A 56110-nucleotide genomic window follows, 5' to 3' on the forward strand; every position below is an offset into this window, starting at 1 on the left:
GGGTGCTCCTCTCTTTGGTTACTTTCTCTCGGGCACGCGAGAGAAAGTGACTCGGGCGCCGACAGGCGCACGAAACCGCTTTGTCTCTGGTCCTAGCCCATCGGGCAGGCGCATCGATCCGCGCGCCAGCGCGTACTACTTCTCCGGGCGATCAAACTTCCGGATGAAGTCCCGTACCTGCGGATAGACGATCTCGCGCCAGCGCCGGCCGCTGAAGATGCCGTAGTGGCCGGCGCCATCGATCACCTTGTGTGCGCGGAGCCTGGCCGGGATGCTGCTGCACAGTTCCTGGGCGGCCTCGGTCTGGCCCAGGCCGGAGATGTCGTCGAGTTCGCCTTCCACGGTGAGCAGGGCGCTCCGGGTGATCGCGGCGGGGTTGACCCGCTCGCCGCGCACGTCCCACAGACCGCGCGGCAGCAGGAACTGCTGGAACACGGTGGCGATGGTGTCGAGGTAGAACTCGGCCGGCAGGTCGAGCACGGCGTTGTATTCGTCGTAGAAGCGGCGGTGCGATTCGGCGTCGTCGAGGTCGCCGCGCAGCAGGTTCTCGTAGAAGTCCCAGTGCGATTGCAGGTGGCGGCCGGGGTTCATCGCGACGAATCCGGCGTGCTGCAGGAAGCCTGGATAGACCTCGCGGCCGTGGCCGGGATAGTTCGGCGGCACGGTGTGGATCACGTTGCCCTTGAACCAGGCCAGCGGCTGGGTGGTGGCGAGGTTGTTGACGCTGGTGGGGCTGCGCCGCGAGTCGATCGGGCCGCCCATCATGGTGAGGCTGCGCGGCGTGGCCTCGCCGCGCGCGGCCATCAGCGACACCGCCGCCAGCACCGGTACGGTGGGCTGGCACACCGAGATCACGTGCAGCGATTCGGCGCCGATGTGGCGGATGAAGCGCTCGATCAGCGCCACGTAGTCGTCCAGCCCGAACGGGCCGGCGTCGACCGGCACCATGCGCGCGTCCACCCAGTCGGTGACATACACCTTGTGGTCGCGCAGCAGGGTGCGCACGGTGTCGCGCAGCAGCGTGGCGTGGTGGCCGGACAGCGGCGCCACCACCAGCACCACCGGGGCGTTCTTCATCGTCTCGATGGTGGCCGGATCGTCGCTGAAGCGCTTGAAGCGCTTCAGCTGGCAGAACGGCGTATCCAGCGCCACGCGCTCGATCACCGCGATCTCGTGGCCGTGCGCCTCGGCCTGGTGGATGCCGAAGGCGGGCTTCTCGTAGTCCTTGCCGAGGCGGTGGATCAGCTCGTAGCCGGCGGCCAGGCGCTGCGTGCCCGGCCACGACGCGAACGGGTTGTTCGCATCGCCGAGCATCTGCGCGTTGGCGTCGGCAAAATGGCTGAGCGGGCCGAGGAAGGCGCGTTGCCACTCGTGGATCTGATAGAGCATGGGGCGACCGGCATGTGCTGGAAGCGCCTCATCTTACCCCCGTTTGGATCGTTTGTATTGCATTGCCGCAAGAGCGATCGTCAAGGCGATCAAGGGCTTGGCTTGTGCCGCGTTGACGGCGCCCGGCGTCGCGCGTAGCGTCGCGCCAGGGTTTCGCTGCGTGACGCTGCGCAGGCAGCGGCTGCCTTGCCCAGGGGGGGAATCGACATGGCTGCAGTGGGGATCGACGTGCAAACGTCTCCGGAAGCGCGGACGCAACGCCGGGTTACGCTCGAGCGACGCTCCGCGGCGGAGTTGCCGTATCCGGTCTTCGTGCGGGAGTACATCGCCCGCAACCGTCCGGTGGTGGTGGAGAACGCACTGCAGGCCTGCCCGGCGCGGCAGCGATGGACGCCGGAATATTTCCGCGAACGCTTCGGGGGCAAACGCATCCAGGTCAGCCCCAGCGAGCAGATGACGTTCGCCGATTTCATCGACGCGGTGCTGGCCTCGCGCGAGGACGCGCCGGGGCCCTACATGTACCGCCTGTTCATCGGACCGCACATGCCGGAGTTGCTGCCGGACCTGGAGCCGCTCAACCCCTATGCGTTCCCGCGGCGGCTGGCGAGCCCGCTGATGCCGCAGCGATGGCGCCGCCCGGACGGCTACCTCAAGTTGCTGATCGGTGGCATCGGCGGCCGCTTTCCGTTCCTGCACTACGACCTCGAGAACGCGCACGCGACGATCACCGAGATTCACGGCGACAAGGAGTTCATCCTGTATCCGCCGGAAGACTCCGCCTTCATGTACCCCAAGCCGGGCATGCCGAACCAGTCGACCATCCCGGACGTGCAACGGGTCGACCCGGCGCGCTTCCCGTTGTACGAGCGCGCCACGCAATATCACACCGTGTTGCATCCGGGCGACATGGTGTTCGTGCCCTCGCGCTGGTGGCACGGCGCACGTGCGCTGTCGCCGTCGATCTCGATCTGCCAGAACGTGCTCGACGGTTCGAACTGGGGCGGCTACGTCGACGAGCTGTGTTCCCGCAGCAGCGGCTTGTCCGGACCCAAGCGCCAGGCCAAGCGGATGTACCTGAGCGCGCTCGGCGGCTTGCTGTCGACGCTGGAACGCTGGCCACGACGTTCCGCTGCGGGGGCGGCGGGGCGCATCGCGCGACTGTCGCCGGTGACCTGCGACGAGGCGGGCGACTCCACCGCCTGGGCCGTCGCCAACTGGAAATAGCGCCGACCTTCAGTCGATGCGCCGCAGTTCGGTACCCGCGGCGAGGTCGTGCAACGCGCGGCGGCGCGGGTCGAACAGCGCCACCGCGAGCCACAGCACCCATGCGCCCAGCACGGCCCACAGCGTGGCACGCAAGCCGATCGCCGGCTCCAGCGCCAGCAGCAGCAAGGGCGCGGCGGCGACCAGCACGCGGATCACGGCCTGCTGCAGGCTGATCGCGCCGCCGTCGTCGCGACTCACGCGGATGCGCCACGGCCGCATGCCCAGCGTCTGCCCGCCGCGCTGCCACGAGGCGACGAAATAGGCGGCGACCACCACGCCTTGCAGCACCTGGTACCAGAGCGGGACCACGGCGTGTGCGCCGGTCTCGATCAGGCGGCCGCCGGTGGCGAGCTGGCAGAGCAGGCCCACCACCATCACGATCGCCACCACGATCAGCAGGTCGTACAGCAGCGCGGCGAGGCGGCGCCACAGTGGACAGGGTTCATGGCTCATCTGCTTGCGCTCGCCGCGCGCGACATCCAGCATCGTGCGCATGAAGAAGGAAGAAACGACCGCCAGTATCGCCGATGCGGATGCCGCCAGCATCGACGCGTTCCTCGAACGCGTGTGGTCCGAGGACGGGCTCGCCGACCGCACGCTGGAAGCCTACCGCCGCGACCTCGAGGCGCTGGCGCGCTGGCTGGCGGCGCGCGGCCGCTCGCTGCGCGACGCGCGGCGCGAGGATGTTTCCGCCTACCACGGCAGCCAGCACGGCGCGATCCGTTCGATGGCGCGGCGGCAGTCGTCGTTCCGCCGCTACTACGGTTTCCGCGCCCGCGAGCAGGCGGGTTTCGAGGACCCCACGCTGCTGATCGAGCGCCCGCGCATGCCGCGCAGCCTGCCCAAGGCGCTGGCCGAGCGCGAGATCGAGGCGCTGCTGAACGCCCCGGACACCGACGGCACGCTGGGCCTGCGCGACCGCGCGATGCTGGAGCTGATGTACGCCTCGGGCCTGCGCGTGTCCGAGCTGGTGGAACTTCCGCTGGTCGCGCTGAATCCGCGCCAGGGCGTGCTGCGCGTCACCGGCAAGGGCGGCAAGGACCGGCTGGTGCCGGTGGGCGAGGTGGCGCTGGGCTACATCGAGAGCTACCTCGCCGCCGCGCGCCCGGCGCTCGCGAAGGGCCGCCAGCCCGCGGCGCTGTTCCTCAGCAGGCGCGGCGAGGGCATGACGCGGCAGATGTTCTGGACGCTGGTGAAGCGCCATGCGCTCAAGGTCGGCATCCAGGCGAAGCGCATCTCGCCGCACGTGCTCAGGCATTCCTTCGCCACCCACCTGCTCAACCACGGCGCCGACCTGCGCGCGCTGCAGATGCTGCTGGGCCACAGCGCGCTGAGCACCACGCAGATCTACACGTTGGTGGCGAAGGAAGGCCTGAAGCGCCTGCACGCCCGGCACCATCCCCGCGGCTGAGTGTCGCATTCACCGCCGTCGCGGGCGCCTGTGCGAGAATCCGCGGATGGCCGATTCCCCGGGCCCCGAGGTGCACGATGTTGAAAAAGCTGCTGCTGGCCGTGTGCGTCAGCGGATTCGCCCTGACCGCATGCGCGGCCGATAACGCCACCGCCGCAGACCCGGCCGCCGATGCGCCGGCCCATGCCGCGGTGCTGGGCAACGGCGTCGACGCCTCCGCGCTGAAGCTGGTGCAGCAGGCGCTGGCCAAGCTGGCGCCGGGCGTGGAAGTGGATGTGGTGAATCGCGCGCCGATGCCGGGTTTCTACCAGGTGATCGCCTCGGGCCAGCTGGTCTACGTGAGCGAGGACGGCAAGTACCTGCTGAACGGCGACCTGGTCGACCTGGGCAGCAGGAAGAGCCTGAACGACGCGGCCTGGGCCGCCTACCGCAAGGCCGAGCTGGCCAAGGTGCCGGCGGCCGCGCGCATCGAGTATGCGCCGGCGAACCCGAAGTACCGGGTCACCGTGTTCACCGACGTGTCCTGCCCCTATTGCAAGGTGCTGCACGAACACATGGCCGAATTCAACAAGGCCGGCATCGCGGTGGACTACCTGGCGTGGCCGCGCGAGGGCGCCACCGACCTGCGCGGCCAGCCCACGCCGGTCTACAAGGAAATGGTCTCGATCTGGTGCGCCGCCGACCCCAGGGCGGCGTTCACCGCCGCCAAGCAGGGGCAGGCGCCCAAGCCGGCCAACTGTTCCAACCCGGTGCGCGCCCAGTACGAGCTGGGCCTCAGGCTGGGCGTGAACGGCACGCCGGCGATCTTCACCGCCGACGGGCGCCAGGTGGGCGGCTACGTCACCCCGGCGCAGCTGCTGCAGGCGTTGCAGAAGGGCGGCTGAGCCGGCGGCGGCCGCGCCCCGCAAGAGGCTGCGGCAGGGCGTTACGGGCGCCGGCGTGGGCATGCCGTGGTGCAGCATCGCAGGGGCGCATCGGCTAGAATAGGTGTCCCCCGCAACCTGGCGCCGCCCCCGCATGATCGCACTCGACGGGCAGAACGCCCTTTCGGCCTTCCGTCTCGAACGCCTGAACGCCCGCCTCGATGCCTTGCACCGCGGTATCCGCGTGCAGGCCGCGTGGTTCGTGTATTTCATCGACGCCGCCGCGGCGCCGGAAGGCACGCTGCGCCAGCGCCTGCTGGACGTGCTGGAGGCAAAGGACGCCGCCCCGGCGCCCGCCACGCTGTGGGTGGTGCCGCGGCTGGGCACGATCTCGCCGTGGTCGAGCAAGGCCACCGACATCCTGCATGGCGCCGGCTTCGAGCTGCGCCGGGTGGAGCGCGGCACGGCCTGGCAGCTCGCCGGCATGCCCGACGCCGGCACGCCCGAGCATGCGGCGGTGCTGGCCGTGCTGCACGATGCGATGACGCAGTCGGTGCTGGCGTCGCTGGACGAGGCGCAGGGCCTGTTCCTCGCCGGCCAGCCGGGCGAGCTGGTGCACATCGCGCTGGGCGGCGATGCCCGCGCCGCGCTCGCCAGGGCCAATGCGGAACTGGGCCTGGCGCTGGCGAGCGACGAGATCGATTATCTCGCCGCGCGCTATGCCGAGCTGGGCCGCGATCCCACCGACGCCGAGCTTTTCATGTTCGCGCAGGCGAACTCCGAACACTGCCGCCACAAGGTGTTCAACGCGAGCTGGACGGTGGATGGCGCGGACCAGGACAAGAGCCTGTTCGCGATGATCAAGAACACCCACCAGCACTCGCCCGCGCATACGCTGTCCGCCTACAAGGACAACGCGGCGGTGATCGAGGGCAGCACGGGCAAGCGCTTCTTCGCCGACGCGAACGGCGTGTGGCGCGGCCACGAGGAACAGATCGACTACGCGATCAAGGTGGAGACGCACAACCATCCCACCGCGATCGCGCCCTGGCCCGGCGCGGCCACCGGCGCCGGCGGCGAGATCCGCGACGAGGGCGCCACCGGTCGCGGCGCCAAGCCCAAGGCGGGGCTCACCGGGTTCTCGGTGTCCGACCTGCGCATTCCCGGCCATCCGCAGCCGTGGGAAGTGGAGCGCCCGCTGCCGCCGCGCATGGCCAGTGCGTTCGAGATCATGCGCGACGGCCCGCTGGGCGCCGCCGCGTTCAACAACGAATTCGGCCGCCCCTGCCTGGGCGGCTACTTCCGCAGCTACGAACACGAGACCGCCGAGGTGGGCCTGCGCCGCGGCTACGACAAGCCGATCATGCTGGCCGGCGGCATCGCCAACATCCGTCGCGACCACGTGCAGAAGCGCGCGGTGCAGCCCGGACATGCGGTGATCGTGCTCGGCGGCCCGGCGATGCTGATCGGCCTGGGCGGCGGCGCGGCCTCGTCGGTGGCTTCGGGCGCGTCGAGCGCCGAGCTGGACTTCGCCTCCGTGCAGCGCGACAACGCCGAGATGGAGCGTCGCTGCCAGCAGGTGATCGACGCCTGCTGGGCGCGCGGCGAGGCCAACCCCATCGTCAGCATCCACGACGTGGGCGCGGGCGGCCTCTCCAACGCGATCCCGGAAATCCTCAACGACGCCGACGTGGGCGGCGAGATCGACCTCTCCAAGGTGCCTTGCGACGATCCCTCGCTGTCGCCGATGCAGGTGTGGAGCAACGAGTCGCAGGAACGCTACGTGCTCGCCATCGCCCAGGAAAACCTGGCCGAGTTCGAGGGTTACTGCGCACGCGAGCGCTGCCCCTACGCGGTGGTCGGTACTGCCACCGCCGAGCGCGTGCTGCGCGTCACCGATCCGCGCCGCGACCTCGTGGTGATCGACTTCCCCATGGACGTGCTGTTCGGCAAGCCGCCGCGCATGCATCGCGACGCCAAGCGCATCAAGCCGCGCGTGGACCTGGTGCCCGACCTCACCGGCATCGGCATGGACGAGGCGCTGCTGCGCGTGCTGCGCCTGCCCACCGTGGGCAGCAAGAGCTTCCTCATCAACATCGGCGACCGCACCGTGGGCGGCCTCAACCATCGCGACCCGATGGTGGGCCCGTGGCAGGTGCCGGTGGCCGACTGCGCGGTGACGATGGCCGACTTCAGCGGCTACCGCGGCGAAGCGATGGCGATGGCCGAGCGCGCCCCGGTGGCGCTGCTCAATAGCGCCGACGCCGCGCGGCTGGCGGTGGGCGAGGCGATCACCAACCTCGCCGCCGCGCCGATCGAAAACCTCGGCGATATCCGCCTGTCCGCAAACTGGATGGCCGCGGTGAACCATCCTGGCGAAGACGCCGCGCTGTTCGACGCGGTGAAGGCCGTGGGCATGGAACTGTGCCCGCAGCTCGACATCTCCATCCCGGTCGGCAAGGACTCGCTGTCCATGCAGACCGTGTGGAAGGACGGCGACACCCCGCAGCGCACGGTCGCGCCGGTGTCGCTGGTGGTCACCGGCTTCGCGCGCGTGGACGACGTGCGCCGCACGCTCACGCCGCAGCTGAAGCTCGACCGCGGCGACACCGATCTGTGGCTGCTCGACCTCGGCGGCGGCCGCGACCGCCTCGGCGCTTCCGCGCTGACCCAGGTGTTCAACCGCAGCGGCGGCGTGCCGCCGAACCTCGATGACCCGAAGCGCCTCAAGGCGCTGTTTGAACTGGTGCAGGAGGCGAACCGCAACGGCCTGCTGCTGGCCTATCACGACCGTTCCGACGGCGGCGTCATCGTCACCCTGCTGGAGATGGCCTTCGCCGGCCATTGCGGCCTGGAAATCCAGGTCGACGGCTGGGCCGAGGCCACGCTGCGCGCGCTGTTCAACGAAGAGCTGGGCGCCGTGCTGCAGGTGACCACGGTGAACCGCGAAGCGTTCGAAGCCCTGCTGGTGAAGCACGACCTCGCCGGCATGAGCTACCGCATCGGCCGGCCCAAGGAGAAGCTGGGCATCAAGCTGTACTCGGGCGGCGAGACGCTGTTCAAGTGGAACTGGAGCGTGCTGTACCGCGCCTGGAACGAGACCAGCCACGCGATGCAGCAGCTGCGCGACAACCCCGCCAGCGCCGACGCCGAACTGGCGTGGCGGCTGGACGATGCCGATCCGGGCCTCAGCCCGAAACTCGTGTTCGACCCGGCCGAGGACGTCGCCGCGCCGCTCATCCACGCCGCCATCGCCGGCCGCGCGAAGCCGCGCGTGGCGATCCTGCGCGAGCAGGGCGTCAACGGCCAGGTGGAGATGGCCGCCGCGTTCACGCGCGCCGGCTTCGAGGCGGTGGACGTGCACATGACCGACCTCGCCAGCGGCCGGGTGAAGCTTGCCGATTTCCGCGGCTTCGCCGCCTGCGGCGGCTTCTCCTACGGCGACGTGCTGGGCGCCGGCCGCGGCTGGGCCACCTCGATCCTGTACAACGACCACCTGCGCGCGGAGTTCAGCGCGTTCTTCGCCGACCCGACGAAGTTCGCGCTCGGCGTGTGCAACGGCTGCCAGATGATGAGCCAGCTCAAGGACATCATCCCCGGCGCGCAGCACTGGCCCAAATTCCTGCGCAACGCCTCCGAGCAGTACGAGGCGCGCGTGGCCACGCTCGAAGTGCTGGACTCGCCCAGCATCTTCTTCAAGGGCATGACCGGCTCGCGCATCCCGGTGGCGGTGGCGCACGGCGAAGGGCGCGTGCACTTCCCGAACACCTGCAGCCCGTCCAAGGCGCAGGCGGCGCTGCGCTTCGTGGACAACCACGGCAAGCCCACCGAGCACTTCCCGCTGAACCCGAACGGTTCGCCCGGCGGCCTCGCCGGTTTCACCGCCGCCGAGGGGCGCGTGACCATCCTGATGCCGCATCCGGAACGCGTGTTCCGCAGCGTGCAGATGAGCTGGGCGCCGAAGACCTGGGGCGAGGATTCGCCGTGGATGCGCATGTTCCGCAATGCACGGGTGTGGTGCGGCTGAGCGCCCCTGCGTCGCCGCGCCGGTGGCTGGCCTGGCTGCCGGCGCTGGCGTGGCTGCTGTTGCTCGCCGCCCTGCCGTGGTGGCTGGGTCTGTCATTGCTGCTGGCCTGCGCGCTGGCGCTGTTGTGGCGCGGCGGTCCGCTGCGGGAATACGCCGCGCTGCTGCGCCGTGCGCTGCGCTGGGGGCTGCCGGGCCTGCTGCTGGCCGTGCTGCGCACGTTCGGCGCGGACGCGCTGGCGTGGCTGCTGACCCTGCTGGCCGCGCTGGCCGGCTTCTCGCTGCTGGTGCTGCTGGAGAACTGGCTGGATCGCGGCAAACCCCGCGAGCCGTCGCCTTCCCCCGCGGACGAATGGCCAGAACTCGCGCTGGCGCCGATCGGGCCGACCGGCGCCATCATCGAATTGCGCGCGCCGCAGTGGCGGCCGCTGCAGGGCGGCCTCGCCGATCCGCTGGGCGGCGAACTGCGCTGGAGCGACGAAGCGGTGCGACTGGCCGACGGCCAGCGGCTGTACGGCGTGGAGCCGTGCTGCGATCTCGATGCCGAAGGGCGCTGGCTGGTGCTGCCCATGGCTGGGCGCCGCGGCGTGCTGCTGCTGGACCGGCGGCACGACCGCCGGCATCGCCTGCGCGGCTGGCTGCTGGCCGGCTGGCACGAAGGCCAGCCGTGGCTGAGCCGCGGCGAGGAGCGCGCCCCGCTGGCCGTCAACCACGTGCTGGGCCACGACGAAGGCGATTGAGCCGCCGTCATCCCTGTCCCCCTTCACGCGTTGCACACGCCACCAGCTTCCCTGCCGCATACTCGTACCGTGAACACGCCTTTTGCTTCCACTCCCCTGCCGCTCAGCGTGATCGTGGTCTCCGCGGACAGCGGCCCGGGCCTGCGCGACTGCGTGCGCAGGGTGCTGGCCTGCACCACGCCGCTGGAGCTGCTGCTGGTCGACAACGCCTCGGGCGACGGCATGCCGCAGGCGCTGGCGCGCGCGCACGAATACGAGCCGCGTTTCCACCTGATCCAGAACCACGGCAACCTCGGCTTCGGCCCCGCGGTGAACCAGGCGGCGGCGCAGGCGAGCGGCAAGCTGCTGCTGGTGCTCAATCCCGATTGCCTGCTGGACCAGGACAGCCTGCAGCGCCTGCTTGCGGTGTTCGCCGTCGAGCACCAGGTCGGCCTGCTCGGCGCCGTGGTCTGCGACGCGCAAGGCGTGCCCGATCCCGCCTCGTACCGGCGCGATCCGCTGCTGCGCCGCGCGCTCGCCAGCCTGTTCGGCGGTCGCGGCGAGCGCGTGGAGATCGGCGGGGAGATGCCGGATCGCCTGGTCGACGCCGAGGCGGTGTCCGGCGCGCTGATGCTGCTGCCGCGCCACCTGTTCGAGCGGCTGGGCGGCTTCGACGAAGGCTATTTCCTGCACTGCGAGGATCTGGACCTGTGCCGCCGCGTGCGCGACGCCGGCTGGCGCGTGCTGCTGGCCGGCGACGTGCGCGTACCGCACGGCAAGGGCGGCTCCAGCCGGCACCGGCCGGTGTTCGTGAGCCGCCACAAGCATCGCGGCATGTGGCGCTGGTTCCGCAAGTTCGATCCGGCCGCGCGCAACCCCTTCGTTTCCGCGGCGGTGTGGCTGGGCATCTGGGCGCACTTCCTGGCGCAGGCGCCGGGCCAGTGGCTGCGGCGGTCGCGGAGCTAGCGCGGAGAGCGACCCCGCGTCGCCATCGTTCCGCCATCCACCACATCTTCGTGACCCCATGAACGCACGCACCACCACGCTTCCGACCCTGGGCCTGCTGGCGATGACCGCCGTGTGGGGCTCCACGTTCTTCATGATCAAGGACGTGGTGGCGCGCATGCCCGTGGCGGATTTCCTCGCCGTGCGCTTCGCCGTCGCCGCAGCGGCGATGCTGCTGCTGTTCCCGCGCCACGTCTGGCGACTGGGGCGCGCGGGCATCGCGCGCGGACTGGCGTTGGGCGCGATCTACGGCATCGGGCAACTGCTGCAGACCTGGGGCCTGCAACTGATCGCTCCCAGCGTCAGCGGTTTCGCCACCGGCATGTACGTGGTGTTCACCCCCATCCTTGCGACGCTGCTGCTGGGCCAGCGCATGCCGGGCGTGGTGTGGATCGCGGTGGCGCTGGCCACCGCCGGCCTCGCGCTGCTCTCGCTCAATGGCGTTTCGGTGGATGCCGGCGTATGGCTCACGTTGGCTTCGGCGGTGTTCTACGCGCTGCACATCGTGCTGCTGGGGCAGTGGTCGCGCCCTGGCGAGGCGTTCGGCCTCTCGGCGGTACAGATGGTTGCGATCGCGCTGGTCTGCCTGGTCGCCACGCTGCCGCACGGCGGTCCCGCGGCGCCGCCGGACCGGGCCGCGTGGCTGGCCGTGCTGTACATGGCGCTGATTGCCGGTGCTGGCGCGATGCTGATGCAGACCTGGGCGCAGGCCCACATGCCCGCCACCCGCGCCGCGATCGTGATGACCACCGAACCGGTGTTCGCCGCCGCCTTCGCGGTCGCCTTCGGCAGCGACGTCTTCGGCTGGCGCATGCTCGCCGGCGGCGCGCTGGTGCTGGGTGCGATGTACCTGGTGGAGCTGGCGCCGCGCCGGTCGCCCGCGCTGGCGGCGGAGGCCGGGCATCACGAGGTGTGAGGGGGCGCAGGGTGGGGCACGGGGTTCGAGTGGCCTTGCGGCGGCTTTCCCCCTCTCCCCTCCGGGGAGAGGGCTGGGGTGAGGGGCCGGGGCTTGCCATGCGGTTTCTGTTTGCCCCTTGGGCTTTGAAGCGGTTTCGAACGCCCCATGGGCGCCCGAAATCGCTTTGCCCAATGCAAAAAAGAGTGCCAGGCGATGGCAGGTACCCGCGTCGTGTCGACGCGCTCCCCCTCACTGCCCCTCGGGCGGCTCCCAAAGCTCGATCTTGTTCCCCTCGGGATCGACCACCCAGCCGAACTTGCCGTATTCGGATTCGTCGACCTTGCTCTCCACCTGCACCCCTTCCTCGCGCAGCGCGGCGAGCACGGCGTGCAGGTCGCGGACCCGGTAATTGATCATGAAGGGCGCGGTGCCGGGGGCGAAGTAGGAGGTGTCATCCTTGAACGGGCTCCAGATGGTGGTGCCGGTGCCGGTGGGGTTGTCGGGGTTGGCCCAGCGGAACGCCGCGCCGCCCCATTCCTGCACGTCGAAGCCGAGGTGGGTCCGGTACCACTCGCCCAGGGCCTTGGGGTCCCTGGCCTTGAAGAAGATGCCGCCGATGCCGGTGACGCGCGTCATGGTCTGTCTCCCGCGGGGTCAGGGTCGGGCGAGTGTGCTCCATCCGGGGCGGCCCGGCATAGCCTTCGGCCAACGGGAAACGCGCCGGCAGCGCTGCGCCGGTGGGCGGCCCGCCCTCAGCGGGGCGGGGCGTGCGCGGCGGCCTTCCGGGTCGCGCGCGTCTGCAGCGCCACGCGCACCAGGTACACCACGATCGCCACGTTGCCGACCAGCGCGGCGAACTTCAGCCAGCCGAAACGGTGCAGCGTCTCGTACAGCTCGATCGGGATCAGCGAGGCGGTGGCGATCACGGTGAACCACTCGGCCCAGTACTTGCCCATCAGCAGGCCCACGCCCTCGATGCCGAACAGCACGGCATAGCCCAGCGCGACCATGCCCACCGCCACGAAGCGACTGGGCCCGAAGGCCTGCAGCCAGCCCACCAGGTGCCAGCGCAACTCGTTGCTGCCGGTGAGCGGCAGGTGTTCCAGCCAGTGCACCATCAGCTCGAAGTTCTGCTGGCGATCCAGCTGGAACGCGGCGATGGCCACCAGAAGCAGGCAGAGGGTCTTCACCACCTCGTAGATCGCGATCACGCGCAGGCCGGCACGGTGCGGGGACGGCGCCGCGGCGGGTGCGGCGAGGGGGGCGGCAGCGATGGATTCGATCTCGGACATGGGCATGGGGGAACGGGCAACCCGCCCATTGTCGCGGCCATTGCATGAACCGCCAATACGCAACGGCCGGAAGTTGGCGGCATGGAAAAAACCCGCCGAAAAATCTCGGCGGGGTTGGCGGGAGGAAAACCGGTTCAGCAGCAGCGGCCGCCGCCGCCCTTGTAGCGGGCTTCCTGGCGCTCGCGGAAGAATTCGGCGTAGCTGGGCACCGGGCGATCCGGGTGGTGTTCGTGCAGGTGCTTCACGTAGCCCTCGTAGTCGGGCACGCCGCAGCAGAGGCGGGCGGTCTGCACCGCCCGCTTCCGGAATGCCTGCCATCGCGCGACGAGTTCCATGGCCTCAGTGCGCCGCCACGTCCGCCAGCGCCACGTAGGGTTCCTCGTTGGCGGTGGGGTGGTTGATGCGCCAGGCCTTGAGCACGGCGCGCAGGCAGAACAGCGTCATCACCACCACCAGCGCCATGAAGATGCCGGTCATCGCCATGTCCACGCGGTTGTTGGTGATGATCTGCTGCATCGCCGCCACGGTCTTGGCCGGCGCCAGCATCTGGCCGTTCGCCAGCACGATGGCGTACTTGTCCGCCGCCGCGGTGAAGCTGATCGGGCCGACCAGCTTCTCGTAGCCCGCGGCCAGCGTGCACACGATCAGCCAGACCGCGGGGATGCCGGGCACCCACACATAGCGCTCGCGCTTCAGCTTCACCACCACTACGGTGGCCAGCATCAGCGCGATCGCGGCCAGCATCTGGTTGGCGATGCCGAACAGCGGCCACAGCGTGTTGATGCCGCCCAGCGGATCGACCGCGCCCTGGTACAGGAAGTAGCCCCACAGCGCCACGCAGATCGCGGTGGCGAGCAGGTTGCCGGCCCAGGATTCGGTGGCTTGCAGCGGCTTGTGGATCAGGCCGGCGATCTCCTGGATCATGAAGCGGCCCACGCGCGTGCCGGCGTCCACCGTGGTGAGGATGAACAGCGCCTCGAACAGGATCGCGTAGTGGTACCAGAACGCCATCATGCCTTCGCCCGGCATGACGTTGTGCAGCAGTTGCGCCATGCCCACCGCCAGCGTGGGCGCGCCGCCGGCGCGGCTGAGGATGCTCTGCTCGCCCACGTCCTTCGCGGTCTGCAGCAGCGCGTCCGGCGTCACCACGAAGCCCCACTGGCTGATCACCTGCGCCGCGTGTTCCGCCGTGGTGCCGATGATCGCGCCCGGCGCATTCATCGCGAAGTACACGCCCGGGTGCAGCGAGGCGGCGGCGATCATCGCCATGATCGCCACGAACGCCTCCATCAGCATGCCGCCGTAGCCGACCATGCGCGCCTGGCCCTCGTTCGCCAGCAGCTTGGGCGTGGTGCCCGAGGCGATGATGGAATGCCAGCCCGACACCGCGCCGCAGGCGATGGTGATGAACAGGAACGGGAACAGGTTGCCCTGGAACACCGGGCCGGTGCCGTCGATGAACTGGGTCACCGCGGGCATCTGCAGCATCGGCGCCGCGAGGAAGATCGCCAGCGCCAGCAGCGCGATGGTGCCGATCTTCAGGAAGGTGCTGAGGTAGTCGCGCGGCGCCAGCAGCAGCCACACCGGCAGCACCGAGGCGCAGAAGCCGTAGCCGATCAGCCACCAGGCCAGCGCCTTCGCATCCAGGTCGAAGATCGGCGCCAGCGACGCGGAATCGGCCACGAACTTGCCGGCCCAGATCGACAGCAGCAGCAGCGCGAGGCCGATGATGGACACCTCGAGGATGCGACCCGGGCGGAACCAGCGCAGGTAGGCGCCCATCAGCAGCGCGATCGGTATCGTCATCGCCACCGTGAACGTGCTCCACGGGCTGTGCGTGAGCGCCTTCACCACCACCAGCGCCAGCACCGCAAGCACGATCATCATCAGCACCAGCACGCCCACCATCGCCACGATGCCCGGCAGCGGCCCCAGTTCCTCGCGCAGCATGTGGCCCAGCGAACGGCCGTCGCGGCGCAGCGAGAGCCCGAGGATCATGAAGTCCTGCACCGCGCCGGCGAACACCACGCCGAACAGGATCCACAGCGTGCCGGGCAGGTAGCCCATCTGCGCGGCCAGCACCGGCCCCACCAGCGGGCCCGCGCCCGCGATCGCGGCGAAGTGGTGGCCGAACACCACCCACTTGTCGGTGGGCACGTAGTCCAGGCCGTCGTTGCGCAGCACCGAGGGCGGCGCGCGGCTGGGGTCCAGTTGCAGCACCCGGTGTTCCACGAACTTGCCGTAGAAGCGGTAGCCGATCACGAACACCGCGATCGCCGCGGCGACCACCCAGATCGCGTTGATCGGCTCGCCGCGGCGCAGCGCCACCACGCCCAGGCACCAGGCGCCCACGATGGCGATCGCGAACCAGAGGATTTTTGCCGCGGGGTTCGGTTTGACCGTTGCGGTGTGCATGCAGGGAACTCCTCGTAACGTTGGGCAAGGGTCCCCCCGGGCGTGATGGGGGTCAATGCCGCGCGCCTTAGCCTTTGGTCGAATGCGGGAGGCGGCTTGCGATGGCGCAGATGCGCCGCGCGGCGTGATTGCCGCGTGAACCGCCGGGCTTCCGCCGATCAAGCACTTGCGTGCCGGGGCGTGGCGCGTTCATGCACGGGCACACCAGCGTCATCTCCGCTCGGCTAGAGTGGGCAGCGCACCCACGCCAGCCGAGGTAGCGATGATCCGCGAGATCCTGAAGATGGGCGATCCGCGCCTGCTGCGGGTGGCGCCGCCGGTGCCCGACACGATGATCGGCAGCGCGGAGCTCGACGCCCTCATCGCCGACATGTTCGACACCATGCACGACGCCGACGGCGTCGGGCTGGCCGCGCCGCAGATCGGCGTGGACCTGCAACTGGTGATCTTCGGCTTCGAGCAATCCGACCGCTACCCCGACGCACCCGCCGTGCCGCGGACCGTGCTGCTCAATCCCGTGATCACCCCGTTGTCGCAGGACATGGAAGCAGGCTGGGAAGGCTGCCTCTCCGTGCCCGGCCTGCGCGGCGCGGTCAGCCGTTACACGCTGATCCGCTACGAGGGTGTCGATCCCAAAGGCGAAGCGATCGACCGCCGCGCCGAAGGCTTCCATGCCCGCGTGGTGCAGCACGAGTGCGACCACCTGATCGGCCGCCTCTACCCCTCGCGCATCACCGACTTCAGCAGGTTCGGCTACACCGACGTGCTGTTTCCGGGCATGGACGTGGCGGACGAGTAGCCGCCTCGTCGCGGTGCAGTCGGCAGGCCAGCGCCGCCAGGCAGGCCCTGGCCATCCGGCGCGGGCCCAGACCAGGCCCGCCAGGGCCGAGCCCGCCGCGCTATCGTTCCCGCGCCAACCGGCGACGGACGGTGGAGGCGCATGGCCGCTTCAGCGCGGACAACGCCGCCGCCTGCAATGCGGCGGCCGTGGCCGGTTCGGGCATCGCCACCGCTGCGCCGTGGCAGGTGCGCGCCTTGCTCGGCCAGGGGCGCCTCGAAACGGTGCTGGACGACTGGCAGTGCCCGGCCTGCCGTTGCACGCAGTGTGGCAGGCGGGCAAGCAACAGCCTGCGCGCACGCGGGCCTTCATCGATTTCGCGGCGGCGCGCTGGCCGGTGGAACCGCTGGGCTGATGCATTGCGATACCCGGCAGGCGGCGGTCTCTTGCCTGCCGCAGGCAACGCCGCCACCATCGCGGTTCCACACGACGGGCAGGGCGCATGCGCGAGACGGATACCCCGGTGGCGACGGAGGCAGTGGCCTCGCGCAACCCCGGCATCGACCTGCTGCGCGGCCTGGCGATCGTGCTGGTGGTTTTCAACCACCTTGGCCTGCGCATTCCGCTGGAAAAGAGCGCGCTGGCGGCGGTGCTGCCGGGGTGGCTGCTGAACCGGCTGAACTGGAACGGCTACGAGGCCGTGTACGTGTTCTTCGTGATCTCCGGTTTCCTGATCGCCGGCAATGCGCTGCGCCGCTGGGGCAGCCTGTCGGCGATCGACGTGCGTGCGTTCTATGCACGCCGCTTTGCGCGCATCGTGCCGTGCCTGCTGGCCCTGCTCGCGGTGCTGGGCGTGCTGCACCTGCTGGGCGTGGCCGACTACGTCATCCACCGGCCGGACCAGTCGCTGCCGGGTGCGCTGGGGGCGGCGCTGGGGCTGCACGTCAACTGGTACGAGGCGCGCACCGGCTATCTGCCGGGTTCGTGGGACGTGCTGTGGTCGTTGTCGATCGAGGAGGCGTTCTACCTCGGTTTTCCGCTGGTCTGCCTGCTGCTGCGCCGGCCTGCGCTGCTGGTGCCCCCGCTGCTGCTGCTCGCGTTGTCGCTGCCGTGGGCGCGGGCAGCGCTGCACGGCAACGAGATCTGGCTGGAGAAGGCTTATCTGCCGGGCATGGCGGCGATCGCGACTGGTGTGCTCGGTGCCTTGCTGGCCGATGCCTGGCTGCCACCGCGGCGCACCGCCGTGCTGCTGGGCTGGCTGGGCGCGACGGGCCTGGGCGCGGTGCTGCTGGATGGCGGGGCGCTATGGCACTGGCTGCGCGACGGCTACATGCTGGTGCTCACGCTGTCCGCGCTGTGCCTGCTGCTGTCCTGCCACTGGCGTTCCATCCATGGCGCGACGCGGCCCTTGCGCGGCTTCGGCTGGCTGCGTGCATGGGGAAGGCTGAGCTACGAGATCTACCTCACCCACATGTTCGTGGTGTTCGCGCTGGTGCGCGCCTGGCGGGCCTGGGGCGGCGATGCGGCCACGGGATGGCTGTGGTATCCGCTGGCGCTCGTGCTGTGCTGGCTGCTGGGCGCGGCGGTGGAGCGGTGGATTTCCGCACCTTGCGAACGCGGGCTGCGCATGCGGCTGATGAATCCCGCGCCGTCCGTGTCGTGACGAGACTGCGCTGGCGTCATTGCGTTTGCGGGTTGCCACTGGTCGCATGCATGCGCCGGATGCGCGCAATGCTGCCGCCCGCGTAGGTCACCACGTAGGTCGAGCCTTCGTGCGTTTGCTGCGTCACCTGCACGGGGTCGCTCAGGATGGCCTTGTCGAGTTCGTCCCGGTGGAATGCGGCCAGCTCGCCCTTCGGGATCAGCACCAGCGGTGGGCTGATCTGCTCGAAGCTGGTGAAGTGGCTGCCGCACTCGGCGGTGTCGCCGCTGAACTTGAGCCGGCTTTGGCCGCAGCTCTGGCCGGATGCGTCCGGTAGGCGCTTCAGCCAGATGAAATACTTGTTTTCGTGGGTGATCTGCACGCGGTTGTAGCGTGTGTCGGCGCCGCCGGTGTTGCCCGCCGTCCAGACGCGCACGATGCTTGCCTCATGGCAGTCGGCCGATGCGCATTCCTGCAGCACCAGGTATTCGTCGTCCTGCAGGGACGTCGGCTCGATGCTGAGGATGTCGCCCTGCACCAGCGCCTGTGCGGGAAACACCACCGACGACATGCGCGGGTCGACCTTGAAGTCCCCGGAAATCAGGTAGCCGCCGTGCTGGGACGAGTACAGCGGGGCGGTGACCTTGACGCCGGGAAGATCGGTCTGCGCCAGGGTGGCGGAACTCGCCAGTGCGCAACAGCCGGACAACACGACGGCGATGGTCTTCATGACGGCTCCGTGGGTGCGCGTCCGGCCTGGCGGTCAGGCGGCTGCGCTGCGCACCACCCGGCCGTAAGTGTGCACCTCGTCCACCAGCACGCGCACGTGCTCGGGGTCGATGTCCGGCGTGATGCCGTGGCCCAGGTTGAACACGTGGCCGGGGTGGTTGCCGTAGCTGTCGAGCACGGCGCGCGCCTCGCGGCGGATCACCTCGGGGTTGGCGTGCAGGATCGCGGGATCGAGATTGCCCTGCAGCGCCACCTTGCCGGCCACCGCGCGGCGGGCGTCGGCGAGGTCGATCGTCCAGTCCACGCCCAGCGCGGCGCAGCCGGAGTCGGCCATGGCGGCGAGATGCGCGCCGGCGCCCTTGGAGAACAGGATCACCGGCAGCTCGCGCGCGTGCGCGTCGGCCTTCAGTGCGGCGACGATCTGCGCCATGTAGCGCAGCGAGAATTCGCGGAACGGCGTGGGGCCGAGCAGGCCGCCCCAGGTGTCGAAGATCATCAGCGCCTGCGCGCCGGCCGCGGCCTGTGCCGCGAGGTATGCGGCCACGCTGCGCGCCAGCACGTCCAACAGGCGATGGGCCAGCGCGGGTTCGTTCCAGCACATCGCCTTGAGCGTGGCGAAGTCGCGCGAGCCGCTGCCTTCCACCATGTAGCAGGCCAGCGTCCACGGGCTGCCGGCGAAGCCGATCAGCGGCACGCGACCGGCCAGTTCCTTGCGGATCAGGCGCACCGCGTCGGTCACGTAGCGCAGTTCGCCGTCCATGTCGGGCACGGCCAGCCGCGCGACATCCGCGGCGCTGCGCACCGGGCGGGCGAACTGCGGGCCTTCGCCCAGCGCGAATGAAAGTCCCAAGCCCATCGCATCCGGGATGGTGAGGATGTCGGAGAACAGGATCGCCGCGTCCAGCTCAAAGCGCTCCAGCGGCTGCAGCGTCACCTCGCAGGCGAACTCCGGGTTCTGCGCCAGGCCCATGAAGCTGCCGGCGCGTTCGCGGGTGGCGCGGTATTCCGGCAGGTAGCGTCCGGCCTGGCGCATCACCCAGATCGGCGTGGTATCGACGGGCTCGCGCCGCAGCGCGCGCAGGAAACGGTCGTTCTTCAGCGGTGCATTCATTTCATCGTCCGTAGGGGCCTTCCAGGCCCTGGGCGAACATCACGCGATAGCCGCGCTTGAGCTGGGCGTCGCGCGCCTTCTCGAACGCGGTGATCGCGGCGTCGCGCTCCAGGAACTGCTCGCGCCGCAGCGTGGCCTTGCCGCCCTGGTGGCCCGTCTCGCGGTACAGCGTCCAGCCGCCCAGCAGGTCCTGTTCCAGCACGATCTGGACGTAGCGTGGCGGCTCGGCGGCGCCGGGCAGGTTTTGCAGGTAGAGGCGCATGGATCCGTGGCGTCGGGCGTGAACCGGCAGATTGCCGCGCCACAGTTTACAGGTGCCGTCGCCGCTTTGTGGACGCGCGGCCTCCGGCAGTCCGTGGTGTATGGCCGCGCGCCGCATTTCAGGCGGTGATGGCGCGCGACGCCAGGCGCAGCTTCGTCGACCGCCAGGAGAGGAAGCAGGTGGTCCACAACGCCAGCGCGCAGGCGGCGCCCAGCAGCGCATGGACGGTCGCGGCATCCGCGCCCAGCGCGATGGCGGCGACGCCGGCCAGCCCGGCAAGACTCATCGCGATGGCGGCGATGTACAGATGGCGCCGCCGCAGCAGTGCGGCGAGGGGAACGAAGTGCAGCCCCACGATCAGCGCGATGGCCGGCATGAGGCAGGCCATGTGCCGGGGATACAGCACCCACGCGGCAAGGTTCATGGCGACGATTTCGGCAACGAGGATGAGCAGGAAACCGCGGCCCGTGTGGCGGTTCCGGCCATCGGCCGGCGCCTGCGGCAGCCCGGCATGTCGCGCGATGCGCCACAGGTCCAGCGCGGCGACGACCAGGGCGGCCAAAACCGCCAGCGCGACCAGGCCCAGCAGGCTGGCGTATCCGCCATGGCGGCCCGCCAGGCCCGTCATCGCCCAGATCCCGCCGAAGCCGGTACCGGCCAGCATGCCGATCGCCTGGGCGCGAACGGTGCTCGCGGTCGCGGGTTCGGTGGCGTGGTCGGTCATGGCGTCGGCTCCCTGTTGCGGTGCCGACAGTCTCGCCCGATGGTGGGCGCCGCGCCGCTGCGGGGCGTCACGGATGCGTGCTGACAGCTGTCAGCCTTCGGTGCCGCTCCCGGATCAGGCCGCCACGGCGGCCTGCAACACCGCCAGCACCTCGGACTCGGCCACGCCGCCCACGATCTCCGCCTTGCCGATGCCGCGCCACAGGATCAGCCGCAGCTGGCCGGCGGTGTTCTTCTTGTCCAGGCGCATCAGTGCGAGGAGTTGCTGCGCATCCATGCCGGGCGGGACGACCACGGGCAGGCCGAGCTTTTCCAGCAGGCGCCGCAGGCGTGCGGTATCGGCGGCCGCGCTCATGCCCAGTCGTTCGGACAGTCGCGCCGCCAGCAGCATGCCGACGGCCACGCCTTCGCCGTGCAGCAGGGCGGTGTAGCGGCCGGCGGTTTCCAGCGCGTGGCCGAAGGTGTGGCCGAGGTTGAGCAGGGCGCGCTCGCCCTGTTCGGTTTCGTCGCGCGCCACCACGCCGGCCTTGTAGCGCACCTTGCGCGCGATCGCCTCGATCACGGCGTCGTCGTCGCGGGCGGCCAGCGCGTCGGCATGGGTTTCCAGCCACGCGAAGAACGGTTCGTCGCCGATCGCCGCGCCCTTCACCACTTCGGCGAGGCCGGCGCGGTATTCGCGGTCCGGCAGGGTGGCGAGCGTGTCGATGTCGGCCACCACGGCGCGCGGCTGGTGGAAGGCGCCCACCAGGTTCTTGCCGGCGGGCAGGTTCACGCCGGTCTTGCCGCCGACCGAGGAATCCACCATCGCGAGCAGGGTGGTGGGCATCTGGATGAAGTCGATGCCGCGCATCCAGCAGGCCGCGCTGAAGCCGGCGAGATCGCCCACCACGCCGCCGCCCAGCGCGATCACGCAGGCGTCGCGGGTGGCGCCGAGCTCGGCCAGCGCGGCCAGCACGCGTTCCACGTTGGCGAAGCTCTTGTGCGCCTCGCCGTCGTCGAGCAGGAAGCTGGACCAGGCGAGGCCTTCCAGTCCCTTTGTCATCCGTTCGAGATGGAGCGGTGCCACCGTGGTGTTGCTCACCACCAGCGCGTGGCGGCCGCGCAGCCTGGCGCGCCAGCGTGCGCTGTCGCCGAGCAGGCCGCGGCCTATCCACACCGGATAGCTGCGCGTGCCCAGGGTGACGTCGATGGTGGTGAGGTCGTTTGCGTTCATGCGGTGGGTGCGGGCGTCGGAAGAGGGAGGCGTTGCCAATGCCGGTCGATCAGCGCGATGGCGTCGGTGCAGATGGCCGCGATGCCGCGGGCGGCGGGCAGCGCGAGATCGGCAGTGTCGCGGTACAGCGGTTCGCGCACGGCGGCCATCGCCTCGAGGCGGCTGCGGCGATCCACGTCGGCCAGCAGCGGTCGCCGGGTGTCGTGTTCCAGCCGCTTCAGCTGCTGCGCCACGTCCGCCTGCAGCCACAGCACGTAGCCGCGCGCCCGGAGCAACTCGCGGTTGCGCGGATCGAGCACGGCGCCGGCGCCGGTGGCCAGCAGCACGTCGTCGCGGGCGCTGCATTCGTCCAGCAGGGTGCTCTCGCGCTGGCGGAAGCCGGCCTCGCCCTCGATCGCGAACACGGTGTTGATGTCGGTGCCGGTGTGCTGCTCGATCTCGCGGTCGAGATCCACGAAGGCGAGGCCGTAATGCGCGGCGAGGCGCTGGCCGACCGAGGTCTTGCCCGCGCCGGTGGGGCCGACCAGGAACAGGTTGCGCGACGGATTCATCGGGCAAGGTTCCGACCGGTTCCATCCGGGCGGCGAATTGTCCGGAAGGCCCGCAAGCCGCGCAGGCGGTCTGCGCCGCGTGGGGCGATACATCGTGCGAGCCTTCTGGACATCGTGCCACCTACGTAGAATGGGCCGGGACATCCCGAACTTTACAGCAGGTGTTTGGATGGCTGAACGGGTATTGCTGGGCGGTTGCGGCGACCTTGGCCTGCGCGTGGCGGCGCGCCTGCTGGCGCAGGGCGACGAGGTGTGGGCGCTGCGCCGGCGGCCGCCGGAGGAAAACCTGCCGGGATTGCGCTGGCTGGGCGCCGACCTCACTGCGCCGCACAGCCTGGGCAACCTGCCGCCGGGCATCGCCCGGCTGGTCTACCTGCCCGCCCCGGACGCACGCGACAAGGCGGCGTACCGCGCCCTGTTCGTGGACGGCCTGCGCCATCTGCTCGGGGCGCTGGACCGCCGCGCGCTGAAGCAGGTGCTGCTGGTGTCGTCCAGCGCGGTGTACGGCGAGCACGACGGCGACCGGGTGGACGAGGACACGCCGACCGCGCCGCCGGGCTTCAACGGCGCGCTGCTGCTCGAAGCCGAGCAGTGGCTGGCCGGGCAGGACGTGCCGTCCACGGTGCTGCGTCTGGCCGGCCTGTACGGGCCGGGGCGCCTGCAGCTGCTGGAGCGCCTGCGTGCCGGCACCCAGCGGGTGCCGCGCGAGGTGCCGCACTGGGCCAACCGCATCCACGTCGACGATGCGGCGGCGGCGATCGTGCACCTGCTGCGCCTGCCCAGGCCGCAATCGCTGTATCTGGGCGTGGACGACACGCCGCTGCCGCTGGACGAGCTGTACGACTTCCTCGCCCAGCTGGTCGACGGGCCCTTGCCCGGCGAGGGGCCGGCGCCGCCCGGCGTGGGCAGCAAGCGGCTCAGCAACGCCCGCCTGCGCGCCAGCGGCTGGACGCCGGAGTGGCCGGATGCACGCGACGGCTACGCGGCCTTGCTGGATACTTGAACCATCCATCTTTTCCGTTGCGGAGAACACGCATGGCCAACCTCCCCATCCCCCACGGCATGGTCACCACCAGCAACGAACTGCACGGACACCGCGTGCTGCGCACGCTGGGCATCGTGCGCGGCATCACGGTGCGCTCGCGCAGCGTGGTGGGCAACCTCGGCGCCGCCTTGCAGACCCTGGTGGGCGGCAACATCACGATCTACACCGAACTGTGCGAGAAAGCGCGCGAGGAGGCGTTCGAGCTGATGCTGCAGCACGCCGCCGCGATGGGCGCCAACGCGGTGATCGCGATGCGCTACGACGCGAACGACGTGGCCGAGGGCGTCACCGAGGTGCTGTCCTACGGCACGGCGGTGAGGGTGGAACCGGTGGCCTGAGGCCGCGCCGCCGGGCTCACGAATGCGTGAGCGCGGTCATGTGGCGGTCGTCGTCGTACTCCACGCAGCTGTCGGCCAGCGCCGGGAGCGTGGCCAGCGCGTGGCGGCTGAGCCGCTCGAAATGCTGCAGGAAGCGCTCCATGGCGGGCGCCTCCATCGCCAGCGGCGCGTGCCGGGCCAGCAGTTCCTGCTCGGTCTCGCCGCGCCAGCGGCGCACCACGTCCCAGTTCGGCGCCTGCAGCACGATCAGCGCGTCGAACTTGCGCCACAGCGGCTGATAGCCGCGCAGCTGCTTGTTGACCCAGTGACGCCAGTCGCCGTCGGGGTCCTCCTCGCGCTCCAGCCGGTTCACCGGCGCCTCCAGCGCGGCCTGCGACTGCGGCCGCAGGCCCAGCGCCCAACCCTCGACGATCACCAGCCGCGGCGGCCGGACGACGCGCGGCCAGCGCGAGGGCGGGGTGCGCGTGTCGCGGCCCTTGTCGAAACGCGGCCACGCCACCGGCAGCCGCTCCGAGGCCTGCGGCAGCGCGGCCAGCACGGTGAGCAGCAGCTCGATCTCGTGCGTGCCCGGCACGCCGCGGGTGCGCAGCAGCGGGTGGATTTCCTGGGCCATCTGCTCGCGGTCGCCGCGCGAGTAGTAGAAGTCGTCCAGCGACAGCACCTCGGTGGGCCAGCCGCGCGCCTCGGCCTGCGCCTTCATCTCGCGCGCCAGCGTGCTCTTGCCGCTGCCCTGCAGGCCGGACACGCCGATGATGTAGGGCCGGCGCGCGCGTGCGATGCGCCCCGCGTACTGGTCCAGCAGGTGCCCGGCCAACGAGGCGTTCGGTGCGGCGATGCGCGGCTTGGCTGCGCTCATGGGCGTCCTTCCGCGGCGATCGGTCGCGGCCGGCCGCAGGCACGGCCGGCAAGGAGGATTGGGTTAAGATGTGGGCGTTTCATCTGCGCCATGATGGCGCGAGCGCGCCACGATTCAAGGGAAAAGTTTCAAAGCCATGCTGAGCCCAGAGATTCTGCAGACTTTCCGGCAGTTGCTGGAGGAGGCCAAGGCCTCCGGCGACCTCGAGCCCACCGCGATGAATCTGTCCAGCGTGGATGCCGACGGCCGCGTGGCCTCGCGCATCGTGCTGCTCAAGGGGGTGGACGAGCGCGGCCTGCGCTTCCACACCAACTACGACAGCGACAAGGGCAGCCAGCTGGCGGCGCATCCGCAGGTGGCGCTGTGCTTCCACTGGAAGCCGCTGCGCCACGGCGTGCAGGTGCGCGTGGAAGGGGTGGCGCGCAAGCTGCAGGCGGAGGAATCCGACGCCTACTTCGCCACCCGGCCGCGCGGCAGCCAGATCGGCGCATGGGCCTCGCTGCAGTCGCAGACCCTGCCCGAGCGGCGCAGTTTCGACGAGCGCGTGGCGCGTTACGAGCGCGAATTCGACGGCCGCGACGTGCCTCGTCCGCCGCACTGGGGCGGCTACCTGGTCGAGCCGGACATGGTCGAGTTCTGGTACGGCGCCGAGTTCCGCCTGCACGAGCGCGTGCGCTGGAGCCGGCACGGCCAGACCTGGACGCACCGGCTGCTGTATCCCTGAGAGCCTCTTCCTGGTCAGGCCGACCCGGCCATGGGCCGGGTCGGCGGCTTGCCGCGTGGCCGCGCCTCAGGCGCCGCTGCGCAACGGAGCGCCGCCGGCGATGTAGTAGGGCGCGGCGGAGCGTGCCAGCGGGGCGCGGCCGCGGATCGCGTCGGCGATCTTCTCCGCGATCATGATCGTGGGCGCGTTGAGGTTGCCGGTGACCACCTGCGGCATGATCGAGGCATCCACCACGCGCAGGCCCTGCATGCCGTGCACGCGCCCCTGGCCGTCGACCACGCACATGTCGCCGTCGCCCATCTGGTTCGAGCAGGATGGGTGGTAGGCGGTTTCCGCGTGGGCGCGCACGAACGCGTCGATCTGGGCGTCGGTCTGCAGCTCGCCGCCGGGCGAGATCTCGCGGCCGCGGTAGGGGTCCATCGCCTTCTGCTGCATGATCTCGCGGGTGATGCGGATCGCCGCGCGGAACTCGCGCCAGTCCTGTTCGTGCGACATGTAGTTGAACAGGATGCCGGGATCCTGGCGGGGATCGCGCGACTGCACCTGGATGCGGCCGCGGCTTGGCGAGCGCATCGAACCGACGTGCGCCTGGAAGCTGTGCACCTTGATCGGGTTGGAGCCGTTGTAATTGACGGCGATCGGCAGGAAGTGGTACTGCAGGTTCGGCCAGTCGAAGTCTTCGTGGCTGCGGATGAAGCCGCCGGCCTCGAACTGGTTGCTGGCGCCGATGCCGGTGCCGTTGAACAGCCATTCGGCGCCGATCCCCGGCTTGTTGTGCCACTTCAGCGCGGGCACCAGCGACACCGGCTGCTTGCACTCCCACTGCATGTACATCTCGAGGTGGTCCTGCAGGTTGGCGCCTACGCCGGGCAGGTGGTGCACCAGCGGGATGTCCAGGCCGCGCAGCAGGTCGGCCGGGCCCACGCCCGAGCGCTGCAGGATCTGCGGCGAGGCGATGGCGCCGCCGCACAGCAGCACTTCGCGGCGCACGCGCGCCTCATGCCGCTGCTCGCCGCGCAGCCACGCCGCGCCGGTGGCCTGCTTGCCGGAGAACAGGATGCGCTCGGTCAGCGCGTGGGTGACGATGGTGAGGTTGGGCCGCGGGCGCGCCAGATCCAGGTAGCCGCGCGCCGTGCTGGAGCGGCGGCCCTGCGGCGTCACCGTGCGGTCCATCGGGCCGAAGCCTTCCTGCTGGTAGCCGTTGAGGTCGTCGGTGCGCGGGTAGCCGGCCTGCACGCCGGCCTCGACCATGGCGTGGAACAGTTCGTTGTTGCCGTTCCTGGGCGTGGTGACGCGCAGCGGGCCGTCGCCGCCGTGGTAGTCGTTGGGACCGATGTCGCGCGTCTCGGCCTTGCGGAAGTAGGGCAGGCAGTCGAGATAGGTCCAGTTTTCCAGGCCCGGGCGCCTGGCCCAGTGGTCGTAGTCCAGCGCGTTGCCGCGGATGTAGCACATGCCGTTGATCAGCGAGGAACCGCCCAGGCCCTTGCCGCGGCCGCACTCCATGCGGCGATTGTCCATGTGCGGCTCGGGATCGGTGAGGTACGCCCAGTTGTAGCGGCGGCCCTGCAGCGGGTACGCCAGCGCCGCCGGCATCTGCGTGCGGAAGTCGAGACGATAGTCCGGGCCGCCTGCCTCGAGCAGCAGGACCGTGACGTCGGCATCCTCGGTCAGCCGCGTGGCCAGTACGTTGCCTGCCGAACCGGCGCCGATGACGATGTAGTCGTAGGTTTGGATGTCGCTCATGGGAATACCTTGCATGGAAGGGGGCGGCGTCGTGGCGGGGCGTCCTGCGTGACGATTCAGAACACCGAGGCGTACGGCCCCAGCTCGACCTGCACCGACTTGATGCGCGTGTAGTGGGCCAGCGTGCTGATGCCGTTCTCGCGGCCCACGCCGGATTGCTTGTAGCCACCCACCGGCATCTCCGCCGGCGATTCGCCCCAGGTGTTGATCCAGCAGATGCCGACCTGGAGCTGGTGGACGACGCGATGCGCCTGCGCCAGGTCGGGTGTGACCACGCCCGCGGCGAGGCCGAAGTGGGTGTCGTTGGCGCGCGCGACCACTTCCTGTTCGTCGTGCCATTCGAGGATGCTCATCACCGGCCCGAAGATCTCCTCGCGCACGATGGTCATGTCGTCGCGGCAGTCGCTGAACACGGTGGGCTGCACGTAGGCGCCGCTGGCGTAGCTGCCGCCCAGTTCGCGGGCACCGCCGGCGAGCAGTCGGGCGCCTTCGCGCTTGCCGCTTTCGATCAGCGACAGCACCTTCTCCATGTGCGGGAAGCTGGCGAGCGGGCCGAAGTTGGTGGCCGGGTCGACGGGATTGCCCAGGCGGATGCGCCGCACGCGCTCGACGACGGCGGCTTCGAACGCGGCCTTGATGCTGTGATGCACGAACACGCGGGTGCCGTTGGTGCACACCTGGCCGGAGCTGAAGAAGTTGGCCATCACCGCGATGTCGGCGGCGCGGGCGATGTCGACATCGGGGAACACGATCAGCGGCGACTTGCCGCCGAGTTCCATGGTCACCTCCTTCAGCGAGGAGGCGGCGGCGCTGGCCATCACCTTCTTGCCGGTCTCCACGCCGCCGGTGAAGGAGATCTTCTCGATGCGCGAATGTTCGGTGATCCACTGGCCGACCTGGCGGCCCTGGCCGTGCACCACGTTGAACACGCCAGCCGGCACGCCGGCCTCGGTGTAGATCTCGGCGAGCTTGTTGGCGGTCAGCGGGGTGACTTCGCTCGGCTTGAAGATCATCGCGTTGCCCGCGGCCAGGGCCGGGGCGGATTTCCACAGCGCGATCTGGATCGGGTAGTTCCACGCGCCGATGCCGGCCACCACGCCCAGCGGCTCGCGGCGGGTATAGAAGAAGCTCGATTCGCGCAGCGGCACCTGCTCGCCTTCGATGGCGGCGGCCAGGCCGGCGTAGTACTCCAGCACGTCGGCGCCGGTGACGATGTCCACCGTGGAGGTCTCGGCGTAGGCCTTGCCGGTGTTGAGCGTCTCCAGCATGGCCAGCTCGTCGTTGCGCTCGCGCAGCAGGTCGACCGCGCGGCGCAGGATGCGCGCACGCTGCACCGCGGTCATCGCGGCCCATGCCCGCTGGCCTTCCTCCGCGCTGGCGACGGCCCGCTCGACATCGGCCTGCGCGGCGCGCTGCACCTCGGCCAGCACCTCGCCGTTGGCGGGGTTGACGACCTCGAAGGTCTCGCCACTGGTGGCGTCGACCGGCTGGCCGTGGATATAGAGCTTGTGGAGTTCGTGCTTGGCCATGGGGCTTCCTTGCGTGCGCGGGCGCCGCTCAGTGGGCGTTCAGTGGCAGGTGGTGGTCGAGGTAGTCGTAGGCGGTCTGGCGGATCTGGTCGACGTCGAGCGGGCCGCCGGCGAGGCTGGCGCGCAGCCACAGGCCGTCGATCATCGCCGCGAGCCCGCGCGCGGCGCAGCGCGCCTGCTGCAGCGGCAGCGCGCGGTGGAACTGGTGGCACAGGTTGGAATACAGGCGATGGTCGTTGGAGCGCTGCAGCCGGCGCAGCTCGGGCTGGTGCATGCTCGCCGCCCAGAAGGTCAGCCACACCCGCATGGCGGTGGGGCTGATCTGGCTCTCGTGGAAGTTGCCTTCGATGATGGCGCGCAACTGCGCGCGCGGGTTGGCGTCCGCGCGCGCGCGGCAGGCGGCGACCGCGTCGCGCAGCTCGCGCAGGATGTGGCGCATGGTGGCGTTGAGCAGGCCGTCCTTGTCGCCGAAGTAGTGGCTCACGATGCCGGTGGAGAGCCCGGCCTTGCGGGCCACCAGGGCCATGGTGGTGTCCGCCAGGCCCACTTCGTTGATCGTCTCGAAGGTGGCGTGGATCAGTTGCTTGCGCCGGATGGGTTGCATGCCGAGCTTGGGCATCGGGCATCGCCTGTGCAGAGGGAAGGGGCGCCCGGACAGACGCCGGGGAGCCATGCGGCGCAGCCTATATTATCTTTATTGATTGATCAATCAATAAAGATTAAGCTCCCCCCGCCGGACCGCAAGGTGGTCTGGCCGGACGGCGTTGCCGGCGGGATTCGAGGGCTGCGGGGAGGCCTCGAGCTCCCCGGTGCATCGCAACGAAGGCCGGTATCCGTCGCCAGACAGGGCCTCGTCGTCCGATCCGCAAGAACATGGTTTCCGTCACCCGTTGCAACCTCACAATCAGGAGTGCATGCCATGCATGCCCGTCCGCAACTCAACGCGCCGGTGTTCTACAGCTCGGCCATCCTCATCCTCGTGCTCGGCGCGCTCACGGTGGTCTTTCCGCAGGCGAGCCAGCACTGGCTGAACGAAGCGCAGGCGTGGGTCTCGCGCGTGTTCGGCTGGTACTACATGCTGGTGATGGTGACCTGCATGGCCTTCGTGCTGTGGCTGGCGGCCTCGCGCTACGGCACGATCCGGCTGGGCAAGGACGATGAACGGCCGGCCTTCAGCTACGCCTCGTGGACCTCGATGCTGTTCTCCTCCGGCATCGGCATCGCCTTGCTCTACTACGGGGTGTACGAGCCGCTCGACCACTTCCTGTCACCGGCGCAGGGCGCGGGCCAGACCGCGCAGGCGGCACGCACCGCCATGGTCACCACCTTCCTGCACTGGGGCCTGCACGGCTGGGCGCTGTACGCGTTGATCGCCATCGCGCTCGGCTACTTCGCCTATCGTCGCGACCTGCCGCTGGCCCTGCGTTCGGCGCTGTACCCGCTGTTCGGCAAGCGCATCCACGGCTGGGTCGGCGACCTGGTCGACGGCTTCGGCATTCTGGTCACCCTGGTGTCGATGGTGACCAACCTCGGCATCGGCGCGCTGCTGCTCGACTCCGGCCTGCGTTACCTGTTCGGCATTCCGGCCACGCCGCAGGTGCTGGTGGGGCTGGTGATCGTGATGATGGTGGTGGCGACGGTCGCCGCGATGTCGGGAGTGGAGAAGGGCATCGCCATGCTCTCCAACCTCAATATCCGGCTGCTCTGCATGCTGCTGCTGTTCGTGCTGGTGACCGGGCCGACCCTGCACCTGTTCGACGGCATGGTGCAGAACTCGGGCGACTACTTCACCTCGTTCGTGGGCCGCAGCTTCGACCTCTACCTGTACGACCATGCGCGCGGCTGGCTGGGCGCGTGGACGCTGTTCTACTGGGCCTGGTGGATCGCGTGGGCGCCGTTCGTCGGCATGTTCATCGCGCGCATCTCGCGCGGGCGCACCGTCCGCGAGCTGGTGATCGGTGTGCTGCTGATCCCGTTGGGCTTCACCCTGGCGTGGCTCTCGATCTTCGGCAACGCCGCCATCGACCTGGTGTTCAACCATGGCGTCGCGGAGCTGGGGCAGGTGGCGCAGGCCGATCCGCCGATGGCGCTGTTCAAGCTGTTCGAGTACCTGCCGTGGACCCGCCTCGTCGCCGGCGTCACCGTGCTGATCGGTTTCGTGCTGTTCCTGACGCCGGTGGACTCGGGCACCCTGATGATCGCCAACCTCTCCACCCGCGCTGGCTCGGGTGAGGGCGATGCGCCGGTGTGGCTGCGCGTGTTCTGGGCGGCGGCGACCACGGTGGTGGGCATCGGCCTGCTGCTCGGTGGCAGTTTCAGCGCGATGCAGACGGCGGTGGTGCTGTGCGGCCTGCCGTTCTCCGTGGTGCTGCTGCTGTACACGTGGAGCCTGCGCAAGGCGCTGGCCGAGGAAGTCGATTCCGGCGGTGGCGCGTGAGGGCGCGTGTCGCCTGCAGCGCCCTGCTGCTGTGCGGTGTCGCCACGTCGGCGCGGGCCGACGACGCCGGCCGGCGCTGGAGCGGCGATCTGACACTCGCTTCGCAGTACGTCTCGCGCGGCTTCCAGCAGAGCTGGGGGCGACCGGCCCTGCAGGGCGGGCTGGATTGCGCCACGCCGCAAGGCTGGTTTGCGGGCACCTGGGCATCGGGCGTGAGCCCGCGCTTCGTGGAGGGCGGCCGCATGGAGTGGGATCTCTATGCCGGCTATGCGGGCAGCCATGACGCGCTCGATTACCGCGCTGCCCTCTACCACTACCGCTATCCCGGCGCCCGGATCAGCGCGACCGGCACGCCGTACGACTACGGCGAAGCAATCCTCGGCGCGGGCTGGCACGGCTGGTCGCTGGACTATTCGGTTACCTGGACGCGCGACTACTTCGGCTTCAACAGCCGGACCCTCGGTATCGGCGAGCGCATGCACTCGCGCGGTTCCACCTACCTCGACCTGAAGCGGCGCATCGACCTCGGCCATCGCTATGGCCTGACCCTGCATTACGGCTGGCAGCGCGTGAACCATTTCCGCGATTACGGCTGGCGCGACGCCAGCGTCGCGCTCGCCCGCGGTTTCGGCGGCTTCGATGCCACGCTGGCGTATGCGCGCGGCTGGAACGGCGCGGGCGTCTACCGCGCCTACAGCACTGGCGTGGCCGATTCGAACGGTCGCCTGCATGTCTCGAATCCGATCGCGGGCACGTGGTACTTCACGGTCGGCCGCAGCTTCTGACTGAGCGCGCGGTTTTGTGCCGCTGCATGGCGTGTCCCATGCGCAGAGACCTTGGACAGGCGCCAGGGTCTGCTTCCCGGAAGCGCGAGCTTGGCGGGGCGATCAGCCCACCACCGCCAGCCGCATCCCGAGGTCGAGCAGCGGCGCCGCCACCAGCATCCGCGCCAGCAGCAGGCCGATGATCACCACGGTGGGCGAGAAGTCGATCATCCCGACCGTCAGCCGTCCGCGCAGCGGGCGCATCAGCGGGCCCACGATGACGCCGAGCAGGCGCTGCAGCGGCTGGCCCTGGTCGGGGGCGAACATGCTGAGCAACGACCAGCCGAACACCAGCACGAGGTAGAACAGCAGCGCGAAGTCGAGCAGCTCGGCCAGCGACAGCACCAGCAGGCCAAGGAAGTTCGGCACCAGCCCCACCAGCGCGAACAGCGCCAGCCGCTTCAGCAGCATCGCCAGCCATGCCAGCAGCAGGGCGGCGAGATTGATGCGGCGCCAGTTCGGCAGCACGCGGCGTACCGGCGCCAGCACCGGGTTGGTGCTGCGGTAGATGAACTGGCTGAGCGGATTGTGGAAGTCCGCGCGGCAGGCTTCCGCGGCGACGCGCAGCAGGAACAGCGCGGCGATGGCGCCGAACGCGAGTTCGAGCAGCAGTCCGAGGGCGTTGGCGAAATAGCTCACGCGTGCGGCTCCTGGTCCAGCGCCGCGGCCATCTCCGTGCCGCGGCGGGTGGCGGCGGCGATGGCGCGTGCGGCGATGCGCGGCAGGCCGTCGGCCGCGAAGCTTTCCAGCGCCGCCTGGGTGGTGCCGTTCGGCGAGGTGACGCGGCGACGCAGCTCGGCGGGGTCTTCGCCGGTTTGCTCCAGCATGCGGCCGGCGCCGAGGCAGGTCTGCGCCGCGAGTGCGCGCGCCGTGTCGCGCGGCAGGCCCTGCGCCACGGCGGCTTCCTCCAGTGCCTCGACCAGGGCGAAGAAGTAGGCCGGCCCGGAGCCGGAAAGCGCGGTGACGGTATCCATCAGCGTTTCGTCGTCGATCCAGCGGGTGAGGCCCACCGCGTCCATGATGTGCTGTGCCTGCGCGCGTTGCGCCGGGCTGACCCGGCCGTTCGCGCACAGGCCGGTGGCGCCGGCGCCGATCAGCGCCGGCGTGTTCGGCATGCAGCGCACGATCGGCAACGCGCCCAGCCAGCGTTCGAGCTGGTCCAGCCGCACGCCGGCGGCGATCGAGATCAGCAGCGGGCGCCGACCCTGCAGCGCGATGCGCAGTTCGGCCTGCACCTTGGGCACGGCCTGCGGCTTCACCGCCAGCACGACCACGTCGGCGTCGGCCACGGCCAGCCGGTTCTCGGCCCAGGTCGCCACGCCGAAGTCGCGCCCCAGCCCTTCGCGGGTTTCGGCCTGCGGGTCGGCCACGCGGAGGTCGGCGGGCGCCAGGCCGGTGGCGAGCAGGCCGCCGATCAGGCTGCGGGCCATGTTGCCGCCACCGACGAAGGCGATGCGTGTCATGGGGAATCCTGGGTGGCGGGGACAGCCGCATACCTTACCGTAGCCGGGGTCTTCCTGCGCGACCGGCGCCGGCGCTAACCCGTGTTCCGGGCCCCCGCAACGGTGGCGCCGGGCGATCACGGCGCGCTTTGGTGACGGGATGCGCAAACCGCCGCGAAAGCTGGCCGCACGCCCTGCGCGGCGAGTAGTATCGGCTCGCTGCAAGGGGAGCCGGATGGCCGGTCCGCGTCGCGTATCGCGCGGCGCGATGCGCCAGCACCCGTCTTTCCGCTGCAATCGCCGCCACGGCATCCTGACGACCGGTTGAGGGGAATCTTTGATGGACATCGCCGAACTGCTTGCCTTCTCGGTGAAGAACAAGGCATCGGACCTGCACCTTTCCGCCGGCCTGCCGCCGATGATCCGCGTGGACGGCGACGTGCGACGCATCAACATCCCCGCGCTGGAGCACAAGCAGGTGCACTCGCTGGTGTACGACATCATGTCGGACAAGCAGCGGCGCGACTACGAGGAGTTCCTGGAAACCGACTTCTCGTTCGAGATTCCCGGCCTGGCGCGCTTCCGCGTCAACGCGTTCACCCAGAACCGCGGCTCCGGCGCGGTGTTCCGTACCATTCCCTCCGAGGTGCTCACGCTGGAGGACCTCGGCTGCCCGCGCATCTTCAAGGAGCTGATCGAGCAGCCGCAGGGCCTGATCCTGGTCACCGGCCCGACCGGCTCGGGCAAGTCCACCACGCTGGCGGCGATGGTCGACCACATCAACAAGAACGAATACGGGCACATGCTCACGATCGAGGACCCGATCGAGTTCGTGCACACCTCGCAGAAGTGCCTGGTCAACCAGCGCGAGGTGCATCGCGACACGCACGGCTTCAACGAGGCGCTGCGCTCGGCGCTGCGCGAGGACCCGGACTTCATCCTGGTGGGCGAGTTGCGCGACCTGGAGACGATCCGCCTCGCGCTGACCGCGGCGGAAACCGGACACCTGGTGTTCGCCACCGTGCACACCAGCTCGGCGGCCAAGACCATCGACCGCATCATCGACGTGTTCCCCGCCGGCGAGAAGCCGATGGTGCGCTCGATGCTGTCCGAATCGCTGCGCGCTGTGATCTCGCAGTCGCTGCTGAAGAAGACCGGCGGCGGCCGCCTCGCGGCGCACGAGATCATGGTGGCGGTGCCGGCGATCCGCAACCTGATCCGCGAGGACAAGGTGGCGCAGATGTACTCGGCGATCCAGACCGGCCAGCAGTACGGCATGCAGACGCTGGACCAGAACCTGCAGGACCTGGTCAAGCGCGGCCTGGTCTCGCGCCAGGAAGCGTACGGCTACGCCAAGAACAAGGACTTGTTCCGATAGGGCCGGGATCCGGGCTGGGGGATTCGGGATTCGAAAAACCCGCCCCTTGCCCGACTCCCTGCGACGAAGTGTCGGCTGCCAAGCGTTTCCGCCGAATCCCGTATCCCGAATCCCGTATCCCGGACACACGCCATGAGCGACTTCGATTTCACCTCCTTCCTCAAGCTGATGGTGCACAAGCAGGCGTCCGACCTGTTCATCACCGCCGGCGTGGCGCCGTCGATGAAGATCCAGGGGCGCATCGTGCCGATCACGCAGAGCCCGCTGTCGATCCAGCAGTCGCGCGACATGGTGCTGAACGTGATGACGCCCGGCCAGCGCGAGGAGTTCGAGAAGACCCACGAATGCCAGTTCGCGATCTCCGCGCAGGGCGTGGGCCGCTTCCGCGTGTCCTGCTTCTACCAGCGCAACTGCGTGGGCATGGTGCTGCGCCGGATCGATTCGAAGATCCCGACCACCGAGGAGCTGAACCTGCCGCCGGTGATCAAGCAGCTGGCGATGACCAAGCGCGGCATCATCATCTTCGTGGGCGCCACCGGCTCGGGCAAATCCACCTCGCTGGCGTCGATGATCGGCTACCGCAACCAGAACTCGACCGGGCACATCATCACCATCGAGGACCCGATCGAATACGTGCACAAGCACGAGGGCTGCATCATCACCCAGCGCGAACTCGGCATCGACACCGACAGCTGGGAGAACGCGCTGAAGAACACCCTGCGCCAGGCGCCCGACGTGATCATGATCGGCGAAGTGCGCACGCGCGAGACGATGGAACACGCGATCAACTTCGCCGAAACCGGCCACCTGTGCCTGTGCACGCTGCACGCGAACAACGCGAACCAGGCGATGGACCGCATCCTGCACTTCTTCCCGGAGGACCGGCGCCAGCAGCTGTTCATGGACCTGTCGCTGAACCTCAAGGGCGTGGTCGCGCAGCAGCTGATCCCCACGCCGGACGGCAAGGCGCGCCGGGTGGCGGTGGAAATCCTGCTCGGCACGCCGCTGGTGCAGGACTACATCCGCCAGGGCGAGGTGCACAAGCTGAAGGAGGTCATGAAGGAGTCCAACCTGCTCGGCATGAAGACCTTCGACCAGAGCCTGGTCGAGCTGTACCACGCCGGCGAGATCAGCTACGAGGACGCGCTGCGCCACGCCGACAGCGCGAACGAGGTGCGCCTGCGCATCAAGCTGGCGCAGGGCGGCGACGCCCACACCTTGTCGCAGGGGCTGGAAGGCGTGGAAGTGGAACAGCCGCGCGGCGGCGACAACTTCGGCGGCGGCCTGTTGCAGCGCTGAGGCGGATGCGCCGGGCCCGGAACGAAGAAGGCGCCCGCGGGGCGCCTTCTTCGTTCCGGCCGTCGCTGCGGCCTACTGCTTGAGCGTGGTGTGGCTGGTGACCACGATGCCGTCGCCGGTCACGTGCATCTCGGCGTCGATGCCGTCCACGCGCTGCGCCTGGGCCTCCATCGCGGCGAACTGCGCCTTGGTGCGGGCCGCGTCGGCCGCGGCCTGGGCGGCCTCGTCGGCCGGCGAGCCCTCGCCGCCGTTGATGCCGGGCTCGTCGTTCTTGCTCATCACCGCGGCGGCGTTGGCGAGGCCGTCCGACTTCGCCTCCATGAACTTCAGCCAGTCCAGGTACATCGCGCCGCTGAGGTGCATGCGCGCCATCTGGCCGGGGCCGCCCACCGGGTCCTGCAAGGTGCCGGCGAGCTTGGCGTCCTCGCCGGCGCCGGCGCCCAGCGCGAGCGCCTTGTCGCCGGAGGCCAGCCAGGCCGGGCCGCCGAACATGGTGCTCATGTCCTTGGGCAGGGCCACCGGCGCGCCGCCGGCGACCGGCTTCAGCCGGGCCAGCGCGGGCACCATCATCTGGCCCGTGGCGAGCAGGCCGGCGGGGTCGGTGCTGCCCAGCACGATGCGGCCGGTGAAGGCGGGCAGGCTGCTGGTCTTGTCCGCCTGCAGCGTGTCCAGCGCGAGGCGCAGGCCGAGCAGGTTGCCGAACGGCGGGATCGCCGCCTTCGGCGCCGCGTCGCCCAGTTTGGCGAACGCATCGTTGAGGTCGGTCAGCATCGGGCAGGTGAACGGCGTGGCCGCCACCGCGTCGGCCTGCGCCGCCCAGAACGTGCGCAGCGGCGCCACCGGCAGCGCCAGGCTGAGGTCGAACGGCGCCGTGCCGCCGCCGCCCAGGCCGGGCAGGTCCACCTTGAGGCTGCTGAACGCCTTGGTGATGTCCGCGGCCAGCGCCAGGTCGAAGCGCACGTCCTGGTGCGTGGCGTCCAGGCGGGTGTAGCCGAAGCTCATCGACGGTACGCGGGCGGCGATGCGGCCGGCCTCCGGCGCGCAGGCCGGCGAGGCCTGCAGCAGGTTGGGCACCGGTTCGCCGGTCTTGGCCGACTCGGCGCTGGCGTGGGCGATGCGGATCGCGGCGATCAGCGGGTCGCTGCCGGAGACCATCAGCGGCAGCGCGCGGACCAGGTCGAACTGGCCCACCAGCCACTTCGCGTAGCCCTTGTCCCGGGCCAGGTCGGCGAGGCGGTTGTCGTCCTGCAGGCTCTTCGCCGGGCGGTCCAGGCCCAGCGCCAGCCGCAGCAGCGGCGTCGCGGGGTCGGCCGGCAGCAGCGCCGCCACCAGTTGCTTGCCGGTGACGGCGAGCACCAGTTCGGTGCCGGAGGCGGGGAACACCTGCCGGCGGTAGCGCTGCGTGCCTATCGTCGCGGTATCGAGTTTCTTGCCGTAGGCGGTTTCCAGCCGGTCCAGGAAGCCCTCGAACGCCTTGGGGTCGGCCAGGTCGGAGCGCAGCACCGGCGCCATGCCTTCGCCGTACAGCGCGAAGCGGCCCTTGAGGTCGATGCCGTTGGCCTGGGCGAAACCTTCGATGGTCTTGCCCTTGAGTTCGGCGCCCAAGGCGCGCACCAGCCGCGCGGCATCCGGATCGGCGCTCTGCTGGCGGGTGGCGAACGCTTCCAGTTGGGCCAGCTGCGAGGGCAGTTGCAGGTCGGCCTGGGCCAGCAGCGCCTTGCGGGTGTCGTCGTCCAGCGGGGCCAGGTTCGCGACCGCATACGGGGTGTCCGCCGGCGCGAAGGCCAGTGGCGCGTTCCTGTCCTTGTGCGAACAGGCCGCCAGCGCGACGCACGCCAGCCCCAGCGCGATGAAGCGCGTCCTCGATTGCATGGTGTTCCCCGGATGATGGATGCCGCGGCGCGCATTATGCCTCTTTGCGCGGAGGCTTGCTGCGGCGCAAAACGAACGACCGCCCGGCGATACGGGCGGTCCGGCACGACCCGCGGCGCTCAGCGCGCCAGCAATTCGCCCAGCACGGCCATGCGCACGAACACGCCGTTCGCCACCTGTTCGAGGATGCGCGACTGGGCGCCGTCGGCCACCTCGTCGGCGATCTCGATGCCGCGGTTGAGCGGGCCCGGGTGCATCACCAGGCAGCCCCGCGCGGCACGGGCGAGGCGGCGCGCGTCCAGGCCGTAGTGGCGGAAATACGCGGCTTCGTCCGGAAGGTCGGTGGCGGCCATGCGTTCCTTCTGCAGGCGCAGCATGATCGCCACGTTGGCGCCCTCGATGGCGCTGTCGAAATCCTCGGTGTGGCGGCAGTTGGGAAACTCGGCGGGGTCCGGCAGCAGCGGGGCGGGTCCGCACAGGCGGATTTCCCTGGTGCCCAGCGCGGCCAGCGCGTGCACGTCCGAGCGGGCCACGCGCGAGTGGCGGATGTCGCCGCAGATCGTCACCACGAGGTTCTCGAAATCCGGGCGGTGCTGGCGGATCGTCAGCGCGTCGAGCAGGCCCTGGGTGGGGTGGGCGCGGTTGCCGTCGCCGGCGTTCACCACCGACACGCCGCTCATCGCGTGGCGCACCAGTTCCTCCGGCGTGCCGGAGACCTTGTGGCGCACCACGATCGCGTCCAGGTGCATCGCCTCCAGCGTGTGCAAGGTGTCGTACAGCGCCTCGCCCTTGGCGGTGGAGGAAAAGCCGATGTCGAAGTTCAGCACGTCCGCGCCCAGCCGCCGCGCCGCCAGCTCGAACGAGGTGCGGGTGCGCGTGGAGGGTTCGAAGAACAGGTTCAGCACGGTGCGCCCGGCCAGCGTGTCCAGCTTGCGGGTGCCGTGCGCGCAGGCGTCGCGCATCGCGATGGCGCGGTCGAGCAGGCGCTCGATGCTGGCACGCGGCAGGTTTTCCAGCGTGGTGAGGTGGCGCAGGCGTGGGGTCATGGAAGGGCCGCGGTGGCAGGGTCGGAAGAGGGTGTGGCCAGCCAGCGCTCCAGGATCACGGCGGCGGCTTCGGCATCGATGGCGGCGGCGTCGCGGCGACGCTTGAGTCCGGCCGCGCGGGCGGCGGCGAAGCGGCGCGCGGCCTCCTGCGAGCTGTGGCGTTCGTCCACCAGCTCCACGGCCGCCTGGTAGCGCGCGCCGAGTTGCTGCGCGAAGCGGCGCGCGCGGCGGCTGGCGGCTTGTTCGCCGCCGTCCAGCGCCAAGGGCAGGCCCACCACCCAGGCATCGGGCAGCCACTGCGTGCGCAGCGCGTCCAGCGCGGGCCAGTCGGGCGTGCCGTCGCGCATCGCCACGGTGCCCAGCGCGCGGGCGCTGGCGGTGAGGCGGTGGCCCACGGCGACGCCGATCAGCTTGCTGCCGACGTCGAAACCGAAGGCGCAATTCATGCGTGGCCCGCGTAGCCGGTGAGCTGCATGGGATCGACGCCGACCAGGCCGGCGGCAGCGCTCCAGCGCTCCTCCAGCGGCGTGTCGAACACCACGCGCTCGCTGGCCTCGGCGGTGAGCCAGGCGTTCGCCTTCAGTTCCTGCTCGAGCTGGCCGGCGTCCCAGCCCGCGTAGCCCAGCGCCATGATCGCCTGGCGCGGGCCGTCGCCGGCGGCCATCGCCACCAGAATGTCGCGCGAGGTCGTCACCGACCAGGCGGCGTTGATGCGGTAGCTGGATTCCCAGTGGCCGGGCTCGCGGTGCAGCACGAAGCCGCGCTCCTGCTGCACCGGGCCGCCGATCAGCACCGGCGCGTCGGCCAGCTCAACGTCGCTGCATTCCAGCTTCATCTGCGCCAGCACGTCGCCGAAGCGGTACTGCGAGAGCTGGTTCACCAGCAGCCCCACCGCGCCTTCCTCGTTGTGCTGGCAGAGCAAGGCCACACCGCGGGAAAACGGCGGTTCGGCCAGGCCCGGCATGGCGATCAGGAAATGGCCGGTGAGGGTGGGCGGTTCGGTGCGGCTCATGCGCGCATTGTAAGCCCGCGGCAGCGCGGCGTGATGAACCGCGTCGCCCGGCTCCGGCAGTGCCGGGAACCTATTTGCTTCTCAGCACGCCGCCGGGCAGGAACTGCCAGGTGCGGGTGATGTACAACTCGTCCACCTTCGCCTCGGCGGGCAGGGCGGGGAACGGCGCGGCCAGCCGCACGATGCGTTCGGCGGCGGCGTCCAGCAGCGGCTGGCCGGAGCTGTGGATCACGTCGATGCTGTGGATGCTGCCGTCGCGGTTGATGCCCACGGTCAGCAGCAGGTCGCCGTGCAGGCCGCGCCGGCGCGCCTCTTCCGGGTAGTTCAGGTTGCCCACCCGCTGCACGCGGTCGGACCAGCCGCGCATGTAGGCGGCGTAGACGTATTCGCGGGTGTTCGCCGAGATGTACTTCTTGCGCGGGCGCTTGGCGTAGGCCTGGGTCTGGTCGCGCAGCTCGGCGGCGAGCTGGGCCATCTCCTGCTGGCGGCGCAGTTCCGCGGCGCTGGGCGCTTCCTGCGGCGGCACTTCGGTGTGCGCGGTGTCGCTGTCCACGCTGAAGTCGGCGCGGCCGCTGGTGGTGACCATGCGCCGCGGCGTGGCCTCGCGCGGCTGCGGGGTGGCGGCGGCCACGGCCTGCATCGCGGTGCCGGGATCGGGCTTGGGCAGCGCACCGGAGAACGGCTGCGACGGCCGCGCCGCATGGTCGCTCTGGCCGCCGCCGCTGTTGTTCGCCTGGGCCAGGAAGTCGGCCTTGTCCGGCGCGTCGCGGTTGGCCACGTTGACCAGGGTGACGTCCAGCGTGGGCAGGCTGGGCGTGGGCTTGGCGAAATGGAAGGTGACGCCCAGCAGCAGCACGCCGTGCAGCAGCAGCGAGAACAGCAGGGTCGCGCCGATCGGATCGGCGGCGGGGCGTGCGGCGGCGGAACTCACGGAGCAGGTTTCTCGAGGGCGTCGAACAGCAGGCCAGCGATATTAAGGCCGAATTGCGCATCCAGTTCGCGCGCGCAGGTCGGCGAGGTGACGTTGATCTCGGTGAGCCAGTCGCCGATCACGTCCAGGCCCACGAAGCGCAGGCCGCGCCGGCGCAGTTCCGGCGCCACCTGGGCCGCGATCCAGCGGTCGCGCTCGGACAGCGGCACGCCCTCGCCGCGGCCGCCGGCGGCCAGGTTGCCGCGGAATTCGTCGCCCTGCGGGATGCGCGCCAGCGCGTACGGCACCGGCTCGCCGTCGATCAGCAGGATGCGCTTGTCGCCCGCGCTGATCGCCGGGATGAACTTCTGCGCGATCGCGAAATGCCGGCCCTCGCCGTGCGGGCCGCCGGCCAGCAGGGTTTCCAGCATGGAGTTGAGGTTGCTGTCGCCGGCCTTCACGCGGAAGATGCCGCGCCCGCCCATGCCGTCCAGCGGCTTCAGCACCGCCTCGCCGTGCTCGCCCACGAAGCGGCGCAGTTCGGCCGCGTCGCGCGACACCAGGGTGGGCGCGCAGCATTGCGGGAACTGCAGGGCGAACAGCTTCTCGTTGCAGTCGCGCAGCGAGCGCGGGTCGTTCACCACGTTCACGCCGCCGCGCTGGGCGGCCTCCAGCACCATGGTGTCGTAGATGAACTGGGCGTCGACCGGCGGGTCCTTGCGCATCAGCACCACGTCCAGCACGCGCAGGTCGCGCCACTGCGCGTCGCCCAGGCTGAACCAGTCGTGCGCGTCGTCGCGCACCGAAAGCGGGCGCAGCCGGGCCCAGGGGGCGCCGTCGCGGAGCGCCAGGTCGCCCTGTTCCATGTAGTGCAGGACATGGCCGCGGCGCTGCGCTTCCAGCAGCATGGCCAGGCTGGTGTCCTTGGCCGGCTTGATCGCCCCGATGGGGTCCATCAGCACCGCGACCGAAAGGGACATCGTGATTCTCCACGGCAGGTTTCTGCGGCGCGACGCGCCGACGGGGAACGACGATGTTCGCCGACCCCGCGGGCGGCGACAAGCGCGTGCGTCCCGATGTGCCGCTGAGGGTTCAACGCTGTCGATGTGCGTCACATTGCGTGCGTGAAGAGCGCCGTGTAATGCGAATGTTGCTTGACGCCATGACAGGCAGGCAGTAAACAACGAACCCTGAACATCCCGCCGCAGAGCGGGTACTGGGAAATGCCGGATCGATTTGTCTTGTCACATGCGCCATCGGCATGCTTGTTGCCTGCCTTGGTGGCTGTCCTGGGCCCGACATTGGGCGACAGGGGGGGAGTAATGAATCTGAACGCGAACGCGAATGGTCTGGCCGGCCTGCGAGTCATGGTGATCGATGACTCCAAGACCATCCGTCGCACGGCAGAAACCTTGCTGAAGAAGGAAGGCTGCGAGGTGCTGACCGCCGTGGACGGCTTCGAGGCGCTTGCCAAGATCGCCGACCAGCGGCCCGCCATCATCTTCGTCGACATCATGATGCCGCGCCTGGACGGCTACCAGACCTGCGCGCTGATCAAGAACAACCCCCAGTTCCGGGCCACCCCGGTGATCATGCTGAGCTCCAAGGACGGCCTGTTCGACAAGGCACGCGGCCGCGTCGTGGGTGCTGAGCAATACCTCACGAAGCCTTTCACGCGCGACGAACTGCTCGGCGCCATCCATCACCACGTCAGTACGGTACCCAGCCGCTGACCGCAGATTCTTGGGGGGAACCTGTGGCCGAAATTCTCATCATCGACGACTCGCCGACCGACGTGCGCGTGCTCTCCACGCTGCTGGAGCGCGCGGGGCATCAGGTCGCCGCGGTCGGCACCGCCGAGGAAGGCATCGAGCGCGTGCGCGCCGGCGCGCCGGCGCTGGTCATCATGGACGTCATCATGCCCGGCATGAACGGCTTCCAGGCCACCCGCACGCTCACCCGCGACCCGGTCACCGCCGAGGTGCCGATCGTGATGATCACCACCAAGGCGATGGAGACCGACCGCGTGTGGGGCCTGCGCCAGGGCGCGCGCGCCTTCATCACCAAGCCGGTGAACGAGGGCGAGCTGCTCGCCTGCATCAACCAGCTGCTGTCGGGTACCGCATGAACGCCCCGGCCGCCCTCACCCCGTTCGAGGTCCTGGCCCGCTACGAGCGGCTGTCGCTGGCGCACGCATCGGATACCCGCGAACGGATGGACGCGCCCGGCCTGTGGCGCGGCATCGGCTACCGCGTCGGGCCGCGCATGCTGGTCAGCGAGATCGGCGAGATCAACGAGCTGCTGGCGATGCCGGCGCTCACCGCGGTGCCCGGCACCCGGCCGTGGCTGCTGGGCGTGGCGAACGTGCGCGGCAACCTGATGCCGGTGGTGGACTTCGGGCGCTTCCTGTTCGACGAGCGCACCCCGCTGACCGACCGCGCGCGCCTGCTGGTGGTGCGCCAGGGCGCCGGCAGCGTGGCCTTGCTGGTGGACGAGGTGTTCGGCCAGCGCACGATGGACGCGGAACAGCAGCGCACGGCGGAGCAGGAGGACGACCCGCGCCTCGCGCGCTTCGCCGAGCAGCGGGTGGGCGACGGGGAGCAGCAGATGGCGGTGTTCAGCATGAGCCGGCTGGTGCGCGCCCCCGATTTCCGCCAGGCCGCCGCCTGATCCGCGGCAGCCGCAGACAGCAGGTCCGGCGCCGCCAGGGGCCGGAAAATTCGAGATGACAGGCCCGGGACGCGCTCCCGTCAGGACGACGGGGCCGCTCCTGCGAAGTAGACGGACGAGGTGAACATGAGCACTACAGGGGGCGTCGGCAAGGAGCGCGGGAATACCGTACTCATTGTCCTGTTGCTGGTCGCGATCGGCTTCGCGGCACTGGATTTCTGGCAGCTCAACGTGAAGAACGGCGAGGACCGCCAGGCGGCCGCGCTGACCACGCAGATCCAGGTGCTGTCGCAGCAGACCGCGAAGTTCGCGTTGGAGTCGTCCGACGGCAACACCGATTCGTTCAAGGAGCTGGAAGGCACCCGCAACGCGATCGATTCGGCGGTGCGTCGCCTCAACAAGGGCGACCCGGCCACCGGCATGCACCCCTATGCCGACAACAACGCCTCGCCGGTCGGTCGCGCGGCCAGCGCGCTGGACAGCGCCTGGAAGCAGCTGGACGGCGACATCGGCAAGATCCTGTCGAACAAGACGGTGGTGCTGGATTCCGCCCAGCGCGCGGCCACCGTGTCGCAGCAGATGCCCCTGCTCAACTCCAGCATGGACCAGGTCGTCACCATCCTGCAGCAGCGCAACGGCAGCGCCGAGCAGATGCTGGGCACCTCGCGCCAGATGCTGTCGGCCGACCGCATCATCCGCCGCGTGCAGGAAGTGCTGCAGGGCGGCGACAACGCCCAGGCCGCCGCCGACGGCCTGCAGCGCGACGCGCAGTTGTACGGCAGCGTGCTGCAGGGCCTCATCGAGGGCAACCCGGGCAGCGGCGTGCGCCCGATCGGCGACGCGAACGCGCGCAAGATCCTGACCGGCATGCAGGAGAACTGGAAGCAGCTCGACGACCCGCTGAGCAAGCTGGTCGGTGCCGCCGGCAACCTCTCCGCGGTGAAGCAGGCCGGCAACAAGGCCTCGCTGGACTCCCAGTCGGTGCTGCTGCGCGCGAACGACCTCGCCGAGCAGGTCGCCAAGCTGCCGCTGCGCCGCCTGTTCCCGAACGTGTGGTGGGGCCTGCTGGCCGCGCTCGGCGCGGTGGGCTTCGCCCTGCTGCTGGTGGTCAGCCTGGTGCGCGACCAGCGTCGCCGCTTCACCGACTCCACCTCGCTCAACCAGCGCAACCAGGAGGCGATCATGCGCCTGCTGGACGAGATGGGCGCGCTGGCCGAAGGCGACCTGACCGTGAAGACCACGGTGACCGAGGAGATCACCGGCGCGATCGCCGACTCGGTGAACTACGCCATCGACGAGTTGCGCACCCTGGTGACCACGATCAACGAGACCTCCGAGCAGGTCTCCTCCTCGGCGCAGGAAACCCAGACCACCGCCCGCCACCTGGCCGACGCGGCCGAGCAGCAGGCGCAGCAGATCAGCACCGCGACCAGCGCGATCAACGAGATCGCCAGTTCGATGGACCACGTGTCGAAGAACTCCGCCGAATCGGCCGACGTGGCCGAACGCTCGGTGCAGATCGCCTCGCACGGCGCCGAGGTGGTGCGCGAGACGATCTCCGGCATGGACTCGATCCGCGACCAGATCCAGGAAACGTCCAAGCGCATCAAGCGCCTGGGCGAATCCTCGCAGGAGATCGGCTCGATCGTGGAACTGATCAACGACATCGCCGAACAGACCAACATCCTGGCCTTGAACGCGGCGATCCAGGCGGCTTCGGCCGGCGAGGCGGGCCGCGGTTTCGCGGTGGTGGCGGACGAAGTGCAGCGGCTGGCGGAACGCTCGACCAGCGCCACCAAGCGTATCGAGACGCTGGTGCAGACGATTCAGTCCGATACCAACGAAGCGGTGAACTCGATGGAACAGACCACCACCGAAGTGGTGGCCGGTGCACGCAAGGCGGAGGACGCCGGCAGCGCGCTGGGCGACATCGAGCGCGTTTCGCACGACCTGTCCGCGCTGATCCAGAACATCTCCAGCGCGGCGCGCCAGCAGTCGGCGGCGGCCACGGACATTTCGCAATCGATGAACGCGATCCGCGAGATCACCTCGCAGACCTCGCAGGGCGCCAGCCGCACCGCCGACTCGATCGGCACCCTGGCGCAGCTGGCCAGCGACCTGCGGCGTTCGGTGGCGCACTTCAAGCTGCCGGGTTGACGGAGCGATGGCGATGTTACTGACTGGGGGCAGTCTCGAGGGTGGCGTGGCGGTACGCCGCGCAACCGCTGAGAGAAGCGCATGAGACTTCAAGACAACATTGATTTCACCACCCTGCAGTGGGTCCGGCCCGAGCTGGAGCAGACGCTGTCGGACGCCCGCGAGTCGCTGGAGTCCTACGTCGACAACCCGGCGCGGCCCGACGCCATGCGCGCCTGCGCCAGCGCGCTGCACCAGGTGCAGGGCACGCTGCGGATGGTCGAACTGCCCGGCCCGGCGATGGTCGCGGCAGAGATGGAAGCGCTTGCCGACGCCCTGCTGGAAGGGCAGGTCATGCAGCGCGAGGAAGCCTACAGCGCGCTGATGCGCGGCCTGATGCAGCTGCCCGACTACCTGGAACGCGTCGCCGGCGGCCACCGCGACGTGCCGGTGGTGCTGCTGCCGCTGCTGAACGAGTTGCGCGCCGCCCGCGGCGAGGACGCCTTGCCCGAGGCCGCGCTGTTCCACCCCAACCTCGACGCGTTCCTGCCCACCCACGCGCCCGCCGCGATGAGCGAGGCGCAGGCCGCCGCGCGCCGCGGCGAGCTGGTCGACCTGCGCCTGCAGTTCCAGCAGCACATGCTGGCCTGGTTCCGCGGCCAGCCGCAGGCGCTGGCCGGCATGCGCAAGGCGCTGCTGGCGATCGCCGCGCGCTGCTACCACGTGCACGGCCGGCGCCTGTGGTGGATCACCGCCGGCGTGGTGGAGGGCATCGAACACGGCATCCTCGGCGCGCACGGCACCGAGCTGCGCCAGTTGCTGGGCAAGGCCGACCGCCACATCCGCCAGCTGATCGAGCACGGCGAGGACAGCCTGCGCGGCGGCGACGCCGACGAGCTGTGCGACCGCCTGCTGTACATCGTGGCGCAGTCGCGCCAGCACAGCCCGCACATGGATCTGCTGCGGCGCACCTATCACCTGGACAGCCTGCTGCCCGACGCCGACGAGCTGGAGCACGCCCGCAGCTCGATGGCCGGGCACAACCGCGCCCTGCTCGATTCGGTGGCGCGGGCGCTGAAGGACGACCTGCTGCGCGTCAAGGAAGCGCTGGACCTGTTCCAGCGCCAGCCCGACGCCGACCCGGCCTCGCTGGCGCCGCAGGGCGAACTGCTGGGCCGCGTGGGCGACACCCTCGGCATGCTGGCGCTGTCGGTGCCGCGCCGGGTGGTGGACGAGCAACGGCGCGTGCTGGACGAGATCGTCAACCGGATGCGCCACGCCGACGAGGACACCTTGCTCGACGTGGCCGGCGCGCTGCTGTACGTGGAAGCGTCGCTGGACGACCACATCGAGAGCCTGGGCGCGGGCGAGGAACCGCGCGAGGCGGAAGGCGCCCCGGGCCTGCCGCGCAGCGAGGCGCAGGGCATCCTCAGCACGGTGATGCAGGAGGCGATCCGCAACACCGGCAAGGTGAAGGAAGCCATCGTCGGTTTCGTCGAGTCCGGCTGGGACCACGCCGGGCTGGCCGACGCGCCCGCCCAGATGGGCGAGGTCGCCGGCGCCGCGCGCATGCTGTCCGCCGAACGCCCGGCCGAGCTGGCCGAAGGCATCGGCCGCTACATCCACAACGAGCTGCTGGTGGACCGCCGCGTGCCCAGCAGCGCGCAGATGGATCACCTGGCCGACGCGCTGGCCGCGCTGGAGTACTACCTGGAAGCCGCGCGCGAACACCGCGGCGGCCTGGCGCACATCATCGACGTGGCCGAGCACAGCCTCGGCAAGCTGGGCTACTGGCCGCTGCCCGACCAGCGCCCGCTGCCGGCCGCGCCGGCCGACGCGACCGCGCCGGCGGGGCACGCCGACGAGGCGCTGTCCGAACCGGTGAGCCTGTATTCCGGCAGCGACGTCAGCGAGCTGTTCGTCGCGCCCGAAGCGCCGCACGTGGCGCCCGCGCACGACGTCGACGGCCTGCGCTACGCGCAGACCGAGCCCACCGCGCCGCCGGCCATGGCCGACGCGGGCGGCGACGACGGCGACTGGATCGAGGTCGAGGAAGAAGTCGAGGAACCGGTGTCGGCGCAGGGCGCGCACGGCGGTGCGTTCCTGTTCGACCACCAGGCCGAGGGCATCGACGACGACATCCGCGAGATCTTCCTGGAGGAAATGCAGGAGGAGATCGACCACCTGCGCGGCGCCGAAGGCGCGTGGCTGGCCGATCCCGCCCAGCTCGACGCGCTGACGCCGATTCGCCGCTCCTTCCACACCCTCAAGGGTTCCGGGCGCCTGGTCGGCATCGCCGCGCTGGGCGAGTTCGCGTGGAAGGTGGAGGACATGCTCAACCGCGTGCTCGACCACACGATCGAGCCGCATGCGGGCGTGCAGGCGCTGGTGCACCACGCCATCGCCGCGCTGCCGCAACTGCTGGCCTCGCTCAAGGGCGAGGGCGCGCCGCACGCGCCGGTCGAGGCGATCATGCAGACCGCCAGCCGGCTCGCCGCCGGCGATGCGGCCGCGCGGGTCGAGGACCACGCGCCGGTCGCCACCGAAACCGTGCGCCGCATCGTGCGTCGCCGCGTGCCGCGGCTGGATGCCGCGGCGGCGGCGATCCCGGCCGCCGGGATCACCGATGCGCACAGCGTTCCCGCCGCGGAACCGGCCGAACCGCCGGCATCGCTGCCGCTGTCGCCGCTGCCGTCCGTCGACCCGGTGCTGCTGGAAATCCTGCGCAGCGAGGTCGCGCAATACCTGCAGGTCATCCGCACGGCGATCCAGCGCTGCAGCGGCGAACTGCCGGTGGGCGAAGACCTGCTGCGTGCCGTGCACACGCTGCACGGCGCGATCGCGATGGTGGAGATACCGCTGCTCACCGGACTGCTGTCGCCGCTGGAGAGCCTGCTCAAGCGCGTGCGCCACGCCGGCCAGCCGCTGCCGGTGGAGGGCGTGCGCCTGCTCGACCGCTCGGCCGACGTGGTCGACCACACCATGGCCCAGTTCGACGTGGCCGTGCCGCAGCTGCCGAACGTCGACCTGCTCACCACCCAGCTGATCGACCTGCGCGACCGCTATCCCGAGCCGCAGGTCGCCCACGTGGGCGCGGAGCTGCATGCGGAGGTTCCGCACGCGCCGGCCGAGCCCGCAGGGCAGGCCCCGGATGCGCCGTCCGCCGTCGCCACCGACGACCAGGCGGCGACGTTGCCGGCCGAGCCGTCGATTCCGGCCAAGCCGCCGGAGGAAGGCTCGCACGACCACTACGCCAGCGAGTTGATGGCCGCACTCGGTGCGTTCGAGCCGGATGCCGCGGCGAAGGAGCAGCGCGAGGCCGCCGAGCGTGCCGAAGCCGAGCGCGTCGAGGCCGAACGCGCCGAAGCCGAACGCGCCGAAGCCGAGCGTGTCGAAGCCGAGCGTGTCGAAGCCGAACGCATCGAAGCTGAGCGCGTCGAAGCCGAACGCGCCGAAGCCGAACGTGCCGAAGCCGAGCGTGTCGAAGCCGAACGTGCCGAGGCCGAGCGCAGCGCCCACGAGCAGGCCGAACAGCAAGCGGCCGAGCGTGCCGCCGTCGAGCAGGCCGAGAAGGAACGCCAGGAACTGGCACGTGCCGAACAGGCGCGGCTGGCGCAGGAACAGGCCGCCCGCGAGGCCGCCGAGGCGCAGATCCGCGCGGCGGCGGAAAAGGCTGCCGCCGAACAGCGCGCCGCGGAAGCCACGGCGGCGGAACAGGCCAGGCAGGCCGCGGAACGCGAGGCGGAAGCCGCCCGGCAGGCGGCGTTCGAGGCCGCGCGCGCGGTGCCGGCGGCCGGGGCGGCGCCCACCGACACCGGCCTCGCGATCGATGCCGACCTGCTCGAAGTCTTCGTCGAGGAAGCCCGCGAGATCCTGGACCACGCCGACGGCGTGCTGGCGCAGTGGCATGCCGAGCCGGCCGCCAGCGGCCATCTGCCCGAGCTGCAGCGCGACCTGCACACGCTGAAGGGCGGCGCGCGCATCGCCGGCCTGATGCCGATAGGCGATCTCTCCCACGCGATCGAGACGCTGCTGGAAAAGCCGGCGACCGACGTCGCGCAAACGGTGCCGTTGATCGGCGTGCTGGAAACCAGCTTCGACCAGTTGCACGCGATGGTGCAGCAGGTCGCACAGGGGCAGGCGCCGGCGTACCCGCAGTCCACCATCGACCACCTGCTCGCGCTGGCCGGCGAGCAGCACTTCGCCGACGAGGCGGAACTGGCCCCGCATGCGGCGCCGGCCGTGCAGCCGGCAGCCGCCGCGGCGCTGCCCGGACTGCTGCCCGCGCAGCACGATGCCGATGCGGCGGCGGCGCAGGAGCAGATCCGCGTCCGCTCCGAGCTGCTGGACAACCTGGTGAACCATGCTGGCGAGGTGGCGATCTACCGCTCGCGCCTGGAGCAGCAGGTTTCCGCCTACCGCTTCAACCTGGTCGAACTGGACCAGACCGTGCAGCGCCTGCGCAGCCAGTTGCGCATGCTGGAAATCGAGACCGAGGCGCAGATCATCGCGCGCTTCCAGCGCGAGCATCGCGAGGCCGGCAGCACGACCGCGTTCGATCCGCTGGAACTCGACCGCTTCTCGCAGCTGCAGCAGTACTCGCGCGCGCTGGCCGAGTCCGTGTCCGACCTGGTGTCGATCCAGGGCACATTGGACGACCTGACCCGCCAGGCCGAGACCTTGCTGATCCAGCAGTCGCGCGTCAGCACCGAGCTGCAGGACGGCCTGCTGCGCACGCGCATGCTGCCGTTCGACACCATGGTGCCGAACCTGCGCCGCACCCTGCGCCAGGCCGCGCAGGAGCAGGGCAAGCAGGCCCAGCTCCACGTCGACGGTGCGCACGGCGAAATGGACCGCAACCTGCTCGACCGCATCAAGGCGCCGTTCGAGCACATGCTGCGCAACGCCGTGGCGCACGGCATCGAATCGCCGGACGAGCGGCGCAAGGCCGGCAAGCCGGCCGAGGGCGCGGTACGCATCCGCGTGGCGCGCGAGGCCACCGAGGTGGTGGTGCGCGTCGCCGACGACGGGCGCGGCCTCGACCGCGAGGCGATCCGCCAGCGCGGCGTCGAGCGCGGCCTGATCCGTGCCGATGCGAACCTGGGCGACGAACAGGTGCTCGCACTGATCACCCAGCCGGGCTTCTCCACGGCCAGCGAGGTCACCCAGCTGGCGGGCCGTGGCGTGGGCATGGACGTGGTGGCGAACGAGATCAAGCAGCTGGGCGGTTCGCTGGCGATCGAGTCGCAGCCCGGCCAGGGCACCACCTTCGTGCTGCGCCTGCCGTTCACCCTTGCGGTGACCCAGGCGATCCTGGTGCGCATCGGCGAGAACACCTTCGCGATCCCGATGACTTCGGTGCAGGGCGTGGCGCGCATCAGTCCCGACGAACTCACGGCCAAGCTGGCCGAGCACGAGCCCGCGTTCGCCTACAGCGGCGAGCAGTACGGCATCCACGACCTTGCCGAGCTGCTCGGCCTGCCGCCGGGCGCGGTGCCGGAAGGCGAACAGCCGCCGTTGCTGCTGACCCGCGCCGGCGACCTGCGCGCGGCGATCCGCATCGATGCGGTGCTCGGTTCGCGCGAGATCGTGGTGAAGTCGGTCGGCCCGCAGGTGAGTTCGGTGCCGGGCGTGCTCGGCGCCACCATCATGGGCGACGGTTCGGTGCTGATGATTCTCGACCTGGCGCCGCTGGTCCGCCACGGCGTGGTGCGTCGCGAGGCGCGGCTGGCCGAAGGCCTCGGCGCCGTCAGCCTGCCGGTGGTCGAGGAGCAGCGCACGAAGCCGCTGGTGATGGTGGTGGACGATTCCATCACCATGCGCAAGATCACCGGCCGCGTGCTGGAGCGCCACGAGTACGAGGTGAGCACCGCGAAGGACGGCGTCGACGCGCTGGAAAAACTGCACGAACGCGTGCCCGACCTGATGCTGCTGGACATCGAGATGCCGCGCATGGACGGCTACGAGCTGGCCACCCAGATGAAGGCCGACCCGCGTCTGTGCGAGGTGCCGATCATCATGATCACCTCGCGCACCGGCGAGAAGCATCGCCAGCGCGCGTTCGACATCGGCGTGGACCGCTACCTCGGCAAGCCCTACCAGGAGGCCGAGCTGCTGGGCCAGATCGGCGAAGTGCTGGAGCAGCGCGCCATGGCCCAGCTGACCACGGAGCCGCACCATGGATGAAGCACGGCCCTCGGTGGCGCTGCTGTTCGACGACGCCGAGCTGGGTGGCCATCTGCGCCAGGTGCTGCAGGAACACGGCGCGCGTATCGTGCACGAAGGCACGCTCGCGGGTTTCGGCGCTGCGTCGCTGCAGCAGCTGGACCCGGACGTGATGGTGGTGAACCTCGACGACGAGGACGAGGAAGCGTTCGACCGCCTCTACGCGATGATCGAGGGCGAGCGCCCGCGCCTGGTGTTCAACGACGCCCGCGCCAGCCGCGCGCTGATCGGCTGGGACCGCGCCCGCTGGGCCCGCCATCTCGCCGTGAAAGTACTGGCCAGCGGCGACGTGGACCCGCCGCGCCCGGCGGATGCGGCTGCGCCCGTCGACGCCGAACCGGTGGCGCTGGAACTTTCCGAGGTCGCCGCGCCGCCCGCGGTCGAGGCGCAGCCGGTCGAGCCCGTCGCGGCCGGCCTGGCAGCCCTGGACGAAGCGGAACCGGTCGGCTTCGATGCCGGCGAGGGCGAACACGTGGCGCAGAGTCGCGCGGCGTCCGACGATCTGGAGATGGAGCTGGCCGCGCTGCTCGCGGCCGACGAGCCGCTGCCGGAGGAACCCGTGGCGCCGGTGGCGCCGCGGCAGGAGCTGCCGCTGCACGACGGCGACTTCAGCCTGGCGGCGTTCGCGGACGAACTGCCCCCGGCGCCGCCGGTGGCGGCGCCCGAGCCGGCGACCGCGCCGAAGGGGCCGGCGGCCCACGAAAGCTGGGCCCTGGTCGACGACGACGTGCCCGCCCAGGCGGACACGGCGCCGGCGCACACCGCGGATTTCGGCGTCGAGAAACTCAGCGCCGCCGATTTCCTCGCGCCGGACGTGGCGGCGGCGGAACCCGGTTTCGAGCCGACCATGAGCCTGGAGCTGGTGTCCATGGAGGAGGCCGTGGCGCCGCAGGCCTGGGAGCCGACCGAGATGCTGCTGGACGATCTCGGCAGCGTGCCCAGCCGCGTGGTGCTGCTGGGCGCCGCCGTCGACGGCCTGGCGTCGGTCTGCACGTTCCTGGGCGCGCTGCCCGCGGCGGCGCGGCACACCATCCTGCTGGCCCAGCACTTCGGCAGCCAGCCGGCCGACGCCGTGCTGCAACGCCTGTCCGCGCATTCCGGCCTGCCGGTGCGGCTGGCGGCGCATGGCAGCCGTGCCCGCAGCGGCGAGGTGCTGCTGGTGCCGGCCGAGAGCCAGGTGCAGCTGCGCCGCGACGGCAGCGTCGAGCTGCGCAGCACCGATGCCGCGCAGGAGTCGTCGATCGACGCCAGCTTCACCATGGCGGCAAACGTGTTCGGCCGCGACGCGCTTGGCATCGTGTTCGCCGGCCGTTCCACCGATGCGGTGGCCGGCGCGCAGGCGATCCACGACCGCGGCGGCCAGGTCTGGGTGGAGACGACCGATGGCGAGCATTTCGCCGACATGGTCAGCGGCATCTTCGCCGAGCGGCTGGTGAGTTATTCCGGAACGCTGCACGAACTGGCGGCGCACCTGATCGAGGTCCATCCATGAGCGACGTGTTGCCCCGCGAAATCCGCTGCGTGCTGGTGCCGGCCGGCAGCCTGCGCCTGCTGCTGCCCAATGCCACCGTGGCCGAAGTGATCACCCAGCCCGCGCACGAGGGCGTGGACGGCGCGCCTGAGTGGCTGGTCGGCCGCATCACCTGGCGCGGCTGGCGCGTGCCGCTGGTGTCGTTCTCGCGCCTGGCCGGCGCCGGCGAAGGCGATGCCGAACTGACCGTGCGCGTGGCCGTGCTGAAGGCGCTGGGAGGCCATCCGAAGCTGCCCTTCATCGCCGTGCTCACGCAGGGCTTCCCGCGCCTGACCACGCTGAACGCCGAGCTGATCATCCCCACCCACGACGGCAGCGACCTGCCGCCCGGCGTGCGCGCCCAAGTGCTGGTGCGCGACGACGTGGCGGTGATCCCGGACCTGGAAGGCATCGAGGACGAACTCGTGCGCCTGCTGGGTCTGGACGAGGAAGCGGAGTCGAACGGTACGGCCTGATGGGTCGCCATCTGGCCACGCTGTGCAGCCGGTTGTTCATGCTGGGCGGTGCGCTGTTCGTCGCTGCCGCGCTGCTGGGTGGCCGCCCTGCTTTTTACGTGGCGTCCGTGGTGTCCATCGCCGTCGCCGCCGTGCTCTGGTCACGGATACGAAAGCGGCGCTGATCTTTCGCCGCTCAGAAATCCCCGTGCAGCGCCTGCAGCGCGGCCAGCGCCGCCAGCCCGGCCGTTTCCGTGCGCAGGATGCGCGGCCCCAGCCGTAACCCGTGGAAACCGGCCTCGTGCAGCGCGGCGACGTCGCGTTCGCCTAGGCCGCCTTCCGGGCCCACCACCAGCAGGGCGCCCGCATCGCCGGGACGCAGTTCGCGCGCCGACGAATCCGCCTCGGGCAGCAGGGCCAGCCGCAAGGCGCCGTCGTCCGCCAGTGCAGCCAGCCATGCCGGCAGCGGCAACGCAGGAAGGATCTCGGGCAGGCAGGCGCGGCCGGATTGCTCGCAGGCGCTGGCCGCCACCGCGCGCCAGTGCGCCAGGCGCTTCTCGGCGCGGGCGGCGTCCAGCCGCACTTCCGAGCGCTCGGTGAGCAGCGGCACGATGCGCGCCACGCCCAGTTCGGTGGCCTTCTGCACGATCAGGTCCATCTTCTCGCCGCGCGCCACGCCCTGCGCCAGGGTCAGCCGCAGCGGGGACTCGCGCTGCACCGGCTGGCGCTCCAGCACCTGCACCAGCACCTCGCGCTTGCCCACGCTGCGTATCGTGGCGGCGTAGTCGGCGCCGTCGCCGTTGAACAGGACCAGCGGATCGCCCGTCACGAGACGCAGCACGCGCGCCACGTGTTCGCCGGCCTGTGCGGGCAGGGCCAGTTCGGCGCCGCTGGCGAGCGGCTGGTCGACATGGATGCGGATGGTGCGCATGCGGGGCTTCGCGGCAAAGCGCCAGCATAATCGAGCCGTTTCGCAAGCTGAATGGTGGCGCGATGAAAAGCCGGCCTTCCTTGCCTGCGGCAAGCGGCGGGCGCAGCATGATCAGGCCACAAGGCAGGAGGTAACCGCCATGCTCAAGATCGCCATCCTTTCGCTGACAGCGGCATGTGGCCTCGGTATCGGCACGTTGGCGAGTGCGCAGACGGCGCAAGCCGCGTCGCAGGCCGACGCCAGCGCTTCGACCCAGCCGGACACCCGGCAGCACCAGGTGATCAAGCCGGGCGACCGCAACTGCATCCGCGAGACCGGCAGCCTGATCCGGGCGAAGAAGGGACAGTGCCTGCAGGGCGCCGTCGGCCGCAGTTACGACGCGCAGGACATACGCAACACCGGCCAGCAGAACGTGGCCGACGCCTTGCGCATGCTGGACCCGTCGGTCCACTGAACATCGCCTTCAAGACGCCGCGGCGGGTCAATCCGCCACGGCGCGCTCGATGCCTGCCGTCGCCACCTCGACCAGCAGGTCGAGTTCGGACGCGCTCGCCACGTAGGGCGGCATGAAGTAGACCACGTTGCCCAGCGGGCGCAGCAGCGCGCCGTGCTGCAGGCCGTGGAGATACACGCGCAGGCCGCGGCGATCCTCGGCGGCGAAGGGGCGTCGCGTGGCCTTGTCGGCGACCAGTTCCACCGCGGCGATCATGCCGGTCTGGCGCACCTCGGCCACGTGCGGGTGCTCGCGCAGCGGCTCAAGTCGTCGTGCGAGGTGGGCAGCCAGCGCGCGGTTGCGTTCCAGCACCGGCTCGTCGCGGAAGATCGCCAGCGTGGCCAGCGCGGCGCTGCAGGCCAGCGGATTGCCGGTGTAGCTGTGCGAATGCAGGAAAGCCTTGCCCGCGGCGTATTCGGCGTAGAACGCCTCGTACACGTGCTGCGTGGTGAGCACCGCCGACAGCGGCAGCGTGCCGCCGGTGAGGCCCTTGGAGAGGCACATGAAATCCGGCGAGACACCGGCCTGCTCGCACGCGAACATCGTCCCGGTGCGGCCGAAACCCACGGCGATCTCGTCGGCGATGAAGTGCACGGCGTATTCGTCGCAGAGGCGGCGCAGGCCCGCGAGATAGTCGGGGTGGTACATGCGCATGCCGCCCGCGCATTGCACCAGGGGCTCCACGATCACGGCGCAGGTTTCGTGCGCGTGGCGTTCCAGCAGTGCGCGCAGTTCTTCCAGCCGGCGCGTTGCCACCTGTGCAGGCGTTTCGCCGGGCTCGCCCTCCCAGGCATCGGGCGAGGGCGCCAGGAACGGCGTGAGCAGCAGCGGCGCGTAGGTCTTGCGGTACAGCGCCACGTCGCTCACCGACAGCGCGCCCAGCGTCTCGCCGTGGTAGCTGCCGGTGAGCGCGATGAAGCGGGTCTTCCCGCCGTGGCCCTGGT

General features: G+C 70.3%; 51 protein-coding genes (1 of these 51 cut by a window edge). 25 read left to right on the top strand and 26 right to left on the bottom strand.

What is annotated here, in order from left to right; translation table 11 throughout:
- Positions 1 to 135: 135 nt before the first annotated feature.
- The gene (gene phaZ, locus PCA_RS04390; protein ID WP_181301382.1) at positions 136 to 1389 is read right to left on the bottom strand and encodes a polyhydroxyalkanoate depolymerase; all 1254 of its coding nucleotides are present in this window, start codon (positions 1387 to 1389) and stop codon (positions 136 to 138) included.
- 216 nt (positions 1390 to 1605) lie between these two features.
- Between phaZ and PCA_RS04395 the strand changes: the two genes are divergently transcribed.
- Complete coding sequence (locus PCA_RS04395) at positions 1606 to 2613, top strand: cupin-like domain-containing protein (RefSeq protein ID WP_181301383.1); 1008 nt, start codon at positions 1606 to 1608, stop codon at positions 2611 to 2613.
- Between the two features lie 9 nt (positions 2614 to 2622).
- On the opposite strand, the gene PCA_RS04400 is transcribed toward PCA_RS04395, so the two are convergent.
- Positions 2623 to 3150 (bottom strand): RDD family protein, encoded by a 528-nt coding sequence (locus PCA_RS04400; RefSeq protein WP_181301384.1) that lies wholly within the window; start codon positions 3148 to 3150, stop codon positions 2623 to 2625.
- Here PCA_RS04400 and xerD point away from each other — a divergent pair.
- From xerD to PCA_RS04430, 6 genes are all read left to right on the top strand, one after another.
- Positions 3149 to 4066 (top strand): site-specific tyrosine recombinase XerD, encoded by a 918-nt coding sequence (gene xerD / locus PCA_RS04405; protein WP_181301385.1) that lies wholly within the window; start codon positions 3149 to 3151, stop codon positions 4064 to 4066. The two genes, PCA_RS04400 and xerD, sit on opposite strands and share 2 nt — an antisense overlap.
- A gap of 77 nt (positions 4067 to 4143) precedes the next feature.
- A complete protein-coding gene (locus PCA_RS04410) occupies positions 4144 to 4950 on the top strand; it encodes a DsbC family protein (RefSeq protein ID WP_181301386.1) in 807 nt (268 codons plus the stop codon).
- Between the two features lie 133 nt (positions 4951 to 5083).
- On the top strand, positions 5084 to 8956 hold the full coding sequence (purL, locus tag PCA_RS04415; protein ID WP_181301387.1) for a phosphoribosylformylglycinamidine synthase: 3873 nt from the start codon (positions 5084 to 5086) through the stop codon (positions 8954 to 8956).
- On the top strand, positions 8914 to 9693 hold the full coding sequence (locus PCA_RS04420; RefSeq protein ID WP_343204406.1) for a hypothetical protein: 780 nt from the start codon (positions 8914 to 8916) through the stop codon (positions 9691 to 9693). Before purL ends, PCA_RS04420 begins: the two co-directional genes overlap by 43 nt.
- Positions 9694 to 9762: 69 nt before the next feature.
- Positions 9763 to 10638 carry a glycosyltransferase family 2 protein gene (locus tag PCA_RS04425; protein WP_343204407.1) on the top strand — a complete coding sequence of 292 codons (876 nt, stop codon included), beginning with the start codon at positions 9763 to 9765 and terminating at the stop codon, positions 10636 to 10638.
- Between the two features lie 58 nt (positions 10639 to 10696).
- Positions 10697 to 11593, top strand: coding sequence for a DMT family transporter (locus PCA_RS04430; protein WP_181301388.1), 897 nt, complete (start codon positions 10697 to 10699; stop codon positions 11591 to 11593).
- Between the two features lie 231 nt (positions 11594 to 11824).
- Here the strand turns inward: PCA_RS04430 and PCA_RS04435 are convergent, their stop codons facing one another.
- The 4 genes from PCA_RS04435 to PCA_RS04450 form a co-directional block, all read right to left on the bottom strand.
- Complete coding sequence (locus PCA_RS04435; protein ID WP_181301389.1) at positions 11825 to 12211, bottom strand: VOC family protein; 387 nt, start codon at positions 12209 to 12211, stop codon at positions 11825 to 11827.
- A gap of 116 nt (positions 12212 to 12327) precedes the next feature.
- The gene (locus PCA_RS04440; RefSeq protein ID WP_181301390.1) at positions 12328 to 12867 is read right to left on the bottom strand and encodes a DUF2127 domain-containing protein; all 540 of its coding nucleotides are present in this window, start codon (positions 12865 to 12867) and stop codon (positions 12328 to 12330) included.
- Positions 12868 to 13001: 134 nt separating this feature from the next.
- Positions 13002 to 13202 carry a YbdD/YjiX family protein gene (locus PCA_RS04445; RefSeq protein WP_181301391.1) on the bottom strand — a complete coding sequence of 67 codons (201 nt, stop codon included), beginning with the start codon at positions 13200 to 13202 and terminating at the stop codon, positions 13002 to 13004.
- A gap of 4 nt (positions 13203 to 13206) precedes the next feature.
- Complete coding sequence (locus PCA_RS04450; RefSeq protein WP_181301392.1) at positions 13207 to 15282, bottom strand: carbon starvation CstA family protein; 2076 nt, start codon at positions 15280 to 15282, stop codon at positions 13207 to 13209.
- 262 nt (positions 15283 to 15544) lie between these two features.
- Here PCA_RS04450 and def point away from each other — a divergent pair, with 262 nt between their 5' ends.
- Both def and PCA_RS04460 read left to right on the top strand, forming a co-directional pair.
- Complete coding sequence (gene def, locus PCA_RS04455; protein ID WP_181301393.1) at positions 15545 to 16081, top strand: peptide deformylase; 537 nt, start codon at positions 15545 to 15547, stop codon at positions 16079 to 16081.
- Positions 16082 to 16562: 481 nt separating this feature from the next.
- A complete protein-coding gene (locus tag PCA_RS04460; protein WP_181301394.1) occupies positions 16563 to 17723 on the top strand; it encodes an acyltransferase in 1161 nt (386 codons plus the stop codon).
- Between the two features lie 16 nt (positions 17724 to 17739).
- Here PCA_RS04460 and PCA_RS04465 read toward each other — a convergent pair whose 3' ends face one another.
- The 6 genes from PCA_RS04465 to PCA_RS04490 all read right to left on the bottom strand — a co-directional run bounded on the left by PCA_RS04465 (position 17740) and on the right by PCA_RS04490 (position 22291).
- The gene (locus PCA_RS04465) at positions 17740 to 18432 is read right to left on the bottom strand and encodes a hypothetical protein (RefSeq protein ID WP_181301395.1); all 693 of its coding nucleotides are present in this window, start codon (positions 18430 to 18432) and stop codon (positions 17740 to 17742) included.
- A gap of 33 nt (positions 18433 to 18465) precedes the next feature.
- On the bottom strand, positions 18466 to 19542 hold the full coding sequence (hemE, locus tag PCA_RS04470) for a uroporphyrinogen decarboxylase (protein ID WP_181301396.1): 1077 nt from the start codon (positions 19540 to 19542) through the stop codon (positions 18466 to 18468).
- A 1-nt stretch (position 19543) separates the two neighbouring features.
- The gene (locus PCA_RS04475; RefSeq protein ID WP_181301397.1) at positions 19544 to 19804 is read right to left on the bottom strand and encodes a WGR domain-containing protein; all 261 of its coding nucleotides are present in this window, start codon (positions 19802 to 19804) and stop codon (positions 19544 to 19546) included.
- A 118-nt stretch (positions 19805 to 19922) separates the two neighbouring features.
- Positions 19923 to 20528, bottom strand: coding sequence for a hypothetical protein (locus PCA_RS04480; RefSeq protein WP_181301398.1), 606 nt, complete (start codon positions 20526 to 20528; stop codon positions 19923 to 19925).
- Between the two features lie 114 nt (positions 20529 to 20642).
- Positions 20643 to 21740, bottom strand: coding sequence for a 3-dehydroquinate synthase (aroB, locus tag PCA_RS04485; protein WP_181301399.1), 1098 nt, complete (start codon positions 21738 to 21740; stop codon positions 20643 to 20645).
- On the bottom strand, positions 21737 to 22291 hold the full coding sequence (locus PCA_RS04490) for a shikimate kinase (protein WP_181301400.1): 555 nt from the start codon (positions 22289 to 22291) through the stop codon (positions 21737 to 21739). The genes aroB and PCA_RS04490 overlap by 4 nt, the downstream gene beginning before the upstream one ends.
- A gap of 169 nt (positions 22292 to 22460) precedes the next feature.
- On the opposite strand from PCA_RS04490, the gene PCA_RS04495 reads away from it, so the two are divergent.
- The gene (locus PCA_RS04495) at positions 22461 to 23294 is read left to right on the top strand and encodes an NAD-dependent epimerase/dehydratase family protein (RefSeq protein ID WP_181301401.1); all 834 of its coding nucleotides are present in this window, start codon (positions 22461 to 22463) and stop codon (positions 23292 to 23294) included.
- Positions 23295 to 23326: 32 nt separating this feature from the next.
- On the top strand, positions 23327 to 23674 hold the full coding sequence (locus tag PCA_RS04500; protein ID WP_181301402.1) for a heavy metal-binding domain-containing protein: 348 nt from the start codon (positions 23327 to 23329) through the stop codon (positions 23672 to 23674).
- A 16-nt stretch (positions 23675 to 23690) separates the two neighbouring features.
- Here PCA_RS04500 and PCA_RS04505 read toward each other — a convergent pair whose 3' ends face one another.
- Positions 23691 to 24530: a kinase gene (locus PCA_RS04505; RefSeq protein WP_181301403.1), complete on the bottom strand. Its 840-nt coding sequence runs from the start codon at positions 24528 to 24530 to the stop codon at positions 23691 to 23693.
- 112 nt (positions 24531 to 24642) lie between these two features.
- On the opposite strand from PCA_RS04505, the gene pdxH reads away from it, so the two are divergent.
- Positions 24643 to 25254 carry a pyridoxamine 5'-phosphate oxidase gene (gene pdxH / locus PCA_RS04510; protein ID WP_343204414.1) on the top strand — a complete coding sequence of 204 codons (612 nt, stop codon included), beginning with the start codon at positions 24643 to 24645 and terminating at the stop codon, positions 25252 to 25254.
- A 66-nt stretch (positions 25255 to 25320) separates the two neighbouring features.
- On the opposite strand, the gene betA is transcribed toward pdxH, so the two are convergent.
- Genes betA through betI form a run of 3 tightly spaced genes read right to left on the bottom strand, consistent with a single transcriptional unit; the run spans position 25321 to position 29145 of the window.
- On the bottom strand, positions 25321 to 26997 hold the full coding sequence (gene betA, locus PCA_RS04515) for a choline dehydrogenase (RefSeq protein ID WP_181301405.1): 1677 nt from the start codon (positions 26995 to 26997) through the stop codon (positions 25321 to 25323).
- Positions 26998 to 27053: 56 nt separating this feature from the next.
- Complete coding sequence (betB, locus tag PCA_RS04520; RefSeq protein ID WP_181301406.1) at positions 27054 to 28526, bottom strand: betaine-aldehyde dehydrogenase; 1473 nt, start codon at positions 28524 to 28526, stop codon at positions 27054 to 27056.
- A gap of 28 nt (positions 28527 to 28554) precedes the next feature.
- The gene (gene betI / locus PCA_RS04525) at positions 28555 to 29145 is read right to left on the bottom strand and encodes a transcriptional regulator BetI (RefSeq protein WP_181301407.1); all 591 of its coding nucleotides are present in this window, start codon (positions 29143 to 29145) and stop codon (positions 28555 to 28557) included.
- A gap of 300 nt (positions 29146 to 29445) precedes the next feature.
- Here betI and PCA_RS04530 point away from each other — a divergent pair, with 300 nt between their 5' ends.
- Positions 29446 to 30963 (top strand): BCCT family transporter, encoded by a 1518-nt coding sequence (locus tag PCA_RS04530; protein WP_181301408.1) that lies wholly within the window; start codon positions 29446 to 29448, stop codon positions 30961 to 30963.
- Positions 30960 to 31748, top strand: coding sequence for a TorF family putative porin (locus tag PCA_RS04535; RefSeq protein WP_343204408.1), 789 nt, complete (start codon positions 30960 to 30962; stop codon positions 31746 to 31748). The genes PCA_RS04530 and PCA_RS04535 overlap by 4 nt, the downstream gene beginning before the upstream one ends.
- Before the next feature lie 102 nt (positions 31749 to 31850).
- Here PCA_RS04535 and PCA_RS04540 read toward each other — a convergent pair whose 3' ends face one another.
- The gene (locus PCA_RS04540; RefSeq protein ID WP_181301409.1) at positions 31851 to 32426 is read right to left on the bottom strand and encodes a YggT family protein; all 576 of its coding nucleotides are present in this window, start codon (positions 32424 to 32426) and stop codon (positions 31851 to 31853) included.
- Positions 32423 to 33250, bottom strand: a complete 828-nt coding sequence (gene proC, locus PCA_RS04545) for a pyrroline-5-carboxylate reductase (RefSeq protein ID WP_181301410.1) — start codon at positions 33248 to 33250, stop codon at positions 32423 to 32425. Before proC ends, PCA_RS04540 begins: the two co-directional genes overlap by 4 nt.
- Before the next feature lie 319 nt (positions 33251 to 33569).
- Here proC and PCA_RS04550 point away from each other — a divergent pair, with 319 nt between their 5' ends.
- The gene (locus PCA_RS04550) at positions 33570 to 34607 is read left to right on the top strand and encodes a type IV pilus twitching motility protein PilT (RefSeq protein WP_181301411.1); all 1038 of its coding nucleotides are present in this window, start codon (positions 33570 to 33572) and stop codon (positions 34605 to 34607) included.
- Positions 34608 to 34739: 132 nt separating this feature from the next.
- Entirely contained in the window at positions 34740 to 35906 is a 1167-nt protein-coding gene (locus PCA_RS04555; RefSeq protein WP_181301412.1) for a PilT/PilU family type 4a pilus ATPase, read from the top strand.
- Positions 35907 to 35978: 72 nt separating this feature from the next.
- Here PCA_RS04555 and PCA_RS04560 read toward each other — a convergent pair whose 3' ends face one another.
- From PCA_RS04560 to gshB, 6 genes are all read right to left on the bottom strand, one after another.
- A complete protein-coding gene (locus PCA_RS04560; protein WP_181301413.1) occupies positions 35979 to 37778 on the bottom strand; it encodes a hypothetical protein in 1800 nt (599 codons plus the stop codon).
- Between the two features lie 119 nt (positions 37779 to 37897).
- On the bottom strand, positions 37898 to 38824 hold the full coding sequence (locus tag PCA_RS04565; RefSeq protein ID WP_181301414.1) for an aspartate carbamoyltransferase catalytic subunit: 927 nt from the start codon (positions 38822 to 38824) through the stop codon (positions 37898 to 37900).
- A complete protein-coding gene (ruvX, locus tag PCA_RS04570; protein WP_181301415.1) occupies positions 38821 to 39270 on the bottom strand; it encodes a Holliday junction resolvase RuvX in 450 nt (149 codons plus the stop codon). The genes PCA_RS04565 and ruvX overlap by 4 nt, the downstream gene beginning before the upstream one ends.
- On the bottom strand, positions 39267 to 39836 hold the full coding sequence (locus PCA_RS04575; RefSeq protein ID WP_181301416.1) for a YqgE/AlgH family protein: 570 nt from the start codon (positions 39834 to 39836) through the stop codon (positions 39267 to 39269). The genes ruvX and PCA_RS04575 overlap by 4 nt, the downstream gene beginning before the upstream one ends.
- Positions 39837 to 39906: 70 nt before the next feature.
- Positions 39907 to 40767 (bottom strand): energy transducer TonB, encoded by an 861-nt coding sequence (locus PCA_RS04580; RefSeq protein ID WP_181301417.1) that lies wholly within the window; start codon positions 40765 to 40767, stop codon positions 39907 to 39909.
- A complete protein-coding gene (gshB, locus tag PCA_RS04585) occupies positions 40764 to 41726 on the bottom strand; it encodes a glutathione synthase (protein WP_181301418.1) in 963 nt (320 codons plus the stop codon). Before gshB ends, PCA_RS04580 begins: the two co-directional genes overlap by 4 nt.
- A 342-nt stretch (positions 41727 to 42068) precedes the next feature.
- On the opposite strand from gshB, the gene PCA_RS04590 reads away from it, so the two are divergent.
- The 8 genes from PCA_RS04590 (at position 42069) to PCA_RS04625 (ending at position 53927) form a co-directional block, all read left to right on the top strand.
- Positions 42069 to 42479, top strand: a complete 411-nt coding sequence (locus PCA_RS04590) for a response regulator (protein WP_181301419.1) — start codon at positions 42069 to 42071, stop codon at positions 42477 to 42479.
- A 23-nt stretch (positions 42480 to 42502) separates the two neighbouring features.
- Positions 42503 to 42874: a response regulator gene (locus tag PCA_RS04595; protein ID WP_181301420.1), complete on the top strand. Its 372-nt coding sequence runs from the start codon at positions 42503 to 42505 to the stop codon at positions 42872 to 42874.
- Complete coding sequence (locus tag PCA_RS04600; protein ID WP_181301421.1) at positions 42871 to 43416, top strand: chemotaxis protein CheW; 546 nt, start codon at positions 42871 to 42873, stop codon at positions 43414 to 43416. The genes PCA_RS04595 and PCA_RS04600 overlap by 4 nt, the downstream gene beginning before the upstream one ends.
- A 126-nt stretch (positions 43417 to 43542) precedes the next feature.
- On the top strand, positions 43543 to 45573 hold the full coding sequence (locus tag PCA_RS04605; protein ID WP_181301422.1) for a methyl-accepting chemotaxis protein: 2031 nt from the start codon (positions 43543 to 43545) through the stop codon (positions 45571 to 45573).
- 81 nt (positions 45574 to 45654) lie between these two features.
- Positions 45655 to 51738, top strand: coding sequence for an Hpt domain-containing protein (locus PCA_RS04610; protein ID WP_181301423.1), 6084 nt, complete (start codon positions 45655 to 45657; stop codon positions 51736 to 51738).
- A complete protein-coding gene (locus tag PCA_RS04615; protein WP_181301424.1) occupies positions 51731 to 53269 on the top strand; it encodes a chemotaxis protein CheB in 1539 nt (512 codons plus the stop codon). Before PCA_RS04610 ends, PCA_RS04615 begins: the two co-directional genes overlap by 8 nt.
- Positions 53266 to 53763, top strand: coding sequence for a chemotaxis protein CheW (locus PCA_RS04620; protein ID WP_181301425.1), 498 nt, complete (start codon positions 53266 to 53268; stop codon positions 53761 to 53763). Before PCA_RS04615 ends, PCA_RS04620 begins: the two co-directional genes overlap by 4 nt.
- Entirely contained in the window at positions 53763 to 53927 is a 165-nt protein-coding gene (locus tag PCA_RS04625) for a hypothetical protein (protein WP_181301426.1), read from the top strand. Before PCA_RS04620 ends, PCA_RS04625 begins: the two co-directional genes overlap by 1 nt.
- Positions 53928 to 53938: 11 nt before the next feature.
- On the opposite strand, the gene PCA_RS04630 is transcribed toward PCA_RS04625, so the two are convergent.
- Positions 53939 to 54673: a 16S rRNA (uracil(1498)-N(3))-methyltransferase gene (locus tag PCA_RS04630; RefSeq protein WP_181301427.1), complete on the bottom strand. Its 735-nt coding sequence runs from the start codon at positions 54671 to 54673 to the stop codon at positions 53939 to 53941.
- Between PCA_RS04630 and PCA_RS04635 the strand changes: the two genes are divergently transcribed.
- Positions 54672 to 55127 carry a hypothetical protein gene (locus PCA_RS04635; RefSeq protein ID WP_181301428.1) on the top strand — a complete coding sequence of 152 codons (456 nt, stop codon included), beginning with the start codon at positions 54672 to 54674 and terminating at the stop codon, positions 55125 to 55127. The genes PCA_RS04630 and PCA_RS04635 overlap by 2 nt on opposite strands.
- Before the next feature lie 27 nt (positions 55128 to 55154).
- Here the strand turns inward: PCA_RS04635 and PCA_RS04640 are convergent, their stop codons facing one another.
- Positions 55155 to 56110 carry the 3' portion of an adenosylmethionine--8-amino-7-oxononanoate transaminase gene (locus tag PCA_RS04640; RefSeq protein ID WP_181301429.1) on the bottom strand. 409 nt of this gene lie beyond the right edge of the window, so 956 of the gene's 1365 nt are visible here — the last part of the coding sequence; the start codon falls outside the window, past its right edge — the gene reads right to left on this strand; it ends in the stop codon at positions 55155 to 55157.

The organism is Rhodanobacter sp. PCA2, from assembly GCF_013620825.1.
Lineage (GTDB): Bacteria > Pseudomonadota > Gammaproteobacteria > Xanthomonadales > Rhodanobacteraceae > Rhodanobacter_A.

Excerpts from the sequence above, each read along its gene's own strand:
- PCA_RS04440 (WP_181301390.1), bottom strand. The coding sequence starts at position 12,867 with ATGTCCGAGATCGAATCCATCGCTGCCGCCCCCCTCGCCGCACCCGCC.
- PCA_RS04575 (WP_181301416.1), bottom strand. The coding sequence starts at position 39,836 with ATGAGCCGCACCGAACCGCCCACCCTCACCGGCCATTTCCTGATCGCC.
- PCA_RS04430 (WP_181301388.1), top strand. The coding sequence starts at position 10,697 with ATGAACGCACGCACCACCACGCTTCCGACCCTGGGCCTGCTGGCGATG.
- betA (WP_181301405.1), bottom strand. The coding sequence starts at position 26,997 with ATGAGCGACATCCAAACCTACGACTACATCGTCATCGGCGCCGGTTCG.
- purL (WP_181301387.1), top strand. The coding sequence starts at position 5,084 with ATGATCGCACTCGACGGGCAGAACGCCCTTTCGGCCTTCCGTCTCGAA.
- PCA_RS04530 (WP_181301408.1), top strand. The coding sequence starts at position 29,446 with ATGCATGCCCGTCCGCAACTCAACGCGCCGGTGTTCTACAGCTCGGCC.
- PCA_RS04445 (WP_181301391.1), bottom strand. The coding sequence starts at position 13,202 with ATGGAACTCGTCGCGCGATGGCAGGCATTCCGGAAGCGGGCGGTGCAG.
- PCA_RS04460 (WP_181301394.1), top strand. The coding sequence starts at position 16,563 with ATGCGCGAGACGGATACCCCGGTGGCGACGGAGGCAGTGGCCTCGCGC.
- PCA_RS04625 (WP_181301426.1), top strand. The coding sequence starts at position 53,763 with ATGGGTCGCCATCTGGCCACGCTGTGCAGCCGGTTGTTCATGCTGGGC.
- PCA_RS04605 (WP_181301422.1), top strand. The coding sequence starts at position 43,543 with ATGAGCACTACAGGGGGCGTCGGCAAGGAGCGCGGGAATACCGTACTC.
- PCA_RS04555 (WP_181301412.1), top strand. The coding sequence starts at position 34,740 with ATGAGCGACTTCGATTTCACCTCCTTCCTCAAGCTGATGGTGCACAAG.
- gshB (WP_181301418.1), bottom strand. The coding sequence starts at position 41,726 with ATGTCCCTTTCGGTCGCGGTGCTGATGGACCCCATCGGGGCGATCAAG.
- PCA_RS04475 (WP_181301397.1), bottom strand. The coding sequence starts at position 19,804 with ATGCGCCTCTACCTGCAAAACCTGCCCGGCGCCGCCGAGCCGCCACGC.
- phaZ (WP_181301382.1), bottom strand. The coding sequence starts at position 1,389 with ATGCTCTATCAGATCCACGAGTGGCAACGCGCCTTCCTCGGCCCGCTC.
- betI (WP_181301407.1), bottom strand. The coding sequence starts at position 29,145 with ATGCCCAAGCTCGGCATGCAACCCATCCGGCGCAAGCAACTGATCCAC.
- PCA_RS04630 (WP_181301427.1), bottom strand. The coding sequence starts at position 54,673 with ATGCGCACCATCCGCATCCATGTCGACCAGCCGCTCGCCAGCGGCGCC.
- PCA_RS04635 (WP_181301428.1), top strand. The coding sequence starts at position 54,672 with ATGCGGGGCTTCGCGGCAAAGCGCCAGCATAATCGAGCCGTTTCGCAA.
- ruvX (WP_181301415.1), bottom strand. The coding sequence starts at position 39,270 with ATGAATTGCGCCTTCGGTTTCGACGTCGGCAGCAAGCTGATCGGCGTC.
- PCA_RS04410 (WP_181301386.1), top strand. The coding sequence starts at position 4,144 with ATGTTGAAAAAGCTGCTGCTGGCCGTGTGCGTCAGCGGATTCGCCCTG.
- PCA_RS04480 (WP_181301398.1), bottom strand. The coding sequence starts at position 20,528 with ATGACCGACCACGCCACCGAACCCGCGACCGCGAGCACCGTTCGCGCC.
- PCA_RS04505 (WP_181301403.1), bottom strand. The coding sequence starts at position 24,530 with ATGAGCGCAGCCAAGCCGCGCATCGCCGCACCGAACGCCTCGTTGGCC.
- PCA_RS04495 (WP_181301401.1), top strand. The coding sequence starts at position 22,461 with ATGGCTGAACGGGTATTGCTGGGCGGTTGCGGCGACCTTGGCCTGCGC.
- xerD (WP_181301385.1), top strand. The coding sequence starts at position 3,149 with ATGAAGAAGGAAGAAACGACCGCCAGTATCGCCGATGCGGATGCCGCC.
- hemE (WP_181301396.1), bottom strand. The coding sequence starts at position 19,542 with ATGAATGCACCGCTGAAGAACGACCGTTTCCTGCGCGCGCTGCGGCGC.
- PCA_RS04590 (WP_181301419.1), top strand. The coding sequence starts at position 42,069 with ATGAATCTGAACGCGAACGCGAATGGTCTGGCCGGCCTGCGAGTCATG.
- PCA_RS04500 (WP_181301402.1), top strand. The coding sequence starts at position 23,327 with ATGGCCAACCTCCCCATCCCCCACGGCATGGTCACCACCAGCAACGAA.
- betB (WP_181301406.1), bottom strand. The coding sequence starts at position 28,526 with ATGGCCAAGCACGAACTCCACAAGCTCTATATCCACGGCCAGCCGGTC.
- PCA_RS04615 (WP_181301424.1), top strand. The coding sequence starts at position 51,731 with ATGGATGAAGCACGGCCCTCGGTGGCGCTGCTGTTCGACGACGCCGAG.
- PCA_RS04610 (WP_181301423.1), top strand. The coding sequence starts at position 45,655 with ATGAGACTTCAAGACAACATTGATTTCACCACCCTGCAGTGGGTCCGG.
- aroB (WP_181301399.1), bottom strand. The coding sequence starts at position 21,740 with ATGAACGCAAACGACCTCACCACCATCGACGTCACCCTGGGCACGCGC.
- PCA_RS04400 (WP_181301384.1), bottom strand. The coding sequence starts at position 3,150 with ATGCGCACGATGCTGGATGTCGCGCGCGGCGAGCGCAAGCAGATGAGC.
- proC (WP_181301410.1), bottom strand. The coding sequence starts at position 33,250 with ATGACACGCATCGCCTTCGTCGGTGGCGGCAACATGGCCCGCAGCCTG.
- PCA_RS04490 (WP_181301400.1), bottom strand. The coding sequence starts at position 22,291 with ATGAATCCGTCGCGCAACCTGTTCCTGGTCGGCCCCACCGGCGCGGGC.
- PCA_RS04450 (WP_181301392.1), bottom strand. The coding sequence starts at position 15,282 with ATGCACACCGCAACGGTCAAACCGAACCCCGCGGCAAAAATCCTCTGG.
- PCA_RS04560 (WP_181301413.1), bottom strand. The coding sequence starts at position 37,778 with ATGCAATCGAGGACGCGCTTCATCGCGCTGGGGCTGGCGTGCGTCGCG.
- PCA_RS04600 (WP_181301421.1), top strand. The coding sequence starts at position 42,871 with ATGAACGCCCCGGCCGCCCTCACCCCGTTCGAGGTCCTGGCCCGCTAC.
- PCA_RS04620 (WP_181301425.1), top strand. The coding sequence starts at position 53,266 with ATGAGCGACGTGTTGCCCCGCGAAATCCGCTGCGTGCTGGTGCCGGCC.
- def (WP_181301393.1), top strand. The coding sequence starts at position 15,545 with ATGATCCGCGAGATCCTGAAGATGGGCGATCCGCGCCTGCTGCGGGTG.
- PCA_RS04465 (WP_181301395.1), bottom strand. The coding sequence starts at position 18,432 with ATGAAGACCATCGCCGTCGTGTTGTCCGGCTGTTGCGCACTGGCGAGT.
- PCA_RS04565 (WP_181301414.1), bottom strand. The coding sequence starts at position 38,824 with ATGACCCCACGCCTGCGCCACCTCACCACGCTGGAAAACCTGCCGCGT.
- PCA_RS04550 (WP_181301411.1), top strand. The coding sequence starts at position 33,570 with ATGGACATCGCCGAACTGCTTGCCTTCTCGGTGAAGAACAAGGCATCG.
- PCA_RS04435 (WP_181301389.1), bottom strand. The coding sequence starts at position 12,211 with ATGACGCGCGTCACCGGCATCGGCGGCATCTTCTTCAAGGCCAGGGAC.